We start from the raw sequence: 57,671 nt of genomic DNA, 5'->3' as shown, positions 1-57,671 counted from the left end.
AACGCATTGAATATTTATCGATGTCAGCACAGGAAAGAATCGTAGAATTATTGAAAATCCATGAAACAAAAAATCACGTCTTTATCGCTAGTATTGGTGGCGACCCAATTGAACTAATAAGTGATGGTAAGCTATCGAAAAGCCTATACTTTTTCTTCTCATCACTTACAATCCGTGTTCCATCAATCAGAGAACGAAAAGAAGATATTATGCCCTTCGTGAATGATTACTTTTCGAGACATCGACAAGACTACGGGTCCTTTGTAAAAGGTCTTGTACTAGAAGTCGAAGAAATATTTTTGTCTTATGATTGGCCAGGAAACTTGAAGGAATTAGAAGTGTTATTAGACGAAATAGCATCTCTTATCACTACAGAAGAGAGTATTACTTATGAGATGTTACCAGCTTATTTCCGATGGAAGGTGCAAGACATTCATCGTCAGGAAAATACTGTGCAAAGTGAATTATTTATCGTGCAGACAGTAAAAGATCTCCGTCCACTCGATCAATATATCCGTGAAGTGGAAGACTATTATGTAGTCAAAGCCCTTGAATTCTTTGGTGGTAATGTCTCAAAAACTGCAAAAGAGCTAGGGTTAAAAAGACAAAGCTTACAATATCGCATGAAACGAATGAAAGATGCTGAAGAGAAAAAATAAAAAATCCCGCCTTTTGAGCGGGATTTTTTTTATTTGCGTTTTGATAGTCGACCAACGATGAATGCTGATGCAGCTAAGCCAATCGCAGTGTTTGTTTTTTTATTGAAAACTTGTTTTGTAACAAGCGTTAAGTTTTGAGGACGCTCCGCTAAACGGCGCATGAAGTATCCATACCAATCACGACCAAATGGCACGTAAGTACAGAAGTTATAGCCTTCTTTTGCTAATTGAAGTTGCATATCTTTACGGAAACCATAAAGCATTTGGAATTCAAATTTGTCATTTGGAATATTATTTGTTTTAACAAATTGTTTTACATGGTTAATGACACGGTGATCATGTGTTGCGATTGAAGTAAATTTACCATTCAGTAAGTGATATTCAATTAATTTAATATATTTTGCATCGATTTCAGCTTTATCTTGGTAAGCAATATTTGCTGGTTCTTTATAAGCACCTTTTACGATACGCAAACGGTAGTTTTTATATTTTTCGATATTTTCATCAGATTCATGGAAATAGGCTTGAATAACTGTACCGATATTTTGGTGCTCAGCATTTAGTTGCTCCATCAACTCAAAAGAAGGGTGTAAACGATCATAATTCTCCATGTCAAAGTTCACGAAAATATTGTATTGATCAGCTAGAGCAACAATTTCTTTTAAATTTTCATAACAGAAGTCAATATCAATGTCTAAACCTAATTGTGAAGGTTTTAAAGAGATATGAGCATCTACCCCATGATCGTGAATTGCTTGAATTAATTCTAAAATTTGATTTTTAGCAGCAGTAGCTTCTGATTTTTCAAAAACAAATTCTCCTAAGTTATCAACTGTACATGCGATACCATGCTTATTTAATTCTTTAATACTATCAATCGTTTCTTGAATATTAGTACCGGCTACTACACTTTGTGCCCCCATCTTTAAACCGTATCTTTGAGCAGCTGCATTTAGTGTGCGATTCTCGGATAAATACATAAAAAAGTCTCTTAATATCATAAAAAATCTCTCCCCATCATTTGTGAACTAAATTCCAAGCGATTATATCACAAAATTTCAAATTGCAAGAGTTTTCTTTTAAAATAAATTTTGACAAAAGAGATAATTCAGATAAAATTTTCGGTCAAAAAAAGCTATAAAATCAGAGTAAGATATATATAAATTAAGGCTCAATTAGATATTTGAAAAAACTTTTATAAAGCAGATTAGTTCATAAAAATAGAAGCTAGGAATTTTCCAATAAATCATAGAAAGTAGTTTAATCATTAAAGAAAATACAAACTCAAAATGTAATACTAATATAATAACTAGAGCGGTTAAATTATTGCCATATGTTTAGTCATGAATCAATTGCGATAGTTGTAACAAGTAAGGCACTATCAGAAAAATAAACATAACTATATTGATTTTTTTGATTACTGTTGAATTAAGGATGTTTTTATAATAAAGAGGTCAGAATTCATTTTTAGATATTTAGAAGAGTTGTTGAAGAAATTGCATTTTTGTTTAAATTATTTAAAAATAATTAATGCTAGAGGATTTATAAGTAGATCTTGGTAGTTTACAGATGAAATCATTAGAGAAGAGTAGAGTGAATTTAGCTGCATTTATATATGTTTTTTGGTATTCGAAACGATTCAGCGTTGAGGTATTAAAATGAGTAGCCAATATTATTGAAGAATTGACAGGGTAATAGGACAAGATTACTCTGTCAACATTGTATACATAATTGTTAAATCTAATATTGTCTAGATCTCTTTATCAAGTTCATACATTCATTGTATTTGGCTTTTTTTGTACGAAGTTTATTACTTGGAAACGTTATCATCAACTAATAATAATTTGTTTAAATCGTGCAATGGCAATAGTGCCTTCTGAAATGAGTTTCCAAGTAATTAGCATATAAACTATCAATAATAGGACACAGGCTAATATGACGCTTTAAAAGTTGAAATACATGACGATCATCAAATGGATCTCTAATTTATATTGGTGTTCAAACGAAGAATTAAATAGCTACTTATATTGAGATGACTATCAAGAACAAGAAAAGCTAACGTCACATTATTATAAATGCTGTATCAGTTTAACACGGGACTTTTTTAATTAGAGAGCGACGCATAATTTCAATTTTTAATAGGTAAATGAAATCTGGATTTAACATGCTAGTAGTGGCAGTAACATAAGCTTTAATCAGTAAATCGTCTGATAATTTACTCACGAATTAGTTCACCTCCATATTTTTGTGAGTCGAGTTCTAAATCGAAACAAGATGGAATATATTGATAGTTAACTTTGCTATAAATAATGTAGCAAATTGCTTTGTACAAGACAACCACCCCTTTATCCACAGACTTTCGTGGATAATTTGTGATTAACTTATGGATATAATGGTTAAATATAGAAGGGGCGGTATGTATAATGTGCATAAAGTTATCCACAGTTGTATGTACCACTAAAATTTGTCGAAAGATTTTTCTGAATTGTCAGCTTTTCGTTGGTATTTCGAGTTGAATTGACATCATAAATGGGATTTTAATTCAGAAAAATAGAGATATAAAGCGCTCCCAAATCAGCGTGAGAACTAGAATTCACTTATAATAAGACGTGAATATTCTGGTAATAAAAAATTTGGATAGTTATCACGGTTAATAGTCACAATATTACAAATATTTATAGTTGTATCATAATAATTTTTATATTTCCCTCAAAAATCATCGTTTTTAGGCAATAAAACTACACAATCCCCTTATGGTTAACGCTCAAATAATATAAAAAACATTAATTAACATAATATTCTGTCGATTTTGAATTTAAATATAGTTACAGTCGAAAGAGGCCCTGTTGTTTTTCATGAAAACAACAATTTAATGAATATAGAAAAGATGGTTATTAATGGATAAAATTTCAATTATCTTTAAATGGATCTCCTAATTTAAAATTTAGGAGATTTTTTTGCATTAACATCACTTATTTCATAAATCTTAAATGAGCTCTTATATCTTTTTTTAGCATTCCTGGATAGAAAAATAGGATTGTTTGTTTTAGAGGTTATCCTCTCATTTTATTAGGGTTAGGATATTAGTCCTTTGAAAACGCAATGCTAAATTTGATATTTCAAATTTTAATAAATAGAAAAATAAGTAAAAAAATTCTTTGTGTATTAGGATGAAAAACACATGAAAACTCTTTGTTTTCAATTGATTATATAAAATATAGATACGGTGAAAAGACAATGAAATCAAAAATAGAAACAATCCTTTAGTACTATTCGTTTACTTTGAAAATTAATAGTCATATTACCCTCTTTTTAATTTTATAGGTGTATTTAGGCATTTTACAATAAAATTGAAAATCTAATAAATTTAACAAAAACGAACTTTAACCTTATAAATATTGTTATAGCAACATTCCTACGTATTTTTTATGAATAGCTTCAATGTACTAAAATGAACTTTTAGAGACTTAAGACCTGTAATCTAATAGTAAATTACTATTATTTATAAAAATGGAGAAAAAAATCGCCAAAAACTGACAAAAAAATGAATTGTAATCTTATATAGTTGTAGTTACAACTAGAGATTGATATTTGGCACCATTGATTCTGTTTACCTAAATGTCTGTTTGGGAAAGGAGGCAAAGGTGTTTTTCTTTGGTCTTTTTAGGGTGACTTAAAAGGCTATCAGCTTCTATTAAAGAACAAATTTCTTTATAAAATTAGAGGGGGAATGAAGATGAGGAAAACAAGTAGTCCTGTCAAAGCATTTAGCATCGCTGCATCTGTACTCATGGCATTTTCTTTAGTCGCTCCAAATGTTGCTAGTGCGAAAACGACTGATAAGCTGCATCAATCTTTCAGAGATTCAAGTTCTAACACTTCTCTCGTGAAAGACAAGCTAAGCGATCGATTACTCAATAATTTTAAAGATGATGAAAAGGTAACATTCCTTATCAAATTTAAGGAAAAATCTGCTGCACATAAGGTAGCTACTGAAGCGAAGAAAAATGCAAAGGCAGATAAAATGACAGCCCATCAAGCTAAGCTCGCTCAACGATCTGCAGTTGTATCTGATTTGAAGGCAACTTCACTTGAATCACAAGAAACAGTCAAAGACTTCCTTGAACAAGAAGAGAAAAAAGGGAATGCAAAAGATATCACATCCTACTACATCGTTAATGGGATGGCTGTTACCGCAACAAAAGAGATTGCTGAAAAAGTGGCGACATTTGCAGAAGTAGAAAAAGTATTACCAAATGAAAAACGTCAATTATTTACGACAAAAACAAAAGAGACACCTGCACCTAAATCAAAAACTGCAAATGTTGAGTGGAACGTTGAACGAGTTAAAGCTCCTCAAGTTTGGGCAAAAGGAATTGATGGAACAGGAACAGTGGTGGCAAGTATTGATACGGGTGTGCAATGGGATCATCCAGCATTAAAGCAAAAGTATCGTGGTTTCAATGCATCTACTGGACAAGTTTCACATGACTTCAACTGGTTTGATGCAACTGTTGGACGTAACACTCCGTATGATGATATTGGACATGGTACACACGTAACAGGAACAATGGTTGGAAGTGAACCAAATGGGTCTAACCAAGTTGGGGTTGCACCTGGTGCGAAATATATTTCTGTCAAAGCATTTACAGCAGAAGGTGGTACAGATGCGGATCTATTAGCAGCTGCACAATGGATTTTAGCGCCAACTGATGCTAATGGAAATGCACGTGTTGATATGGCTCCAGATATTGTGAATAACTCTTGGGGTGGCGGTCCAGGTCTTGATGAATGGTACCGAGATGTAGTACTCAATTGGCGCGCTGCAGAAATTTTCCCTGAATTCTCGGCTGGTAACACTACGAGAACGAATCCAGGTGGACCGGGTTCTGTTGCTGCACCAGCTAATTACCCAGAGGCATTTGCAACTGGTGCGACTGATATTAACAACAAAGTAGGAAGTTTCTCACTACGTGGACCATCGCCATATGATCAAATCAAGCCAGACATTTCAGCGCCTGGTGTGAACATTCGATCAACTGTTCCAGGTAGCGGCTATGAAGGTGGCTGGAATGGAACATCGATGGCTGGCCCAGCAGTATCGGGGGTATTAGCTCTTCTTCGTCAAGTAAATGCGAACTTAACAGTTGATGAAATGGAACAAATTCTACTTGATACAGCAATTCCATTAACTGACTCTGAATATCCACAAACACCAAATCATGGATATGGTTATGGATTAGTAGATGCTCAAGCAGCAGTTTCTTCAATAGTTACGGGCCTAGGTACGCTAAAAGGTCAAGTGACAAAACAAGGTGATGACAATGAAGCGCCAGTACTAAAACATAAAAGTCCTGTAGAAGCATTTGCAGGGATGGATTTAGATTTGACAGCTTCAGTAACAGATAACATTAGTGTTTCATCTGTTATCTTAAATTACAAAGACGCAAATGGCGCTTGGAAAGCAATTACTGCAACTCATAAATCAGGCGATTATAAATCAGGGGAGTTCGGTGTAACGATTCCTGGTGAAGCGATTAAAGTAGATTCATTCAAGTACAAATGGACAGTCAATGACTTCGGTAATAACGAAGTGAATAGTGAAGAATATGTAGTACAAGTAAAACCTGGCATCACAGTAGGATACTTTGAAAACCTAGAAAAACAACCTACTGGCTGGACTTCGTTTGGCAATAAAAACAGCTGGGAGTGGGGAACACCAACGTCTGGTCCAGGAAAAGCTGCTTCTGGTGAAAAAGTGTATGCAACAAATTTAGCTGGTAACTATGACAGCCAAATGAACGCAACACTCGTGATGCCTCCAGTTGATTTACCACAAGGCCATTCTTATTTACAGTTCAAACAATGGCATAACTTCGAGGAATCTACATCGGGAAGAGCTTGGGATTATGGACATGTCTTTGTCTCAACAGATAGAGAAGAGTGGACACAAGTAATGATGGTTCAAGGTGCTTCAAACGGTTGGAAAAATGCAGAAGTTGACTTATCAGCTTATGCAGGTCAACGCATCTATATTGGTTTTAATGCTTTCTCTGATGGAAGTGTTAATAAAGAAGGTTGGTATATTGATGATATCGGGTTAGTGGATGTCTCACAAACAGGCAAAGTGTCTAAAGATAAGGACAAAAACAAAAATGTAAATGGCAATAAATCTAATAACGCTAGCGATAAAAATAGCAGTAACAAAGGAAATGTAGGAAAGGATAAAGATAAAGAAGCTATGAAAGAGTGGGTTGATCCTAAGACTATTCGTCCGGTATTGCCTACAAAAGAAAAACCATCGGTAGAAGAAGCTATTGTGAATCCAACGCTTTTACCTTTAGGTGCTCAAGTAAGTATTCTTGAATCTGGCCGTTCAGTGTATTCAAATCCTGCTGATGGTTCATATTCATTAACACATGGTGCCGGAACATTCACTGCGAAAGCAGAAGCTTATGGGTTCACATCTAAACAGCAATCTGTTTCGATTGAAGCAGATGGCATGGCAACTGCAAACTTCACATTGAATGAAGTTGCACAAAATACAGTGAGTGGTAAAATCTCTGACAAATCAACAGGCGAAGGCATAGCAGGAGCAACTATCTTACTAGTTGAAGATGCTAATATTACGCCGGTTACTACAGATGCAAAAGGTAACTATTCATTGACTGCATACGAAGGAGACTACACATTAAAAGTTGTTGCTCGTGGCTTCTATAGCCAAGAAACAACTATTAAAATTGGCCAACAAGCTACGACTCAAGATATTGAGTTAAAACCTTTCTACACTTATCCGGGTGGCGAAATTGGCTATGATGACGGTACTCCTGAAAATGCACGTGCATTTAATGCAGCAGGAAACGCTTGGGCAGTGAAAATGTCTCTTCCTGAAGGAAAAGAAAATGGCATTGTAACTGATGGTGTATTCCGATTCTGGGACACTGAATGGCCAGTTCCAGGTGGTACTGCATTCGCAGTTGAAGTTTGGGACACGACTGGGGCAGATGGATCGCCTGGTAAGAAACTTGCGGGTCCAATTGATGCAACAGCTCTACGTAATGGTGAATGGACAGTTGTTGATTTAAGTGATCACAATATTATTGTAAATGGCGACTTCTACATGGTATATCGTCAAACGCATGCTAGTCCGAACACACCAGGTCTTGCAACAGATGAAAGTGGAGAAAATGCAGGACGAAGCTACCAAGGTGTTTCCGATGCTTGGTCACCATCACCTGCTGAAGAAGGAAACTACATGATTCGTGCCCGTGTAAGTTATGAAGTACAGGGCCCAGTAATTACTTCACCAGCAACAAAATCTGTGACAAATGAAGCATCAACAAAAATCGAAGGAACAGCTTCACCAACAACGACGATTAAATTAAAACAAAATGATCAAGAAGTTGGATCTGCCGTCGTTGGAGCAGATGGTAAATTCTCAATCGATGTTAAATTATCAGAGGGTTCAAATGAATTCGTAGCAGTAGCAACTCTTGATAATCGAGTAATAGGAGAATCTAAAGCTGTTAATGTTGTATTAGACACGATGAAACCGGAACTGAAAATCGAAAGTCCGCTCGATGGGGATAAAACAAACCGTGAGTCAGTAACAGTTGAAGGTACTGTTGAAGATGCGAATCTAGATTGGGTACGTGTAAATGGAAAAGACGCACCTGTGGTCAATGGAAAATATTCGAAACGTATTCTTCTCGACAACGGTGTAAATGAAATCAAAGTAGTAGCTAGCGATAAAGCAAACAACAAAGTAACAAAGAAAATTAGTATCACAGCAAATTACGATGCACCTGTCATTGAAAACTTAACACCAGTAGAAGACCTTAATCTGGAAACAGGCAAAAGTGTTAAAATTGAATTTGATAGTGCAGCTGGATTGAAAGCTACTTTCGTCATCCACATGCCTCTAACAAACGTTAATGGACAAGATCAAAATGCGACTGAGCTACCTATGTCAGAACAAGCGGACGGTCATTACGTAGGCTATTGGACAGTACCATCAGGAACAGTAGCTAAGGGAGCGGTAATCGAAGTAAAAGCTGTTGATAATTTCAAAAACGAAACGCGTCAAGAAGCGAAAGGTAAGCTGTATATCAATGTTGAGAAATAAACGCTATTAAGTAATGAACCCCCTATCTCTTTTGAGAAGGGGGTTTCTAACATCTAAACGGAAAATGCATATGCTTTAGCAAAGGAATTTATGAGAAACACTGTTTTTTAATCACTATTTTGGACCATTTTATAGTCTCATACATATCCTACAAAGAATGAAAAGAAAAAGGAGTGAAATTGAATGGTTCAACCTTTTCATGGAGGACAGTGGCAACGCGAAAGTTCTAATTTTTGGCGGGGACAGCATTGGAATCAAGGCAACAATTGGCACCAAGGTAACGACTGGCACCACGGCCAAAACTGGTTTCCAGGTCAGCAATGGAATCAATGGAATCAATGGCAACCATGGCAACAACCATGGCAACAACCGTGGAATCAATGGAATCAATGGGGTACATGGCATCCATGGCACCGTTGGTAATAAATTAGAACGAGTATAGTCACACATAGATTTCACATATATTTAATACGACTATCAAGCATCCCCTGATTCGATTGAGTCAGGGGATATTATTATGCCTCAGAGGTAAAAACACTTTAGAAGTGCTCAGGAGATGCAAATTATCTAACAGAAGCATGCATATAATTGATTGAAGGGTGGGGAGATATTGAAAGAATATGCAGATGTACTGATGAGATTTTTACCTTCAACGGCAACCATTTTACAATTACAACAACCGGAAAAAAAGCCGGCAATACTGCTAGCAGATATAGATGGAGATCATAAAGAAGAGATAATCGGAGCCTACAACTATCAAGGTCAAAATTATATTAAAATATTAAAAAATAACCATAATGAATGGGTTCCAATAGCAGACATCAAAGGAAGCGGATATGGAATAACGAACTTAGAAGTTGTGCCATTAGTTAACAAAAATATAAATACTTTAATTGTAGGTTGGCAAATAGGGAGTATATGGTCGAAGTTAGACCTACTGCAATGGACAAACAAAGGTTTTATTCATATACCAACGAATAATATGGTCTATAGTAAATTGCAAGTAGAGGATATGCCGAGTACCCAAAATTCGGACGGAAAATACGAGCTAGCTATTTGGATTCACGATACGGGTGATGCCTATAAAATAACTGTCTATCGTATAAATGACATGAGACTTGTAAAGGCAAAAGATGTGTACCCATATTATTTCAAAAAAGTAGAAGCATACTATAAGAATCTATTGAAGAATAATGATTATCCTTTTTATTGGTACTATTTATCGGATGCTCAGATGAAGGCGGGAGATTTAGAACAGGCACTTATTTCAATAGATAAAACGTTGTCGTTTAATTCACCATATCCATCTAAAGAAACTCTACTAGAAAAAAGAAGGCAAATTTTAAATAAGTTGAAGCAGCATCAAGAGGTCGCTCAAATCGTCATCGATAAAAAAAGAGGTGATGTTACAGGAGATGGCTTAATTGATACAGTTCTTCTAACTGCTGAGAAAACAGAAGGAAGTCCATATTTAAAAAATATTACCTTAGTTGTTTTTAATGAAAAAACAAATTTTTATGAACAAATCCCGTTAAAAGAAAATGCAGGATATAACCCCACCATATCGCTCGGGGATTATACAGGAAATGGTGTAGAAGATATTTTGGTTGTCATAGATTCAGGTGGAAGTGGCGGCATCATATTCGCATATATATTTACATATATGAACGGGGAAATGCGCCAAGTATTTGACTCAGATGCCTATAATGAACTTTCAAAATATGAAGTTAATTATTTGGATAATTATAAAGTTAGTGTTACTAGCTCCTATCCAGCGAAAAAATATATCTTAGATCTAACATATAAAGGAAAAGAATATTTATCTGAAATTTATAATATAGACGGCACACTTAAAGCACCAATTCAAGGGTGGGTGGATCCAATTAGCGGATTCTATCCTATTGATTACGCAAGGGACGGCAACTACGAATTTTTGGCGTACCAAGAAATCGCCGGTAGATATCATGCAGATGGATTAGGTTATGTAGAAACAATATTGAAATGGAATGGACAAAAATTTGTTCCAGACCGCCAAACCGTATCAATTTTCGGTGAAGATTTACCAGTGAAATAATCTATGAGTTAGTAATTAGAGGGTGTTTAGGACGTGAATATTCTGCTAAATAACAAACAGTGGAATTAGCGCAACAAACACCAGATTTAGCGCAACAAACGCCGGAGTTAGAGCAACAAACACCAGAGTTAGCACAATAAACTCCCAAGACAGAGCAATAAAACACCAACTCATAAAAACCCAAAAACAATCATTTCCAAATAAATATTGGAATCTTTTGTTTTTTTGATATAATAGATGAGAAAAGTTCATATGTGCAAGAATGTGGGGGGGCTGGTGTTGCCAGCTGAGAATGTATCCGATAGATGCTGACCCTTAGAACCTGATCTGGTTAACACCAGCGGAGGGAACATCAGCTAAAATCTCGAGTATCATTGAATTTTAGAGTGTATGTTAACGTCCGGAATAGTTCCGGGCGTTTTTCTTTTTGCATGGAACTTGTCAAAATAATATAGATGGAGGCAAGGGAAATGAAAAAATGTATGCTGCTGCTTGTAGCATTATTCGCTTTAGTAGGTTGCCAATCAAATGAGTCAAAAGGAAATGACAATGACTCAAAAAACGGATTAAAAAAAGTAACCGTCGTTTTAGATTGGACGCCAAATACAAATCATACTGGTTTATATGTAGCGAAAGAACAAGGTTTTTTTAAAGAGCAAGGCTTGGATGTAGAAATCATTCAACCAGGTGAAACAGGAGCAGATCAACTAGTAGCTTCAGGAAAAGCCGAATTTGGTATTACAGCGCAAGAATCGATTACACAAGCAAGAGTTCAAGGAGTTCCACTTGTGTCAATCGCAGCGATTATTCAACACAATACATCGGGCTTTGCATCCCCAATAGACAAAAATATTAAATCACCAAAAGATTTCGAAGGTAAGACTTATGGTGGTTGGGGTTCTCCAATCGAAAAAGCTGTGCTGGATTCTCTTATGAAAATTGAAAATGCCGATAATAAGAAGCTAGACATTATCAATGCCGGAGATGCAGACTTCTTTACAATGGTCAAAAAAGATGTAGATTTTGCATGGATTTACTATGCATGGACAGGTGTCGAAGCGGAACTGCGTGGAGAAAAAATAAATATGCTCTATTTAACAGACTATAGTGACAAACTAGATTACTATACACCAGTTCTTACAACTAACGAAAAAATGATCCAAAGTAATCCAGATACAGTGAAAGCATTCACTAAAGCAACTTCACAAGGATATGAATTTGCTATAAAAGATCCAGAAGCTGCTGCAGATATTTTACTAAAAGCTGCTCCAGAATTAGATGCAGAGTTAGTTAAGAAAAGCCAACAATGGCTAGCTGACAAATATCAAGATGATGCAAAGCAATGGGGAGAGCAGAAACTTGAAGTTTGGGAAAACTATGCAAATTGGATGAGTGACAATAACGTATTAGAAGGTAAATTCGATCCTGAAAATGCGTTCACAAACGAATTTTTACCACAATAAGGAGGAGAAAGAAATGGCTAATTCATTAATCAGTGTACAAATTATTCCGAAAACAAAAACTTACGAGGATGTTATTCCTTTTGTAGATGCAGCTATCAAAATTATCGACGATGCTGGTGTGAAGTATGAAGTCCATCCACTTGAAACAACAATGGAAGGTGAACTTTCTGAACTGCTTGACATCATCCGTGTGATGAATGAAAAGATGATTGAACTAGGTAGCGTAAACGTCATTACTCAGGTGAAAATACTTTACCAACCATCTGGTATAGAACTAAGTACATTAACGGAGAAATACAGATAATGAAATGGATACGTGAAAAAGGAGGAGCGATTTTTCTGCTCCTTTTCATTTTATGTTGTTGGGAATTGATTGTTCGTTTAAAAGAAGTTCCGGGTTGGTTACTACCGGCTCCTACAGTTATCTTTTCTGAAGCTATCAAAGCAATTCCTACTTTTTCAACAGATATTTTATCAACAACTCAGTTGGCAATATTAGGACTGACAATTGGAAGTCTCGTAGGATTTATCATAGCGGTCTCCCTCCATATGATGCCGAAAGTGCAGAAACTTGTTTATCCGTTACTTATTCTATCGCAAAATATTCCAATCATTGTTTTAGCGCCGCTTCTAATTATTTGGTTCGGTTTTGGCTTATTACCAAAACTGATCATTATCGGTTTAGTCTGCTTTTTCCCAATTGTTGTAGCAGCATTAGATGGTTTTAAAAATACCGCACCTGAGCTCAAATACTATATGGAAATGGCGGGGGCATCAAAAAGCCAATTATTTTGGAAACTAGAATTGCCGCATTCACTTCCATCCTTATTTTCGGGCTTGAAAATCTCTGCGACTTATAGTGTCATGGGGGCAGTCATTTCTGAATGGCTAGGTGCGAAAAAAGGCATTGGTGTATACATGACATTATCTCAATCCTCGTTCCGTACAGATCGTGTGTTTGTTGCTATTTTCACCATCATGCTATTAAGTGTCATCGTATTTGGTTTGCTACGTTTGGTCGAAAGAATAGTAATTAAAGGCAAACTGGAGAGGTGAATACAATGTTGCTTAAAATGAATCATATAGAAAAATCCTTTGGTACAACACAGGTTTTACATGATATTTCGATACATGTAGAAGATGGAGAATTTGTTGCATTACTCGGACCTTCAGGGAGTGGCAAGAGCACCATTTTTAATTTAATAGGCGGAATGGCTACGCCAGATGAAGGTACTATTTCTTTGAATGACAAAATCATTCACGGACAAAAAGGGTTAATCGGCTATATGCCTCAGCAACCATCTCTTTTCCCGTGGAGAACCGTCATTGAAAATGTCGTACTGATGCAAGAATTATCAGGTAAACCAAATTATGAAGAAGCAAGTGAATGGCTAGAAAAAGTAGGGTTACGAGACTTTGAAAAATCCTACCCAATTGAATTATCAGGTGGCATGAAGCAACGCGTAGCCTTTATAAGAGCGTTACTCAGTAAACAAAATTTATTATGCCTTGATGAGCCATTTTCAGCGTTAGACGAATTTACAAGAATTGAAATGCAAAAATGGCTTCTATCTGTATGGGAAGAAAATCGAAAATCAATACTATTCGTCACGCATAGTATTGAAGAGGCAATCTTTTTAGCAGATCGAATCTATATACTAACGAAGCGCCCTGCTACTATAAAAGAAGAGATAAAAGTACCCTTTGCAAGACCGAGAGAGGAAAGTCTCTTAAATACAAATGAATTCTTCCAGCTCAAACAAAAACTATTCAATCTGTTGAAGGATGAAATTGAGGTAGGTGAGTGAAGTTGATGATTGATGCTCATATCCATTTCGATCAATACAATGATGAACAACAAAAGATGATTTTAAAAGAAATGGCTCAATTTAATGTGACCCATTTAATCGCAGTTTCTACTCACTTAGCATCAAGTAAGGTCAATTTAAAATTAGCTCAAAATGATAAGCGCATCCTACCTGCATTTGGCTTTCATCCAGAACAAGTACTGTTGGGGGAAAGTGAGCAAGCTCAATTGTTTGAATGGATAAGAGCACATAGAGATGAGATGGTTGCAATAGGAGAAGTGGGGCTCCCTTATTATTTGAAACAAGAAAAAGCGCCCCTATACCAACCCTATATCGACTTACTTGAAAAGTTCATCGCACTTGCAGCAGAAATGGATAAGCCAATTATTTTGCATGCAGTATATGAAGATGCTCACATTGTTTGTGATTTATTAGAAAAATATAATGTGACAGCTGCACATTTTCATTGGTTTAAAGGCGATACACAAGTAGTTAAAAGAATGATTGCAAATGGATATTTCATCTCCGTAACTCCTGATGTATTGTATGAAAAAGAAATTCAGCAGCTCGTAAAGCAATATCCATTAGAGCAAATGATGGTAGAAACAGATGGACCATGGCCGTTTAAAGGGACTTTCTCTGGTAAGATGACGCATCCAATCATGATCAGAGCATCTATTGAGAAGATCGCAGCTATTAAGCAGTTATTATATGAAGAAGTTTCTACTAAGCTATATGAAAATACACAGAAATTTTACCGGTTGAAGTGTTAAAGTCCATCTTTTTGACTTAATCAAGATGAAATCCCCTTTGTCTTTCGGCAAAGGGGATTTTCTGATATTGAGATTAATAAGAAATTCAGCAACAACTTCCACAAAAAAAGCCAGAGATATTTAAATCTCTGGCTGAACTTTAAGATGTGACTGTTTTTCTATTTATTAATGTTATACAAGCAAAGCATAGTAGCAATATTCCAGTAAAGATAAATCCTCCTGTGATGCCAAGTGACAACCAACCTAAAATTGAAGACCCAGCAACTACGCCTAATGAGAAGAATGCGTAGAAGTAACCATAAGCCTTGCCTCGTACCTCAACAGTTGTTGAATCAATCAGTAACGAATTTAAAGAAGGGAATAAGAAAGCGAATCCAAATCCATAGCAAGACATTGCCATATAAAGTAATGTACTTGAATCTGCCTGGCTAATTAATAGTTGACTTAACCCCATCAATCCAATACCAAGTGCTAATGTTTTGATAGGCTTGACTCTATCGAAAATTCTATTAGTCGGTAGTAAGAATACAAGAACAGCAACAATGCCAAATGTACTCATTAAAGTTCCGCTCAAACGTGAATCAAAACCTAATTCTTGTACCTTTAAAGGTAATAAATAAGCGATAGCTCCTTGAGAAAACATAAGGAAAAATGCGCCTATAAAGGCTTTAAGTGTGCCTGCATTTTTGAAGAACGTCCGAATAGGAACGTGTACACTAGTAGATGAATCTTTTTTTATTTGAGTTGATTTTAAGATAAAGATGGATAAAAAAGCGAGCACTAGCATGAAGGCAGCCGTAATGTTAAAAACAAATGGTACGCTTGTCCGACTAGCTAAAATACCACTAAATGCAGGGCCAGTAATAGCAGCAATTCCTACAAATGCGCCTGATATAGCACTACTCTTACCACGTTTTTCTTGTTCAGTTTCATTTGCTAAAAAAGTAAATGCTGCTGGAACGATTAAACCCGCTACTAAACCGTGGATAAAGCGAACAACTAAGAGCATAATCGGTGCATCGGCGAACGTATAAAGCAACAAAGCTAGACCAGTAGTGAATAATCCCGCTATCAAGATTTTATATGGGCCTCTGCGATCCGTTAAAAACCCTGAAATGATGTTACCAAATGTATTAGACAATGAATACATACCAACCGCCAAGCCTGTTATAAAGGCCGATGCTCCAAGCGATTCAGCAAATGTACTCATGACAGGTAGTTGTGTAAACAAATCGAAGAACGAAAAGAACACAATGACATATATAAATTTTTTCATGTAAAACCTCTCCAACAATTAAATTATTTATATATTATAGCCTATCAAAGCTAATCACCCAAATTTTCTTGAGTTTTAAAAAAATATAAAAGGGAAAATAAGTAATTAAATTATCCTTGTACATGCTATAATAGATTGTAAAAAAGAACCATTTTGAATAATCAAAAGAGATTCAAACTAACTATCAAGATAAACTAGAGGTGTTACTATGGAATTAATGCGCTCCAATTCTACAAAGCAAAAAAATACCGTAGAGGCAGTTAAAGAAGTTACAAGTAAACTACATACCGAACCTTCATTACTATTATTTTCCACAAGCACGACACATTCATTTCAAGAAGTAACAGCACTATTTAATGCACAATATCCAAATAGTGAAGTTGTTGGCTTAACGACGACAGGCGAAATTGGGCCATCTGGCTTCTTAGAAAATGGTCTAGTAGCAATGAGCTTTGCAAAAAGTATTGGACAAATAAGTACGGTTTTGATGAATGATATTTCGAAATACCCTGTATTCTCTCGTAATGATTTAATTTCCGCAGCAAAACACATAGGTATTAATCTTAACAGCCAAACACTTGAAAAAGAAGGGCTAGTATTAGTATTTCCGAATGGATTAATTGCTGCAGAAGAAAAGATGCTATCAATCGTCAATTCAATCTTCCCACATGAGGGGTTCCCTGTATTTGGCGCAACTGCTGGAGATGATGCAAAATTCATTGAAACCTTCGTTAGCTTAAACGGAGAAGTATCAAGTAAAGGTGGCGTAGTCATCTTTATGAAACCAACTGTAGATTTTGTCATGCTAAAAGAGAACATTTTCACTAGTACAGGTAAATCGATGAAAATTACTAAAGCTGATACTGAGCAACGTATTGTCTATGAGTTAGATGGAAAAAAGGCAACGACAATTTACGCAAATCGATTAGGCGTAAAAGAAAACGAATTAGATCAATATTTTATGACAAACCCACTTGGCAGGAGATTTAACAATGAAATTTTTATTGCATCACCATTCCAAATACTACCGAATGGAACGATCCAATTTTATTGCCAAGTTTTCCAAGATTCGATTGTTGAGATTTTAGAACCAAAAAACCCAGTTGAAACTTTACAACAAACATTACATACTTTCAAGTCCGAGTTTACTGAATTAGAGGGCGTATTAGCCTTTAACTGCATTCTAAGAAAACTACAATTTCAAAGTCACGGTATATTCCCAGAATTAAATCGAGAACTTGAGAAATTGCCTAACTTAGGTGGATTTTGCAGTTACGGAGAACAATTTAATAAATCGCTTGTTAATCAAACACTAGTACTTTTAGGTTTAGGGAAGAAAAGATAGGAGCGGTGAGCATGCTTAAAAGCTTTTTCAAACAAAAAGAAAATCATTCTGACATTCTAATAGAAGAAATCTACTCATTAACACCCAAAGAAAAGGAATCAATGATTGATGGCTTACTAGATTTAGTCGCATTATTAAAATCATCTAATGAAAAGAACGCGAAAGGCGACAGCGTATTTATCGAGCGTATTACAGAGGTGAAAAATACTGTGGAAGAGGGCAGGACATCTTTAATTACCTCGAGTGATAATATCCAAAGAATTCTTGATGAAGCGCAAAACATACATAGTATTACAGCTTCAGTGGAAGCACAAGGTGAGCAAAATATTCGCTTAGTAAATGAAGGCAATGAAAATATGAACAAGCTCGACTCGCAAATGGATTATGTCAAAGACGTATTTACTAATTTTGAAAAATCCATCACCGAAGTTCAGCGCGAAACAAATGACATTATAGCTATTACCAATATAATAGCGGGGATAGCAGATCAAACAAATTTATTGGCGTTAAACGCCTCAATTGAAGCTGCAAGAGCTGGGGAACATGGGAAAGGTTTTGCAGTAGTGGCTGCAGAAGTGCGTAAATTAGCCGAACAAAGTAAAGATGCATTAGTGAATGTGAATAAAAAAGTAAATGAAATTGTCGATCAAGTTTCGGTACTATCAGCAAATATCGTTGAAAAATCAAAAGAATTCGATCATACGCAAGAAATGACTCGTTTGACAAGTGAATTCTTCGGGAAAATAGCAACATCAGAAAAAGAGCTATTTACAAATATGTCAGGTATTAAGCACGCAACAGATCAAACAATGGCTGAAATAAGCACATTCCGTCAAGAACTTGAAGCGATTGTCCAATTATCCGAACAATCAACCAAAAGCATTGATGAACTGTACATATTCTCACAAGATAAATTTTTTATTTCAACAGATATGACATCCTATATTTCTCAAGTAAAATACTTAGTTGAAGCATTAAAGAATGACCAGCTTTAATATAAATTCAAAAACCCCCAATCACTATTAGCGTGATTGGGGGTTCTCTACATATTCATTAGTTAGCTATAATGATTAATTTACCTTGATCTAGTTCCTCTTCCGCATTTGCAGCTTCTTCTTTTGTTAAGCCAGCAGCTTCCATCTTATTGCGTAGTTCATCACCACGAGAAGTGAACATATTCTTCATACTATTTAAGATACCTTGTTCTTTGATTCCAACTTCCGCAGTATCTAGAGCCTTATTGATATCATCAGATCTTTCTTTAAAGTGTGCGAATACATAAATGTCATCTCTTGTATGACCTTGCAGTTCTAACTTTTTGATTTCTTCCAATGCTTGTACGGCGTTTTCTACTGTTAATTTTAATGTCATTTGAATCCCTCCGATTTTGTTTTACATATAATCTTTACCCTGAAGGACTAGCATCTAAACATAAGTTGAGAAAGACCAAGAGTTCAAACAATAAAAGTAGTAAAATCTTATACTTGAAATAAGTTCCTATATATAGGAAGTAAAGTACTTTGAGAGAAAGAAATGAATTACTTTTTTTTTTTGAAACCTTTTGTACTTTCGAACGTATATAAAGTAAATCATGATAATTATCTGTGATGAGATGGGCTAACGTCGTATATCAGTGTAAATATCCAGTAGTGCATGATACACTGTTCAGTGGGGTTAGCACCAAAGAAAAACTACCAAAATTGATGGAGGGTCATACATTGAAAAAATTAGTAGCAGCTTTATTTGCAGCCACTCTTGTATTCTCAAGTGTCGGAAGCTTTGTGTTCAACGACCAAGCAACAACAGTTGAAGCAAAAGGGTATAAATCAGGTAAAAAAGGCTTCAATACAAACAAGAACTATAACAACAACCAACCAACAAATTCAAATATTCAAAAAGATAAACAAGATACAAAAACAAATAACGGAACATCGGCTACAAAATCAGGCGGTGGCTTCATGAAGGGCGGCCTTATGAAAGGTCTTATGCTTGGTGGACTAGCAGGATTATTATTCGGCGGTCTATTTGGTAACATGGGAGCACTTGGTTCTATTTTAGGATTCGCAATCAATATCCTTGCGATTATCGTATTAATTGCATTAGTTCGTAAAGTATTTACTATGATAAAAGCAAAAAAACGTAAAGAGGAAGCAAACCCATGGAACAGATAATTATTCCAGAACAAGATATCATCAATGCAATCTGTCTTTTCCAAGCTCGTAACAAAAACGTCATGCCAGAAGATGTTGAAGTTGAATTGGCATACGATGATGATGAAGGCTTTTCAGCAGAATCATTCATTAGAGGCCAAGTTGAAGTAATTAGTGAAGCGGGTCTAATAGCGGCAGTTCGTCTATGGATTTCCGAATTCCTAAACCGCGATCCATTCGCTTCAGGAATTGAACTTGTACTAGATGATGAAGAAGGCATTATTGCCGTAGTAAACTAATAAAACACAAAGCAAAGCATCACTGATCTATAAAATCAGTGATGCTTTTTTGTGTTATTTTAATAATAAAACATAAATACCAGCATTTCTCAAAAAAATAGGTTTAAATGTGGTAAAATAAGTATGTTACATGAAGTGGAAGAACTAAATACATATAAGTGAAGGAGCTTTAAAATCGATGCAGAAGACTAACAATACCCGTATCAAACTTCTTAGACGGCTTATGCTTTGTTCCGTACTATTAATCCCTTCGATAATAACGTTAACGAAAACAGACATCGCACAAGCTGCTAATTCAAAAACAAAGGTCGGTTTTCAAACAACGACAAAAAAACCGACAACAACAAAAAAGCCAACAACAACTAAGAAAAAAGTTTCTCAAAGCTATAATGTGAAAAATGGCAAACTGTATAAAGGAAGCAAGCTCTATAAAAAGCAAAAGCTTTATCAAGGAATCCTCTATGTAGATGCAAAAAAAGCAACCGGTCAATACACTGTTTCTGGCAATAAACGATATTATAAATCCGGTATACTTTTTACGGGAATATTAGAAGGTTATTATTATGAATCTGGTAAAGAGCCAGGAAGATATGTTGTATATAATAACAAACTTTATGCCCCAGATGGCTGGCCAAATGAAGGCTATAGAATTTATAATGGTTTACTTTACGATGGGGAAGATTTAAACAAAGGTGCGCTTATTTATCAAAGCAAATTATATTACGGAGCAAAAATAAATAGTGGCTATAGAATCTTTGAAGGCGAACTATACTACGGAGCTAATTTAAAAAACAGCAAGACAGTATATAAAGATAGATTGTATATTAACGCAAAGCCGAATGTCGGTTATACAACCTATAATAAGAAACTGTACGATGGATCATATTTAAATGAAGGGTACTTCTTATATAACGATATCTTATATAATGATGCAGATTATAATAAAGGATATACTTTATTTGAGGATCGACTTTATAATGGCGAAGATGAAAACTATGGAATTGCAGAATTTGATGGTCAATATTATTATCATACAGATATCGCAAATGGCAAATACGGCGGAAATCTATACGAAGATGGAGAATTAGTTAGAAAAGCGACGACTATTAAATCTATTCGTATTGTTGATACAAAAACGCTAGAAGTGACATATAGCCAAGCGGTTAATAATAAGAAGCCTTTAATTAACGTAGAAAAAAATGGCGTTCTATATACAATCTCAGCATTTAAATGGAACAAAGCCAAAACAGTATCAACCTTTGATATCTCAGGATCTATCACTGCAGGAAAATATAACATTACTATTTTCGGCATTGATAATATTAAACTGTTTGGTTCTATTGCAGTAGAAGGTGAATCAGCTCTCCATATTGCAAATGCCAATTATGGGTATGAAATGGTAGAAGATTAAAGTATAAGAAACGTAGCCAGTAAACTTCTGGTTACGTTTTTACTTTTTTATGGGTAAATATATTGAAATAATAAAATATCAATCTATATGTTAGTATGCTAAAAAACCATTTAAAGTTGTATTTGTAATAATTATGATAAAAATAAACGTAAGGAAATATTTATATCTAATCCTTTTTATTAACATAATAAGCAAAAACGTTATAAAAAATAACCTTAAAATACAAATAAAGGTAATAATTTAAGTCTAATAAAACTGAATATTTAAATTATTTAAACATTCAATCAAAATGAAATTATAGTATAATTTAATTATAAAAAAACCACTTTTAGTAATTTTTCGATAACATTTTATGAAAATGAGCTTGTTTTAATAAATTTTTAACAGGAAATTATCTTGAAATAACATAAATATATTGTATCACTAGGTGGAAATTTATATAAATTTAATAGGAATATAATATCAAAAACGAACAAATTGGTAAAAAACCCAAAAAAATATTAAGTATACCTTTGGATGTGTGTTAATATAGTCAATAAGGATTACATAAAGTAAATTTAAAGGATATTTAACGGTATTAACTACATGACTTTAAAACTTTTAGATAGTCCGCAAGTAAAGGAGAATGAATAAAATGGTAAACAACAAACTTAAACTAGTAAAATCGGCTACTGCCTTTGTCATTGGTGCTGCAGTATTAACAGGATCATTCGCAGCTGCTGGATCAGATACAGCATTCGCAAAAAGCTCAACTTCAGTAAAGGTGAGCAATGGTAAACTTGTATATAAGAGCACTGGTAAAGTTGTAAAAGGTTACAAAACTTACAACAAAGCGCTATATAAAGACGGTAAAAAATTAACTGGTCTTTACAAAAAAACTTATTACAAAGCTGGTAAAAAAGCGACAGGTACTTACAAATCTGTATACTACAAAGCTGGTAAAGCATTCACTGGCGTAACTAACAAAACTTATTACAAAGCTGGTAAAAAAGCGACAGGTACTTACAAAAACGTATACTACAAATCAGGTAAAGCTTACACTGGCGTAGTTAACAAAACTTACTACAAAGCTGGTAAAAAAGCGACAGGTCTTTACAAAGGCGTTTACTACAAAACTGGTAAAGCAGCAACAGGAATCTTCGAAGGTCAACTTTATGTATCTGGTAACCTAAACAAAGGTTTGACAGTTTACAAAGACCAACTTTATAAAGATGCAGTATTAAACAAAGGTTTAGCTTTATTCAAAGACCAACTTTATAAAGATGCAGTATTAAACAAAGGTTTAGAAAAATTCGAAGATAAATTCTACTTCGATGCAGCAATTGCTGACGGTACTTACCTTGATGCTAACAACGTAGAACGCGCATTTGAAAAAGGTGTTGAAGTTGGAGCTAAAGTTAAAGCTGTAGAGGCGATTAACGCTAAAGAAATTAAAGTTACTTTTAACAGATCTATTGATGCTTCAACTGTAATTGGTGCTTCTGAAGCTCTTGCAAACATTTCAATTGCTAAAGTTGGAACAGCAGATGAAACTGGATTAAAAGCTAAGCTATCAGAAGATAAAAAAACAGTAACTATTACTTCAGAGACAACTTTCAATGGTGAATACACTGTTAAAGTTACTGATGCAGTAAAAACAACGACTGGAGATAAAGTAGAAACTTCTACAAAAATTATCAAAGCTGAAGATAAAGTAGCACCAACTTATGTAAACTATACAAAAGAAAATGCATCAACATTTGTATTTAACTTCTCTGAGCCAATCAATGATAAAGGTTCAATTGTATTTAAAAATGCAGATGGTACTATTCTTTCAGTTCCTGCATCTGACGTAACTGTAAAAGGATCTTCTATCAAAGTTGTGTTACCTTCAAATGTAGAGGCTAACAAAAACATTACTGTATCATTCACTGGTTTAACAGATTTCGCAACTAATATTCTTGAAACACCATTCTCAGTTACAATTCAAAAGGGTGCTAAAGATGGTGTAGCACCAGAAATAACAAGCGTAACTCCAGTTAATGCTAAAAAATTCACAATTAAATTCTCTGAAGAAGTTCAAGGATTTACTGAACCAGATTTAACTGTAGCTGGTTCATCAGTGAAATCAGTAACTCAAGATAAAGCTGATAAAACAAAATACATCGTTGAATTAAATTCAGCTGTATCTGGTTTAACAAGTGTATCAGTATCAGACAAATCATACACTGATTTATCTGGTGAAGATGGTAAAGCATTCAGCCAAATCGTAAACTTTGTTGCTGACACAGTGAAACCAACTGCAACAGCTGCTATTTCTGTAAACAAAGATGGTAACCAAGTATTAACATTTACTACAAGTGAAGATACTACTTTAGCTGCTTCAGGTACAATTACATTACCAGCAAAAGCGGTTAAAAACTATGTAACAACATCTGGTGACATTACTTTTGCTGCTACAGATGTAAAACCAGTAACTGATTCTTCAACTCAATATACAGTTGAATTATCTAAAATTAAATTTGCTAGTTCAGCATTAGTTAAAGATACTGTTTACACAGTAGACTTAGCAGCTAACGTATTTGCAGATGTAGCTGGAAACAAAAACGAAGCTAAAACTTCTTCATTCTCATTCACTCGTGGTGCAGATAAAGATTCTGCTAAACCTGTATTGATTGATGCTAAAGTTGAGGTTAAAGACAATGATACATTTACAATAGACTTTGGAGCAGCTGTTGAATTAGATAATGCAACTGTTGTAAACAAAGCTAATTATTATGTAGCTGGAGCTACTATTGACTCAGTTACTTTGGGAGCAAATGGAGTTGCTACAGTTAAACTTGTATCTGGTTCAAACAATTACACTGGTAAACGTACAGTTAAAATAACTGGTGTTAAAGCTGCAAATGGTAACGTTATGGACGACTTTACTACTCAAAAAGTCTTCAATGAAAACGTAAAACCAGCTGTACAATCTGCAAAAGTTGATACTATTGAAAAAGGTTCTAAAGAAACAACTACAACAATACCAGCAACAGCAGTTGCTTCAGATTCTGCTGCGAAAGTAGAAGGTACTTATACTGGTACAACTGACGAAGTAGCAACTTATACTTACAGTACTACTACTTCTAAATGGACTGCTGATAAAACTTTAGAAGGTTTAACTGTAACTGAACCAACAGGAACAACTGATGGTCAAACTTTCACTGTAACTGCAAAAGCAGCAAAAACTACAACTACACCTGCAACTTCAGGTAAAACAACTATTAAAGTAACTTTAAGCGAAGAAGTAAAAGCTGAAGCTACTGATTATGTTGTAAATGTTGCTGGTAAAAAACTAGATGGCGTTAAAGCTACTGTAACAGCAACTCCTAAATCTAAAGAAGTAACAATTGTTATTGATAAAGAGTTAACTGCTGATGATTTTGCTAAAGAGGTTACTCTAACTTCTGATGATTACAAATTAACTGATGAAGCTGGCAACAAAGCTGATATCTCAGCTGCAGGCATCAAAGTTTCACTTTAATAAATCCCTCCTCTTACCTTATTGGGCGAACGGATTCAAAGACTCCTATCTTCTTCGGAAGATAGGAGCTTTTTTTTTGTTTCATAGCGTTTGGATTCTCTTTTTAAATATATATTATTATTTTGAATTCTAGCTCTCATGTATTTGTGCATGAGAGCTTTTTAGTTAGGAGGGAGATTCATGAGTGTTCTAAAAACAACATAGACTACCTAGAAAGCGATTACATTTGAACAAGCCTAAGAAAAGGCGAGGTTCTGGAAGTAATCGTTTTACAGTTCTATTTCAAGGTTTTAAGAGAAAAGGAGAATCCAAATGGAAGAGATTTTTGTCATGGAATGGTTTACGAAACAACTAAGAAAGGTATTTCATGTGTACCTACAAGCATCAAATGTAAAAATTGAGGTCATTGACTTAAAGCATCCAGTCCTAGAACAGTACATGCAAGTGATTCAAAATGAATGGAATTTAATATTAGCTAATGCTTATTCCTGTACACATGATGATTTAAGAGGTAGTCATTGGGGAGCATTTTTCATCTGTAAAGAAGATGGAGTTCTGTTTGAACTGTGGAAGAAGAACGAAGAAGTAATTGCCTACGAGGTCTACAAGTAAAGGAGTGTTAGCACATGACTTACAGCTACGAACGATTTTTAAATGAGAGGGCATTAAGAACATCTGAAAAAGTAACATTAAACAACATTGGCTACGAAACAATTGAACTCCGCAAAGAGGAAATGGATGAACGTTTCTTTACAGAACAGGAGTTCAAAGCATTACCAAAGGTTTGTATGGTAACAGCCATTAGTTACCTTATGAAGAGCAATGAAGTTTACTTAATGATGGATGTTTACGATGAAAACAATCAACACCATGTGAAAACTGTTTGGTTAAAGAATGGAGAAATTCAGTCAGCGAAAGATTAAACTCACGACAAAACTAAATCAAAAGAATAGTAAAAAGGACAGGTTCATGCGACACAAGGCATGAACTATTTTTGTATGCAAAAAAACTCAAACATTATTATATAACTGTCGTGAGTTTCGTTTTTAGGAGGGAAATCTCATGAAGTACAAATTGATCGTAACAGTAGTAGTTGCAGTTTTAGCAGAAGCATTACGACAATTACAAGCTGAAGAGTCCTAAACCAACACAAAGGTTTAGGATTTTCTTTTTTTGAAAGGAAGGATAACAGTGAAAGCACCAATGGAAGCATTTCAACAATGGTTAGTAGAAGAAGGCAAAACAGTTAAAACGATTGAATCCTACATGAAGGTTTAAAGAAGTTTGAAGTGTACAGACAGGAACATCTTCAATTTGAGGAGTTTCTTACGCAATTTTTGTTTTACTTAGAGGATAAAGCGAATGTAAGTGAACGGAATCGTGAATCGTTTAATAGGATACCTATTATTGTACATAGGTGTTCGAGTGAGTGAATTGGTGAGTGTCCGTTTAGAAGATATTAGTCTAATGCCATCTGCTTTAACGGTTAAGGGGAAAGGCGGAAAAATAAGAGAAATTAGCTTACGACAAGATGTGTTAGCCTACATGAAAGATTACATGCAAGGTGAAAGAGAGGAAAGTCCATTTCATAGTAGTTCTTACTTGTTGGTTAGTCAACGAGTAGAAAAATTACATCGTGATGCAGTTCGGAACTGGTTGAGCCATGCGTCAAAGGAGTTACAAATTCATCTACATCCACATTTGTTTCGACATACGTTTGCGACAAGATTACTTCGTATGGTGGGCTGGATTAAAGAGAATAACTGTACGCATGTTGCCCTGGAAATCACTAGTGTTTACAGGAAACATATTGTGAATTTATTAGAAGCTTAAGAAATTGAGTTTCTAGTTGTGGATGAACAACATACGAAGGTAGTACCTGGAAGTAAAACAGATGTGAAAGACGCCAGAATAGATTGCTAAACTCTTTTGTCATGGGCTTTTAAAAGCTAGTTATAACCTGAGCGAAGAGGATCCTGAAATTCTATCGAACTTCGCTCGGCTTATTATGAAAAAGAAAAAAGAAGAACTGGAAATAGCCCTAGGAGGATATATTAAATCTCATCAACGCTTAATGTTTAAGACTTATCAGCAACACGAAAAGGAAAGAAATGAGCAGGAATTGTAGTAGCACATAGCATCGTAATCCAGTTCAACTAACTACATAGTTCATTGAATTAGACACACTCTTCTTTTTTAGACGAATGAGCTGTATCTCTTTAAGTATTGCATTTATTAAAATTACAGAATTTACTTTTTGTGATAGTTTTATACTTAGATGGTGTTCGGTAACAAACAAAGCACTTTGAGCAAAAATCTTCCAAATATTCTAATCAATCGGTACGTTCTCTTAACCTAATTATTAGTCTTCACTTAAAATTTCTTGAGAATTACTTAAGTAATTCTCTGCTATCGTATTTATGATTGTATTTTCATTAAAATCATAATCAAGATTTGCTTGTTGTAAATCTTCAGTTGGTTCAAATAAAGGATTTTTATAGTCATTTTGATTTTCTACTATATCACTTTTTATATCATTTTTTTCTTTATTCAGTAAGTTTCCGATCTTTTCATCAACGAAGTCGATTGAATCGGATATGAAGATTTTTATATCATCAAATACGACCTCTAGGTTTTGAGGCAGAATTGAAATTAATTCAACGCCATCTTGGAAAATCGATTCCTTATTCCAATCAAGGAACTTAGAGGGTGAATTGTTCATTGTATAATACGACCCTGCGAAAAAAGAAATTGAACATATTATTAAAATGGCGAAAAACTTCTTAATCATAATTTATCATCCTTCTTTCAGTGATAAATACATGCTTTCCAAAAAAGGATGAAATTATAACTATAAGTTAATAATTAGAAAATGTTTATTGGAAATAAAATCTTCTAATTAATGAACGCATTCGACTCTTTTAGGAGAACTACCTTGATTAATAACTATTAAACAACCTCGACGAAGAATTTGTTATGTAAGTTAATTCTATAGTTAAAAACGGTAAAAATAAAAGCATGAGCAATAATCTAAATCGATCATTTAACTGAATAATCGTAGATAGATACATTATTACTCTTAATTTCAGAACAAGTGATTTTTGTCTGAATGTTATTGGTTTTTAAGCATATATATGAATACAGTATCAGTCATTGAAATTATTTTTTCCTCAAAATCCCTTCTTGGAAATTTCACCAACTCAAAAGTATATTTCACCATCAGTTATCCCAGAATAGTACAAGCATACTATTGAATAAAAAAGGGGTTACATTGTTTGAAAATGAAACTTTTATTTTTTCCTCGTAGCAAATTGTTTTTTGCGGGATTACTTCTATTATTTTTATCCATTATAGATTCCATCTTCACCGATTTCGGTATTCGACATAACCACATTACTGAAGCAAACCCACTTATGCGTATAGTATATGAAAATAGTGTTTTTGCTTTTTATTCGTTGAAAATTATGTTTCCATTATTGTTATTGTATATCCTTAGTAAGGTTCAGCTGAAAAGATCATTACAGCTCTTAATGGGAGCGGCTATTGTCCTTTACTCCGCTGTATTCATTCAGCATGTTTGGTGGATTTCATTAGTCATATAATTATTAGATTCCAAATTCCGGGAGTACTTTAATGCAATTAGTCCTTAATCTTTTCGGAGGTTAGGGGCTTTCTTTTGCTGAAAAGTGGAATAATGATATTTCAATTTAGTTAGAAAATTACCCTTTATTCAAACAAAAACCTAGCTTCTAAGGACGTGAATATTCTGCTAAATAACAAACACCGGAGTTAGCGCAACAAACAGACGAGTTAGTGCAACAAACAGAGCAGTTACCGCAACAAACACCCCAGTTACCACAACAATCCCAAAACCACCCCCAAAAACAACACAAAAAAGCCGCCCATCCAGGCGGCTTTCCAAATCATTCAATCCAATTAACCATCCAACTACTCAACAACCAATCATTTCCGTCCATCCTTCTTCACCGCAAGCAAAAACTGTGGAATCTTCAACATCCTCTTCCAGCGTGTAGGTTGTGTAATCAAACGGTGGAACCATTCCAAATTCAGCTTAAGGAAGATGTCTGGTGCGCGATCAATGTTCCCGGATAGTATATCCAAGCTTCCGCCAACACCCATCAAGATAGAATTAGGGAATTTTTCGAGATGTGTAGCAATCCATTCTTCTTGCTTTGGAGCGCCTAACGCTACAAATACGTAGTCAGGAGATATAGCGGCCGCTTTTGATGCCACTTCATCACCGTTACCGTCTCTGCCATAGCCATCAGCGACGCCGACGATTTCAATATTAGGGTACTGTGCTTTTGCCATCTCAGCTGCTTTTGCTGCTATTCCAGGCTTGCCTCCATACATGAAAATTCTATTGCGCGTTCCCGTAGCATTCGCAACCGCCATAAACTCATGTACTAATTCAAATCCTGGAATGCGCTCTTTTAATGGTTGTCCTAGCATTTTAGAACCAATGACAACGCCTATGCCATCTGCCACTACATAATCAGCAGTGTGTAGTAGTTTTTCATAACTAGGGAGCTCTTTGGCAAGCATAATGATTTCAGGATTCGCGGTTACGATCCATACTTGTCCATTTTGTTTTGTGACTGTATTTACAAATTCTTTTTTTGTTGTATCCGCAATCGGAATCGATAAAATATCTATTTTTTTCATTTAAAAACCTTCTTTATAAAAGCATTTCTTTCTATTATATAGTAAACCATCTGAAAGGGGCGTAGTTAACGTGTAAACGTCCAATATGTTTACTTCTTACTATCAACGCCTACAGTCTTTTTTACCCAATCAACGGATCTTACAGCCTGTTTTTCGACATCCTTCAAAAGCTCTACTGAATAGAAACCGTCTTTATTCATAATAGCAGTTGGGGTGAAGCGGGGTGAAGTGATTCGAATAGCCCCTTCAGCATTTTTTACAACATTTAACGAGGCGATGCCACCCACATAAGTAGATAGATCTTGCATAGTCGAGAAGAAATTACCTAAAGAGTAAAATACATGCGTCTCGTGTCCATCTTTTGCGGTTATTTTCTCGTAAGGCTGTAAGACATGAGGATGATGCCCGAAAATTATATCTGCACCTGCTTCAGAAATGACTTTAGCCATTTGTTTTTGCGTCTTATTTGGTGTAGATTGGTATTCGGTGCCCCAGTGCATATTGACGATGATGACGTCGCTATTAGGGCGCATTTTTTTGATGTCCTTTTGAATAGTGTCAAGATCGATTCGATTAACTAGATAGTCTTTACCAGCAGGAGTTTCATTATCATTTGTTCCATAAGTGTAAGATAAAGTTCCAACTTTAATACCTTTGACATCGATAATACGCATTTTTTCGCGATCTTTCGCAGATTTATATGCACCAACATAAGGAAGCCCATAAGATTTGATATTCTTAAGAGCAGCTAGAACGCCTGCTTCACCACGGTCTAATGTGTGATTATTAGCTACTGACAAGAGATCAACACCAGCTTCTTTTAAATCACGAACGATATAATCAGGGCTTGCAAATTTAGGGTAGCCGGATAAGCCAAATTCTTTTCCTATGGGTAAGGATTCCTGATTCGCTAGCAGAAAGTCGTAGCTCTTTAATGTATCTTCTACCCCAGCAAAAGAAGGGGAGTAATCTTGGTAATATAATAATTGTTCATGCAATAGGATATCGCCAATCATAGCGATGGAAATCTTCTTATCCTTTATGACAGGCACCTTTTGCTCAACTTGCTCAACTTTTTCTTGTTGTTTATCTGTAGTAGTTTCATTGGATGGTATTTTTTGATATTTTTCTGAAATGGTGCATGCACTAAGTAAAAAGAGGGTACAACATATTAATAGAATTTTTTTCAAAGAAAATCATCCTTTCTAAGTCCATTTTCTATAGATTGTGCTATGATAAACTTTGTGAAAAATGATTACTACATTTTTTGAAACTTTAGATGTAGTTAATCCGTCTATTATAGTAATGAATTTTATGCAGACAGGAAGTGGATGTGAAAGTGACTAATAATAGGAGATATAATCCCAAAAATACATCCTTTAAACGTGTAGTAGCTTCCGTTATTTTAATCATAGCAGTTATTGCAGGATTATACACACTCCTTACCAAAAATGATGAAGCGACAAATGAACCCAATGTGAAAGTGGCTGATGTCCAAAAGCCAACTTCGGAAGAACCAAAAGAAGATTTAGATGAGGGCACTTCTGATAAGAAAGAAGGATCTGTCACTTCAGCTGTTAAAGATGGCATCACGAATGAAGATGTCACCGATGTGATAATGCCTAAAAACGATACTTCTGCTATTATTGCGAATGCAAAAACGCAAGTGTACACTGTCTACACAGACTTACAACAAGGATCGGGCTTTCTTTTCAATAGAAAAGGGGACATTATTACAAATGCCCATGTTGTAAAAGATGCATCCTATGTATTTGTGACAAATGAGCATGGTCAAGAATTCCAAGGACAAGTAATCGGTATTTCCAAAAAAACAGATATCGCACTGATTCGTGTTCCCGGTTTAGAAGGGAAAGACCCACTTGTACTGGATACTACAAAAGCAAAAGTAAATACGCCAGTCATCGCCATTGGAAGTCCTAATAACAAGGGTGGTACATCAACAGAAGGTGATATTACAAGATTAGATGCCAGTTTCACAGAAGAATATAATTATTTAAATCTATATGAAATCACAGCTAGATTAGAGCCGGGTTCTAGTGGTGGACCTCTAGTTAATGCGCAAACTGGTAATGTTATCGGTATTAACTCCATCATTTTAACGGATAAACCTGAAATTGGTTACGCAATCCCGGTCTATTCAATAATGTCACTTATCACTAAATGGGCAGACCAAGACGTCGATATTAAACTAGATGACGAAGAAGATTACGATCACAAGCAGGATGCTTATTTAGATAAAAAATTAATTAAAGACTATATTGATGGCTACTATGAGTTATTCCCGTACGCTATCAAAGATAAAAATAAAAACTACTATGAAACTTATTTGTTACCAAACAGTAGTGCAGCAACAACAGCTAAAGAGATGATTGCAAACTATTCATCAAAAGATAAAGAGTATCAAGATTTGAAATTCACTTTTGGTGCAGTTCATATTTATGATGATTCACCGAACATCTCGGATCACTATGCGACAGCGATTATTAACTCGACATACACTTATAAAGACGTTAAAACAGGTACAAAAGGAACGATAAAACAATCTATTCAATACACAATAATTATTGATGAATATGGTGATTATCAGTTCTCTAAAATTGACATCTTATCAACGAATACAGATTTACCTACATCAGGCTCTGGTGATAAAAAAGAAGACGATAAAGAAAATGTAACTACTCCACCAGTTGATAATAATGAAAAGTCAGATGAAGAAGAGAAAGAATCTGTAGAAACACAAGGTACAGAAACACCAGCTGATAAATCAACAGATGAAAAAATAGAAGAATAAGTACACAAACCTCGAGCCAGCAAAGCTCGAGGTTTGTGTTTGTAATATAGACTTAAAAGTTTAGAAGAGAAGTAAGGATACTTATTTTGAACATAAAAACCTCTAAGTAAAGGGCTTTTTTCTAAAAGTCCAATACTTAGAGGTTCTAAAGTGAATGATTAAATTAAATTAGTTTAAAGTACCATAGCTGTGTAAATAGCGATTCCAGTATCCATTATTGATAGATTGTACTTGAACTTGGCTTCCAGCAGCATGTACGATTTTACCATCGCCCATATAAATCGCTACGTGATCGATTGAGCCTCCACCTTGTGTGAAGAATACTAAATCACCTGCTTGTGGGTTACTTGTATATCTTGTCTCACTACGTTGTGAACGACTTGTCCGTGTGATTGATTTACCTTGTTCTTTGAAAACATATTGTGTAAATCCGCTGCAATCAAATCCAGAAGTAGTTGTACCACCATAACGGTATGGGATACCAATATATTTAAGAGCTTGATCGACAATGTCGCTTCCAGAATCATTACTTGCAGATGCTTTTGTTATGCTCTTTGATGTTTTTGATAGGTAATCACCAGACATCCAGCCAGCTTTGCCGTTTACTGAAACTTTATACCATGTTTTGTTATTAATAGTTTTTTTAGCAGACGCCTTTACAACAGTACCTGAAGAAACCGTTGTTTTTACTCTTGAGTTAGTTGAAGCATCAGAACGTAGGTTCAAGCTTGCTGTTGTTTTAAAGCGACTATTAACTTTAGTAGCAGTCGGGTTTGAAACTTGAGTTACTTCTACTGTTTCAACTTTTGTATTTTCTTTAGTGTTGTTGTCGTTTTCAGCAGCTTTGGCACTTCCAAAGGCAAGTGTTAAAGCAAGTGTGCTTGATGCGATTGCTGTAAATAATGCTTTCATATTCATCAATTCGTCCTCCAACTTTTCAACAATTATTTTTGTATATAATGTTCAACGATTATTTTGAATTTTAGTTTGTTTGACTAAGTAATACTTTAAAGAATTCAGAAAAGAAACACAATGCTATTTCGTTTACAGTTATATTACAGTTGTGTAACAAAAATGAGGATAAAGTTCTAATGACTCATGGTAATTAAGTCTTTATCGTTTGAATATTAGTGGGAAATCACTAATTTGTATTACTTAAAAGTTAAGTAATTTATGTAAAAGTTAAATAAGAGTAATAAGTCAGGTAATTTGAGTTTTTAGCGAAGCGTTTTGTAACATAATGTTACAAAAACTAGCTGTTATTGAAATATTTCATTGTAAGTAGCTTTCAAGTATTTCTAAAAAGGGATTTCGGTAATGAGTTCTACTGTTATTATTTTCTGGCTAGCCTAACTACACAAAAAAAGCATTTCCAAGGCAATTTGGATCGCCGTGGAAACGCTTTTTTGACTGTGCTTTAAAACATTAGTACTGGATAGTAGAATACATTCTTTCGCTTATAAGTTTAATCAAGTGAATAGAAACGTTTATAACTATCAAAATGCTGAGCCCAATAAGGTTCATTTACTGAAGAGACTTGAACATGTGTACCACCAGCATGTACGAATTGACCATTACCAATATAAATGCCTAAATGCGAAATACCAGTTTGATATGTATCACGGAAAAATACTAGGTCACCTACTTGAGGTGTATTAATATAGTAAGATCTAGCTTCATAACCGATAGCGTTTGTACGAGTCATGGAAAGGCCTGCATTATTAAATACATAGTGAATGAAGCCGCTACAATCAAAACCTGCTGGTGTTTGTCCACCCCAAACATAAGGTGTATTTTGTAAGGATAGACCTAAGTTAACAGCCTTTTGTTTAATGTCATTTGTTGAAACTGTTGGTGGTGTTGGTGTTGAAACATTTGTTGTATTTTCCTTGTCTTGTTGGATAGTAGAGTTTGAGCTGTTTTTGACTTTTAATGTTTGTCCAACACGTATTAGATCAGAAGTTAAACCGTTCCAAGATTTCAACTGTGTTATCGTAATGCCGAATTTATAAGCAATACCAGATAACGTATCACCAGCTACAACTTTATAGGAAGTGGCATTAACATTTGTTGTAGTTGGTGGTTTTGTTGTTGTATCTGGCTTAGGCTTAGGTGTTGGTGTTGTATTACCAGTTGGTTTACCGGCATTACCAGCATTTGTCGTTGTTGTAGGGATTTTAATCTTTTGTCCTACATATATTAGGTGATCTTTAATATTATTCGTTTTTTGAAGTGCACTGACAGATACTTTATATTTTGTTGAAATTTTTGAAAGTGTGTCGCCTTGTTTCACTTTATAAGTAGCTGTATTACTAGATGGAGAAACTGCATTTGTATTCACTGTATTAGATGGTGTTTTTGATGTTTGGGTAGATACTTTGCCGGAAAGTATCAATTTTTGTTTTGGATAAATTATATCTGATTTCAAGTTATTCGACTTTTTTAGTTTAGTGACTGTAGTACCATGTTTAAGTGCGATTGTGTATAAAGAATCACCACTTTTTACCGTATAAGTGTTTGAACTTGCTTCTGTCGATTGACTATTTATACAAAGTGCGAGTGCACCTGTAGCCAGAATGGAATAGGCAGCTTTTTTCACAAAAATCACTCCTCTTTATATTTCAAATTGTCATCCCTGTTCTTTGTACCCTCATTCTATTGAAAAAAAACAGAGAAAACAATGAAATTAGTAAAAAGGGGTAATAAGATAGTGATTAATTTTTTAAAATGCGCAAGATTCGAAAGTAATGGTCATTTTAAACCATAAAAACCCTTGTTATAAAAATAACAAGGGTTTTTATGACTAATTTAAAATAATAAAATTATATCAATAGTAATAAAAATAAACTATTTAACTATTTCAATCCTAAATGATCTTTTAATTCAGTAGATACATCCTTAAGTTCTTTCTTATTCATCATGTAATACCAAATACCATTCTTCGTCTGACCTTGCCCCTTATTAAAATAGAGTTGTTCAATCGAATTAAGAGCTTCTTTGTGCTTTTTTTGTAGCTCCATCATTTGTCCAAATGTTAAATTAGTTGAAATATTGTCACCAAGTGCATTAAAAATATCTTTATACTTCCATAGACTACTAACAGAAGCTCCTTCTTTTAAAATTCCTTGAATAAGTTGTTTTTGTCGTTCTTGTCGACCAAAGTCCCCGTTTGGATCTTCCTTCCTCATTCGTACAAATGCGAGTGCATGTTCACCGTCTAATTTTATTTTCCCTTTTGGGAAACTATAACCGTCTTCCTTAAATGCGAGCATATTAATCACTGTAATGCCTCCAACAGCATCTACTATATCTTTGAAACCTTCCATGTTCACTTCCGTTACATAATCAATTGGAATATCAAGTAAATTTTCAACTGAAGCCATTGCCATTTCAGTGCCTCCAAAAGCATAAGCATGATTCAATTTATCACTCGTTCCATACCCAACAATTTTAGTATAGGTATCTCTTGGAATACTGAGCATTTTCGTACTTCTTTCATTAGCATTAATCGTTAGTACAATAATCGTATCAGATCGTCCTTTATCATTTTCCCGTTGATCTACCCCTAATAGTAAAATGGAGAACGGCTCTTTTTTCTCTAAATTGACTTTTTCTACCCTCAATTCGGATTTATCTCGATTAATTTCTACGTGCACACTCTTTATATTTGAAGATAAATTAGCATATACGTTCCAAACATACATCCCAATTCCTAATATAATTAGGCCAATAATACACGGCCATTTTCTTTTCTTCTTCTTCTTTTCGACCGGTACATCCATTGGTATGACACCTCCAAAAGTGGGATTCGACTATTCTATGTATAATCGCGAACTGATTCGACAATTTCATCAATTATCTCGTTTTTTAGAAACTACGAAATTATACAAAATATCACAAAGTATAAAAGTAATCGACAAAAGTTATTTTTATGATCGACTTGTTGGAGATTATGTCGTAAAAGGTAGTATGGGTACATGGCAGTTTAAAGTGATTTCAATAAAATTTTTATTTTTTCTTTGTTAAATGTCGTCGTTAAAGTTGTATCAAAACAACATGGAAAGAGCTTTTAACAATATATTTAAATAATAAAAAAGCTCGCATTTCTCATGAAAAGGAGCTTTTTTGATATCACTTTCGACGAATTAATGTTTGCTGCTTATTAAAACGTAAAGATAAAATAATTGAGGCTAATCGTTGCTGTTGTTCTTTAACAGTATGTAGTGAAATGTCCAGTATGACTATTTCACCGTGATCAAAATAAAGAATTGTTTGTCCTTTACTATATGCCTCATAACGATAACTATGATAAAACACCCATACACACTCAGGGTGATAAGGTGATCGTGTCGGGTATGCGTAAATACCTTCGCCGATATAAAGTGGGAGCTTTTTTGAATAACCGAGAAGCTCCTTCACAGCATCTATCCGACCTTGAAAAGTAGAACCATGGCGAATACAGATTTTTTCGAGTAGTTGAATAGGCGTTAAAGTCGAGTATAAATATCCATCTCTAGTCATTACCTTCGACTTCATTTCTCCTTCAAATAAGGGGGATAAAACGAATGAATTGGTAGTGATTAAATCTAAATCCTTATCAAACATCATCAAACACCTCACATTTTCATCCATCATACGAAAATAACCAACTGAAATCAACATAATATTGTATAATTTCCAAATATTATAAATTATTAATGAATTTATAGTAAGGTATACGTTAAATTTGGTGTAGTAAACTTTAACTATAGTCATTCGTCCTGAACGATAATTCCATATACGATAAGTAGTACCCGGGAATACAAAGCGTTGTGCACAACTAGAAAGGCCATCTAATGGACCAATTTGAAATTGTTTTAGCACAATTTGAACCAATGATTACAAGTATTATGAACCGCTGTCGTATTTATCGAGATCACGAGCTATATAGACAAGCAGCACGTATCGGACTGTGGAAAGCGTGGACAAAATATGAAGACAGTCGAGGTGACTTTGCTCCGTATGCCTACCGATGTATTCAAGGTGCAGTTTTAGATGAATTGAAGAAAGAATCGCGCAATGAAGATCGAAATATACCTGCCGAATCAGATACGTTAGAAGTACTAATAAAAAACAATCATGTAGAGAAGTCAGACACCCACATACTAGATACTATATTAGAATCACTACCTACTAAGGATTTACAGTTACTCATCCTATTGTATATAAAAGGATACAGCTATGACGAATTAGCGGTTATGGAAGGACTAACAATAGGCGGTATAAAAAAAAGGAGAGATCGGATTATGAAGCAAATACGTGAAGAAAAAATGAAGAGTCGTAAAAAAGGTTGATCGTTCATAGAAATGGAAGGTAGAAAGTTTATATAAAGTGGGGTGAAATTATTAAGGAATCTATCAGTTTACCGTAGTAAATGTCGAAATCAGTAGCTTTCTTGGAAGAACTTCAAGAGTTGCTGCAGAAAATGTCATAGATAATAGAGAGTAAAAGGACGATTGTAGAAGAGATTATAGATAGAAGTGGGAGTTGGTTGTCGAATGGACTAAATTTCAGTGATTTGCATTGTTTGGATATGAAGAGACTATAAACTTTTGATATCTTCGCGAAAACGCATGAATTTAAATTCATGCGTTTTTCTGCATTGAGGAGTAAAAAATGAAAGTAACTGTAATGTAACTTAAAGATATAATGCATTTGTAAAAGACTTGAAAGTAGAAAAAAATAGTAAAAACAACCTCAATTTGCGAATAAGTTAGTTTTTTTATGATTTTTTATAGGTAAACGTATTTACGTGTAGCATATAGAGTAGTATCATAAACTCCATAAACATAAAAGCGTTTTCAAATTTGGGAGGAAAGAAATTGAACGTTCAAAGCATTATTCGTAATTTAATAGTAGAAACACCATCTGTACCTGGTAATTTGGCAAAGGTTGCTACAGCAATTGGCTCAATTGGCGGTGATATTGGTGATATCAAAACAATGAAAATCGGAACATTATCTACAATTCGTGATATTTCATGTACTTGTGCAGATATAGCTCAGCTTAATCAGATTGTAGAAGCGATTAATAATATAGATGATAATATTCACGTCCGTTCAGTTTCGGATGACGTTATGAAAGCACATGAGGGCGGAAAAATACATATGACGAGTCGCGTAGACGTGCGCTCATTAAGTGATTTACGTCGAATTTATACACCGGGTGTGGCGAACGTTTGCCAAGAAATTCAAAGAGAACCTGAAAAAGCACATTATTACACGAGCATTGGTAATACTGTTGCCATCGTTACCGATGGTACAGCCATTTTAGGTTTGGGGAATATTGGACCAGTTGCAGGTATGCCAGTAATGGAAGGGAAGGCAGTATTATTTGATCAATTTGCCGGTATTAGTGGTATTCCAATCTTACTCGATACAAGCAATCCTGATGAAGTAGTTGAAACCGTCAAACATATAGCAAAAGGTTTTGGGGGTATTTTATTAGAGGATATTGGTTCACCACATTGTTTCGAAATTGAAGAGCGTTTAAAAGCTGATCTATCAATCCCTGTTATGCATGATGATCAGCATGGAACAGCTGTTGTTACTTTAGCTGCAGTAATATCGGCTTGTCGTTATGCAGGAGTTGAATTGAAAGATGCTGTTGTTGGTCAAATTGGTCTCGGTGCAGCAGGATTGGCAATTTGTCGTATGCTAATGGCTTATGGTGTGAAGGAAGTATGTGGCACTGATCGACAAGAGAGTGCATTATTACGCTTGCGTAGTTTTGGCGGAACGGTAGTGGATTCAGTTGAAGAAACGATGGCAAAATGTGATATCGTCATTGCAACGACAGGGGTATCAGGTCTGATTCAACCGACAATGGTACGTGAAGGACAAATCATTTTAGCTCTTTCAAATCCATATCCAGAAATCACTCCTGAAGATGCAATTGCTGCTGGAGCTTCATACGCTGCTGATGGACGCCTTGTTAATAATGTATTAGGCTTCCCTGGGATTTTCAGAGGGGCATTAAATGCTAATGTTAAAAGTATTACGTACCCAATGTTATTAGCTGCCGCTAATGCCATTGTAGACGCAACGCGAAACGGTGACCTTGTACCACACCCGCTAGACCCAAACGTCCACAAATCGGTAGCAGAAGCTGTTGAAAGAGTAGCTTTAATAGAGATGGCAAATATAGATTAATAACAATAGACCGCTTTTTAAGCGGTTTTTTTGTATAAAAAAAGCATTCCGCAAATGCGAAATGCTTTCTCTCAAAGCCATTTTATTTTTTCTCTATATCCTCAACGGAGAATACGCGACCATATGCATCTTTATAAACAATATGTTCACTATTTAATTTTGTTGGAGAATCAAGTCCTGCAGCAGCTGCTACACGGAAAAGACCTTCACGCATTGAAACAATATAGTTTGTTACACGGTATTTTTTTTCATCAACGATTAATCCATTTTGTAACTTAGGATTCGTTGTTGCCACACCTGCTGGACAATCATTTGAATGACATCGCTGTGCCATAATACAGCCAACTGATATCATAAAGCCTCGTGCTATATTGATTAAATCTGCACCTAAAGCAAGCATGACAGCTGCACGGTCAGGTGTAATTATTTTTCCGGATGCGATGATCTTCACACGATCACGTACACCGTGGCGAACCAATGCATCTTGTAATAACACTAGGCCAGAATGGATAGGTAGGCCTACACCATCAGCTAAATCTTGGAATGTAGCACCAGTACCACCTTCAGCACCATCAATTGAAATGAAATCAGGACCTTTTCCAGATTCCTTTATATAAGCAGCTAATTCATCCGCATCTTGCGGGCTACCCACTACAATTTTAATACCTACTGGCAGTCCACCATGTTCTCTAATCTTTTCGATGAAGTCAAATAGAGTAGGGAAGTCATCAAATTGACGGAAGCGGTTTGGGCTATTAATCGTGACAAATGGTTCAATATTACGGATATTAGCAATTTCTTCTGTTACTTTTTCCGCTTCAACGTGACCACCACGTGTTTTAGCACCTTGCGCCAATTTTAGTTCAAATGCTTTTACATGAGGCATAGCTGCTTTTTCAGCGAGCTTATCCCAACTGAATTCGCCATCTTTTGTACGATAACCAAAGAGACCTGAGCCAATTTGAGCAATTAAATCCGTTTTACCTGCTAAATGGTGCTCTGAAATACCACCTTCACCAGTATTCATCCAAGACCCTTTTGCCATACCAATTCCTTTTGATAACGCAGTGATGGCATTTTTGCCAAGTGCACCATAACTCATAGCAGATTGACCAACTAAACTACGAACGTGAAAAGGCTCACGGCAATTAGCACCGATTACAACAGCATCATCTTCTGACAATAACCATGGATTGATATCAACTTCTTCAGTATGTTCTTTACGTGAAAATAAATTGTCCGCATCCATTACATATTTCTTTGTATGAATACGTTCTTCTGAATCCACATGTAATTCATCCACTTGTTTCGTAAACATTGCATTACGAATATAAAACCCTGCTTCATTAAAATCACGTTTTGAGCCGAATCCAATCACGTTTCCTAAGTATTTCCCAGGTAATACAATATGTAAAAAATCTTCGCGATTAAACGGTTTCCCGTCGTGATCATCGTCAAATAAGTATTGACGGAACTCAGGACCAACCTTTTCAAGGATATATCTCATTCTTCCTAAAATAGGAAAGTTTCTTAGAATAGCGTGTTGCTTTTGATGACGGTCAAGGAAATATAAAAATACTACTGAAATTAATGGAATAACAACTAATACGACTAGCAATATGAGTAATATAGAAGAAATACCTTCAAACCACCCCATATGCGTCACACCCCTTTTTTATATAAAAATCTTAATCTATATCAATAACTTATATAACATATCACAATTTGAGATAGATTCAAGGGTTGAATAATAGATAAAAAATATAGAAAATACTATATTTTTAGAATAACCAGAGTATTTAAGTCGCATAAACACAAAAATACCCAGAGCACGAAGCTCTGGGTAAGTTGATATAAAATAGCTTATTTTCTTATAAATAATGAAATAATCCAACCAATGATTGTTCCAACTATTGCAGGTACTAACCAACCAATACCTTCTGCATAAAGAGGTAAGTGACTTAATAGGTCTGCATATGCTGGGATATCTAATTTTGCTGCATGTAAACCGTCATATACACTAACTAGTGCGGTAGCGATTAATGCAACAGTGTAAACAATTGATGCACCATTAAAGAATTTATCGATTAAAGCTAAGCTCATTAACACGATGGCAATTGGATAGATAGCCAATAGTACTGGTAAAGAGATCGAAATTAGTTGCTCTAAACCAAAGTTCGAAATAGCCGTACTGAAAATCGCGAAAATGAAAACAAAAACTGGATACGAAACTTTAGGGAAAAGTTTTGTAAAGAATTGAGATGATGCTGTTAATAAACCAATTGAAGTAGTTAAACAAGCAAGTAAGATAACTGCTGACAATAGAATATTACCAAAATCACCGTAAAGAACGTTTGCAGATTTTGCAATAATTTCAGCACCACTACCTTGAGCGCCAATTGTTTGGAAGCTTGATGCTCCAATATAACCTAAAGAAATATAAACTAAAGCTAAACCAGCTGCGGCAATACATGCAGCGAAAATAGTTGTTTTAACAATCTTTTTATTATCTGTTACACCTTTGGAATGTAAGGCTTGTATAATTACAATTCCGAATATTAAAGCTGCTAAGAAGTCCATTGTTAAGTATCCTTGTAGGAAACCTTCTGTAAATGGCTGCGTAGTATATTTACCAACTGCTTCACCGGGACCGTCCATAGGTGTAATAATACTTTTTGCTGCTAAAAGAGCAATTACTAATAGAAGTATTGGAGTAAGGATTTTACCAACACGGTCAACTAATTTAGTTGGATTTAGTGCAAAGAATGTTGTTATTCCGAAGAAAACGATTGTAGAAATCAATAACGGAATAGAAGATTCACGCATCGCATCTGATAAAAATGGTGAGACACCAATTTCATAAGATACTGTACCAGTACGTGGAATTGCGAAGAATGGTCCAATTGCTAAATAGACGATTGAAGTAAATACGATTCCAAATATAGGGTGAACTTTACCGGCCATATCTTGTAATTGTCCGCCAGCTTTAGCAACAGTGATAACACCAATCAGTGGTAAACCAACACCGGTGATTAAAAAACCAAGCATTGCTAAACTAAATGATTCACCAGCTTGTTGTCCTAATTGCGGAGGGAAGATAATATTTCCTGCACCTAAGAATAATGCAAATAGCATTAAACCTACTGCAACTTGCTCCCCAAGTGATAAAGATTTGTTCTTCATAAATAAGGCTCCTTTAAAAATTTCTTGCGTAATGATTTCATCTATGAAAACACAACACTGATTTTCCGTCTGATAAATAATCTTTGTAATCTGAAAATTCTAATTACAAAAGTTATAAAAGTTACTAAACAACTTTAACATGAATATGTTAAGAATGGAACCTTAAAAAAAGACAAGCTAGTAGGTTTTTTCTTAATCGAGCTCTTTATAGTAATAAAGCGCTTTCATTTAACGGAAAACGTTTATGGAGATAGTGTAAAGGAACTGTTAAGTTTTTGTATAATGAAACTTTTAGTCTATTTTCTATGCTAGATTGTCCTTAAGGGGGAATATATATGTTTATATGGAATAAAATGGACCTAAGAAAGAAGTATTTTCTTTCACTTAGTATTACTTTGCTGTTATTTGCCATTATGACAATCACACTTACTTTTCAAGTAAACGAGAATAGAAAATGGTCTCAAGAATTAGATAGTTTATCGAAAAGTATTAATGACATAGATATGTTATCAAAGGAATTCAGTACATTATATATTGCAATTATCCATTATGCAGGGGATCCGCTAGCTAAGCATGATGCTTCGTATGGGGCTTCGATGTCTACTCTTGAAAGTTTACTGAAGAAATCAGGGAATGTAGTGCAACAACGAGACTCGGAAGCAATCGAAGTGGAACTAAATAGGATTCATGAATTATACATAAAGCGCTTGAAAGTATCAGTTGCGAAAAAAGACAATATCGCAAAACGACGTCAACTTAACTCGGTATATCAATCGTATGACAATATAGAAAAAAAATTAAACACAATTCGGGCAGGAGCGTCAACGGAACGTGAACAGATTTTGCAAAATATGAATGAAAGCCAGCGAAGAACATTAATCGTATTATGTGTGTCATTCCTACTGGCGGTAGCTATATCGACCATATTAATGGTGATCACAAATCGCCAAATTCGCCAACAACTTGAATTAGTTGCACAAACAGCAGAAAGTATTTCAAAAGGAAATTTGAACGTTGTAGATTTACCTATACATACGAATGACGAGATAGGACAAGTATCGACAGCGATGAATCATATGAAACATCAACTTGTAGAGATGCTTCAAATAATAAAATCGTCAGCACATGAAATATCAAATGACAGTCATGTACTACAAAATTATTCAGTACAATCTTTAGAGGGATCCAAAATAGTTTCAGTCTCACTTAAGGAGTCTTTACAAAATGCAAAAGCACAGCAATATTCATCTGATGGTATTGTCGCTTTTATGGAACGCTTCTCAGATAATTTGCAACAAATGGTTGGTCAAGTAGAGCAACTGTCAGTAAAGGGGCTACAAGCGGAACAATATTTAGAAGATAGTAGTGTTTCGATGACTGAAGCTGTAAGTAAAATGACTGGATTACAGCAACTTCTAATAGAAGCAGAGCAGGAAAGAATACTTTTGCAAAAGCGTACTGATGAAATTGTCCGTGTCTCTCTTTCAGTAAAACAAATTGCCAAACAAACGCATTTGTTAGCGTTGAATGCCGAAATTGAAGCGGCGCGCTCTGGTGAAGCAGGGAAGGGGTTCGCTGTTGTAGCAGAGGAAGTTCGTAAATTAGCAGAGGAAGTTTCGAATGCTGCTCACAATATTCATAATTTGTCCGATGATATAACTGTGCAAGGCGCAACAATGGCGAATACTTTTAACGCAGGTCTCATAACATCAGAAGAAAGTGCAACAGCAATTCAAAATGCGGCACAGCAAATGACGATTATCATACAATATATAGGCGATACACTGGGACAATTTAAAGCGATGTCCAGACAAATACAAACTGTAGAAAAAGAAAAGGAAAGTACTAAAACCTTGATTCACCAGTTAAATGACGCTATTTTTCAAAATACTGAGCATATTGAAGAGACAACCTTGTTTTTAAGCGATAATTTATCAACTATTGAATTGTTGTCGGCACGTATTCATGACGTCTCTGATCAAGCGATGACTATGCGTCAATCAACAACGAAGTTTGAAATGTCCAGTTAAATGTAATATGTGGAAAAATGTTTAGCCTTCCTAGGAGGGGGGTACAATATTAACAAAATGCCGTAATGCTTCTCCTAACTGCATTGTTGGGAGATTTTTTCTGTGAAAGTGGGAACTATTTAAAGGGAATCGTCGTCCTATAAAAGAATTGACTAGAGTATAAGAAAGTAATAATTTCGGTTAAACGAAGTGTGTTTTCTAGTAATTCATGCTATAATACATTGTAAATAAATTGTAAATATATTGGATGCATATTTTCTGCATCTATAAAATATAAATGATAAGAGTTATTAAGGAGGAAGGGTATGACATACCTTGCATGGATTGTAGCATTCATAGCTTCAATTTTACTGACTCCACTTGTGAAGCGACTAGCATTTCGTGTTGGTGCGGTCGATCGTCCAAATTATCGAAAAGTGCATGCTGATATTATGCCGAGACTTGGTGGCTTAGCCATCTATCTAGCATTCCTCATAGGGATATTGATTTTACGACCTATGCATGAAGCAATGCTTCCTCTATTAATTGGGAGCTTTGTCATTATTGTGACAGGCGTCCTTGATGATATGTTTGAGATTTCAGCGAAGGCTAAATTATTTGGTCAGCTAATTGCTGCTACAATCGTAATATTTTTTGGTGGAATTCAAATTGATACCATCAACCTTCCATTCAGTAATGGTGAACTTGATTTTGGTTTCTTAAGTATACCAGTGACGATTATTTGGATTGTAGGTATTACGAATGCGATTAATCTAATTGATGGACTAGACGGTCTTGCTGCTGGTGTTTCAACCATTGCGTTGATCACACTTGCTGGAATGGCTTTTATCATGGGAGATACATTTGTTATTATCATGGCTACATTGTTAGCTGTGAGTACTATTGGGTTTTTATTTTACAATTTCCATCCTGCGAAAATTTTCATGGGGGATACTGGGGCGCTGTTCCTGGGCTTCATGATTTCCGTTTTAGCATTACTTGGGTTCAAAAACGTTACATTTGTTTCACTTGTTATTCCAATTATCATGCTAGGTGTTCCAATCTCAGATACATTCTTTGCGATTTTACGACGCCTATTAAATAAACAACCACCATTTTCGCCAGATAAATCACATTTACATCATTGCTTATTAAATGTTGGTTTCACACATCGTCAAACTGTTATAATTATTTACGGTATTGCATCGATGTTTGGTTTAGCAGCGATCGTCTTCTCTATGGCTAAGCTATGGGGAGGTATTCTACTTATAACCGTATTGCTTATTGCAATTGAATTATTTGTAGAAATTATCGGACTAGCAGGGTCAAATTATAGACCGCTATTAAACTTAGTACGTAATAAAAGTAAATAATAAAAGACGATATTGCAGGGATGACTGCGATATCGTCTTTTTTTTAGAGATAGATATCATTCTAGAGTAATTATGGATTAAAGTGGGGCCGTATCATTGTTCACATTAAAGTACATACAGGTTAGTTATGTTTGGTTGAGGTGATACTAATTCATTTACTTAACAAATTCTCCTTGAAGAATATAAAAAAATCCCTTAGTCGAATATGACTAAGGGATTTTCGTGATTATTGATTATTATTGTTGTCTGATTGATAGTTCGATTTGTAATCTGAATTATAGCCAGAGCCTTCAGCATTATTTGAGTCTGCTGCATTATCTGTCTCACCTGAATTATCAACTAGGTTACTATCTGTTAGGCCAAGTTGAGCACGTAAGATGTTTTGTGTTTCTGTTAATGCAGGCTCGTCTAATTGGTAGTAGTAAATACCAGTAGAAGTATCATCATTACCTTTAAGGGACAATGATTCTACATTTGGCATACCACCTTTAATGTATTCAAAGAATGATTTCATTTCATTGAAAGTCATATTTGTTTTCATGTTGTTACCAACGGCTTCAAGAATGTTATCGTATTTAGTAAATGATGTAACGGAAGATGCTTTTTTCAGGATAGCAGCTAAAATCATTTGTTGGCGTTCACCACGTTGAATATCGCTATCTTGTTTACGCGTTCTTGCAAGGGCTAAAGCTTCACGACCATTTACCGTTTGTAACCCCGGTTTTAGGTTTACTGTACGCTTATCATTTTCATCAAGTTCATGAAGTTCATATGGAACATCTACTTCAACACCACCAAGAGCATCAACGATTTCGATAAATGCATCGAAGTTTAAGCGGTAATAATAATCAACCGGAACGTTTAATAAATTCTCAACAGTGTCAATTGTTGCGTTCGTACCCCCAAGATGTGCGTGCGTAATTTTATCTTTTCTGTCTACATAAGGAATATAAACATATGAGTCGCGAGGAATACTTAGTAACTTTACGGATTTCGATTTATTATTTAACGTTGCTAGTAATAATGCATCAGAACGGGAATGTTCTGAACCTTGACCGCGTTTTTCACTATCGTCGATTCCGACAAATAGAATAGAAACATTATCTGTCATTGGCTTTACGACCGATTCACGTAAATCCGACTTTAAACGTGTATTATCTTTGTCATATGCATTATTTGCAGCTTCTTCTGCTTTTTTTGTTAACCAATATGCGTACGTGCCAGTTGAGACAACCATAAGGCCAATCAGAATTAAAAAAGTGCGTAATATCAGTTTTTTCTTTGAGGGCTTCTTTTTTCTTTGGCCCATTCTTAAATTAGTCATACACGATCTCCTCTAAATTAGGAATAAATGCTATATATAAATATTGGACGTATGGCGTATCCAAAAAGTTTCGAATGTAAATGTATAGCGAATTATATTATACTATGCAGTTTTGTAACAGTAAAATTAAATTTATATTACTGCTTGTCGAATTCTAAAAATTCTTGCTTATTACAATTTACTTTACATTGCCCATTAGTCATTTCAATTATCCAATTCGTAAAGTCTTCTACTTCCTCTTTTGGTACAAAGGTATAAAAATCGACATCATCGGTATATTCAATGTTATCTAATATATAAGAAGAATTGCGAATAGCATTTTCTACTTTTCCTAACCATGTATAGCTAACGGAAACTTTCATCAAACTATGAAGGCGACGTTCAACAACTGTTGCAGCTTCAATTCCAACGGTAGTTGATTTGCCGTAAGCACGGACCAAACCACCAGCTCCCAATTTAATGCCTCCAAAGTAACGAGTCACTACAACAACAGTATCTTTCAAATTTTGTTTTTTCAATACTTCAAGCATAGGTACTCCGGCCGTACCACTAGGTTCACCATCATCATTCGCTTTTTGAATTTGATTGTGTTCGCCAATTAGATAAGCTGAACAATTATGTGTTGCGGAATGATGCTCTTTTTTTATCTTATTTATAAATGCAATGGCTTCTTCTTCAGTCTCTGCTCGCTCGCAATGCGCGATAAATCTCGATTTTGAGATGATTATTTCATCTGTTCCGAAGCTTTTTAGTGTATAATAGTTTTCTCTCATGGTAAACTCCTTAAATAAATCAATTTATTTTTGACATCTAGTTGACACGAAATTTTAATAAAAAAAAATCATAAAAATGCTATAATTAACTTTGTGATGCAGGAAAATAGGTTCATATATATAATTATAATATATGCTCATTACTTCTTCAAAATGTAGCACAATTTGTAAGGGGTTTGGTATGGTGGGAGACAAAATTGATATAAAATCATTAGATTTAATTTTTAATCGAATGGTAAAAACAATAGACGAATCTAAAAGTGATATTTTTACGATCAGTGAACAGAGTAGACAAACATTTGAAGAAATGAAAATCGAACTGGAAGAAGTTCGTGAAAAAATCGCTGATGTAATCACTGAAAATGACATTTTAGAGACCAAAACGAAATTTGCTAGAGGAAGATTAGCGGAAGTATCAAAAAACTTCCAAACTTATTCTGAAGCAGAAATCCATAAAGCATACGATCAAGCAAATCAACTTCAAATACGTCATTCTGTTGTCCAAGCTGAAGAAAAGCAGCTACGTGAGAAAAGAGATGACCTTGAAAGAAGGATGCGCAATTTACTTGATACGATTGAAAAAGCAAATCATCTCGTAAACCAAGTAAATGTCGTATTAAATTATTTGACCTTTGATTTGAAGCATGTCGGTCCAGCACTCGAAAATGCGAAGATGAAAGAAGACTTTACGATTAAGATCATCGAAGCAACAGAAGATGAACGTAAACGTATTTCTCGAGAGATTCACGATGGACCTGCACAAATGTTAGCCAATGTATTACTTCGCACAGATTTAATCAATCGCACGTACCAAGAACGAGGGGTAGAAAAAGCATTACAAGAGATACTACAATTAAAAGATATGGTGCGCGATGCATTACATGAAGTAAGACGCATTATTTACGATTTACGTCCAATGGCTTTAGATGACCTAGGTATAATTCCAACACTAAAGAAATACCTTTCTTCAGTTGAAGAGTATAATAAAGGTACTACAATCCATTTTCAGTCAATGGGTGAGCAAAGAAGAATGGGGACAAATTATGAGGTAGCCATTTTTCGACTTGTACAAGAATGCGTAAATAACGCTATAAAACATGGTAAAGCACTTGAAGTATGGGTTAAATTCGAATGGTTGGAAGAACATGCCAATATAACTATAAAGGATAATGGTGTAGGATTCGATACTAATATTGTGAAAAAAAATTCATTCGGTTTAATTGGTATGCGCGAACGCGTAGAATTACTTAGCGGAGAAATGGAAATGATTTCTGAGATTAATCATGGAACTCGAATCATATTCAAAATTCCACTAAATCATGAACAAAAGAATTAAAGTAGTATTAAATAGGAGGATTTTATATGACAAAAATAATAATAGTAGATGATCACCAATTATTCCGCGAAGGAGTAAAACGCATTTTAGATTTTGAAGATACATTCGACGTAGTAGCAGAAGGCGATGACGGTACTGATGTTGTCCAACTTTATGAAGAGTATAATCCAGATGTTGTATTAATGGATATTAATATGCCTCAAAAAAATGGTGTTGAAGCAACAGCAGAACTTTTAGAGAAATATGCAGATGCGAAAGTTATCATGCTTTCTATCCATGATGATGAATCATATGTATCTCACGCATTAAAATCAGGCGCTCTTGGTTATATGTTAAAAGAAATGGATGCTGACGAAATCGTTGAAGCTATCAAAATCGTAGCTTCTGGTGGTTCTTACTTACATCCGAAAGTAACTAAAAACTTAGTTGCTGAGTACCGTCGTTTAAGCGAACGCGAAAACAAAGGTTCATTCCATCAAACTGAAATTCGTCGTCCATTCCATTTATTAACTAAACGTGAATGTGAAGTATTGCAATTATTAACTGATGGTCAAAGTAATCGTGCAATTGGTGAAACTTTATACATCTCAGAAAAAACAGTTAAAAACCACGTATCAAGCATTTTACAAAAAATGAACGTAAATGACCGTACTCAAGCTGTAGTGACAGCAATTAAAAACGGTTGGGTTGAAGTACGCTAATTGTTTAACACAATCAAGATGATGACAAGCTAATTGACGCAAGTGAACATAGCATCGCATTACTTGTGATAAATTATGAATTAGCCTATTATTAAAAGTGCAGTTTAACTTTGAATATGACGCAATGTCAGAGCCTGCATTTAAAACTTGAATAGTATTGGTTACTTTCTACATTCTTATAGTTTGCGATTAGCACTGCAAATTTATTTGCACGCATTCTATCATTTTGTATTTGATGGTACCAAACAAAACCCTGTTTCTCCTTGTCGAGAAGCGGGGTTTTGTGTTTTTTCTGCAACTTTCAACGTGCTACAAACGTCATCTATTTGTAAATAATTTTTTAAAAAAATGGTGTATTAATCGATAAAAAAGTTTAAGCTATAAGTTGGAACTTTGCATAAAGCTATTAATTTTTAGGTAATCTACAATTATGCTACAATATCCGCGGGAGGTTTTGGAATTGATTATAAAAAAATGGTTGCTTGTCCCAGTGTGTGCCTTGTTATTAGTGGCATGTGGCAATGATGACAGCACTACAAAAGATAATACTGGTTCAGTCAATGATGGTGAGAACGCAGCAACATCTAATGCGGTTGACCATAGTATTAAAGATAAAACTGAAGCAGAAACAAATAACGAAACCAAATCAGAAAAATCAGCAACAAAAGAAACAAAAGAAACAAAAGAAACAAAAGAAGACGATCAAGCGGTAGGATTTGCTATGCAAGATGGCAAAGTAGAGGCGGCGAAAAATGTTCCTGTTGAAGAAGAAAAAGCTCTCCTTCAAGCATTTGATGAATACATTGCTGCTTTAAATGCAGAAGACCTAGAACGCTATAGCAAAACACTTTCAAAAAATCCTAGAGGCTTCGATTTAGAAGAAGATGTGGAATATCAAAAGCTTAACTTTGAAAATTTCGATTTAAAACATACAGCAAAAGATATCCATGTAGTTCAATATGATGAAAATGAAGCGCAGCTTTTGTCTCAAGTTACTGTTGAAGTAGAATTAGAAAATGGCGAACCGTTTAAACAGGCAGCCAGAACAAACACTGTCTTTGTTAAAGAAGATGGCAAATGGCTAGTAACAAGTGTAGCTGCTATTGGTGAAAAAATGGAATAAGAAGAGTGAGGCTGGGACAAAACAACTAACCTCAACAATGAAAAGCCTCGAAAATTTTACGATTAGTAAAATCTTCGAGGCTTTGTTTTTTAGTCTACTTCGTAGCCGTTGTTCTCCGCTACGGCGGACGCTTTCCGCGGGCACGGCTCCAGCCTTCTCCCTCGCTTCGCTCAGTCCGGGTGCTTTCGCTCGTGCTGTTCCCGTAGGAGTCGCCGCCTTCGCTCCGAACAACAAATGAACACTTCTATTTTAATTAAATCTATTCATAATTTCAGGCATGAAAAAAGACATCTTCTGATAAAATTTAAGTACCCGTACAAAAATTAACACAGAAAGAAGTGTCCTTATTTTAAAGATTATTACATGAATCAACTCATTTTACCGCTAGATATAGAAGTGAAATTACAAATCGAGATTGCATCATGCAATCTCGTTTTTTTACGTGAACTGAAACTACTTATGTCCCAGCCTCTTTCTATTTTTCCGTAAATAAAAACGAATAGTAGCGAAAAGTAACATTCTTTGTAAACACATTATTTATTATTTCACTTTCTTACGATATTAATATACTATTGAAGTAGGAGCGTGAACGATTAATGACAACTGCCATCGTAACAGACAGTACAGCTTACTTAACTAAAGCCGAGCGTGAACAATATAATATTCGCATGGTTCCATTAAGTGTTGTAATTAAACATGAAACATTTGAAGAAGAAGTAAACATAACAACTACTAACTTTTATGATAAAGTACGAAATGAAAATGAGCTTCCAAAGACGTCCCAACCAGCAATTGGTACTTTTGTGACATTATTTGACGAGCTTTCAAAAGAATATGATGAAATTGTGGCTATACACTTATCAAGTGGTATTAGCGGTACATATCAAGGCGCTTTACAAGCAGGAGAAATGGTTCAAGGCATTGATGTCTATGGATTTGACAGTGAAATTTCTTGTGCTGTCCAAGGGTTCTATGTATTGAAAGCTGGAGAAATGGCCAAAGACGGTGCATCAGCGAAAGAAATTTTAGAAGCTCTTGAAGAAATGCGTGAAACAATGCGCGCTTATTTCATGGTGGACGATCTGGCTCATTTACAAAGAGGCGGTCGCTTATCAGCAGCTCAAGCTCTAATCGGTGGACTTTTACAAGTTAAGCCAATACTACATTTTGAAAACAAAGTCATCGTACCCTTCGAAAAAATTCGTACACGTAAGCGTGCCCTTAAACGAGTAGAGGATATGCTAGGTGAAGACGCAGCGAAATACGATCGACTTGATGCAGTAGTAATACACGGTAACTGTGAAGATGAAGCGAAAGAATGGATGGCAACTTTGCAAGATAAATTCCCAAATGTTAACGTCAAATTAAGCTATTTTGGACCCGTTATTGGAACGCATCTTGGTGAAGGCTCTATGGGTCTTGGTTGGGTAAAAAAATAAAGTAAATGACGAACCTCCTTACAAATGTAGGGTGGTTTTTTTGTGGAGTTGTAACTCTAAATTTTGTACTTGCCAACACATATAAATAATTGTAAAATAAATCCAAATCTAACCCCTAGTAAGGAGGCAATATTTGCGAAAACGACTATTCAAGCAACGAACCAAAACTTACCGCTATATAGGTAACTTAGAAAACCCATCCCTGCGTGATTTCCTAGCAGGACGCATTTGGCTACGTGAACATTCCCCTTTCTCAGAAGAACTTATCACCCAACACATCCAACTTGGCTATATCGCCACTCTCCCAGGTGTAAAGAAAATTTCCAAAATGAACTCTCGATTTAAGCGTATGAACTATATATGTAATCGATGTGCTAACAACAATCCAAACCTATTTGTAACTTATTATTGTGCAGCTTGTGAGCAAACTTGTGTCTATTGTAGACATTGTATCAGCATGGGGCGTGTCAGCAGTTGCTCGGATCTCATAAAATGGGTTGGACCAACACCTAGAAAAGCAGCTAATCACCTATTCTCATGGACAGGCACTTTCACACCCTATCAGCAAAAGGCTTCGAAAGAACTTATTGAAAGTATAAATGCAAATCGAGCCCATTTAATCCATGCGGTTTGCGGTGCTGGAAAGACAGAAATATTATTTCCAGCTATTTACGAATGCTTAAAAGAAGGAAAACGAATTGCGGTCGCAACGCCTCGAACCGATGTCGTATTAGAGCTAGCACCGCGTATTCAACAAGTTTTCCCCAAGACAAAAACACAAGCACTCTACGGTGGTGCAGATGTCGAAAAGAATTATGCTCCGATTATTATTGCAACGACACACCAGCTTTACCGTTTTGAGGATGCTTTTGATACGATCATTGTCGATGAAGCCGACGCATTCCCATACACGCATGATGAAACTTTACAACAAGCGGTCACCAAAGCTAAAAAAAGTGATGTGCCCATTATGTACGTGACTGCAACGCCATCTGAAAAACTAATCTATCAAATAAAAAAACTGCAAGGTGGCTATTCATTTATTCCTAGAAGATATCATGGGCATCCACTACCAGTGCCACGCTATGAATCATTGTGGCGATATACAAAACAGATTGAATCAACTAGGTTACCCAAAAAACTTGTTCAATGGACAAAAAAACAGCTCCAAGAAAATAAACCTTTTCTCATTTTCTTTCCAACTATCGCTCTAATGGAAAAGGCCATCCCGTTATTTCATCAATTGGAACCAAACATTCAAGCCGTTCATGCAGAAGATCCAAATCGCAAAGAAAAAGTATTAGAACTCCGTGCAAAAAAGGTGAGGGGACTATTAACAACAACCATTTTAGAACGAGGTATCACAATACCTAACGTACAAGTGGCGGTAGTAGGAGCAGAAAGTGGTATTTTCACTTCAAGTGCTCTCATTCAAATAGGAGGAAGAGTTGGACGTTCTTTCGACTGTCCGACAGGTGACCTGGTCTTCTTTCACCACGGTATTTCTGTGGAAATGGACCGAGCGACAAAAGAAATTAAACGTCTCAATAATACGGAGCTAACAACAATATGAATACGATTTGTTATCTATGTTCAAAACCTCTAAAAAGCCGATTAACATGGAAGCAATTAATTATGTATGAACAGCAAGCGGTCATCTGTTCTACTTGCGATAGTAAATTTGAGCTTGTTAAACCTGAGGAACAAAAGTCTCCAGATATCCAAGCATTATTTCATTACAATGAAGCAATGAAAGATTTCCTGCATCAATACAAGTTCTTTAAAGATATTGTGTTAAAAGATGTATTTAGATCCGAGATTGCCAAAGCACTAAAAAATGCTGACGCTGTTATTGTGCCAATTCCAATGCATCCAGAAAAAATAAAAACACGCACATTTGCCCATATTGATGAATTATTGAAAGCAGTTGGTATACCCTATACACATTTACTAGAGAAAATTACAATTGAATCCCAATCATCTAAATCAAAAATGGAACGTGAACAAAGCGCGCAACTATTTCAATTAAAACCGAATAGTATAATTGAAAATAGACCACATATTTTAATAGATGATATCGTGACAACTGGAACCACTTTAAAACATGCCAAAGCGATACTCATTGCGGCTGGAGCACCTTCCGTAAAAGCATTCACCTTAATTCAAGGTTAGTCATAAAGATACAAAAAATCGTACGATTCTTTACAAACTCCCTGTATTTTATAAATTTTATGTTGATTTTACCGACAATATAACTAGTATATTAAGTAGTAGAATTTAAATTCCAGGGGGTAAGAACATGGGTGAATTGCGAAGCTGTCCAAAATGTGGGGACTTTTATAACTATACTGGCATTAGAGAAGTTTGCGGAAAATGTGCGCAAGAAGAAGAGAAAATGTACGAGGATGTATACCGTTTCTTACGCAAACGCGATAATCGATCAGCTACAATCGAGCAAATTGTCGATGCTACAGGTGTAGAAGAGGACTTACTACATAAATGGGTAAGGAAAGGTCGCTTGCAACCAGCTATGTTCCCAAACCTAGGCTATCCTTGTGACAGCTGCGGAGCTCTAACGACAAAAGGCAAGCTCTGCATTAATTGCCAAACCGAACTAAAATCCGAACTCAATAAATTCGAAGCAGCACGCGAATTCAGAGAAAGCGTAGAAGAATCAGAACGAACAACATACTATGCCGACTCTAATAAGAAAAAGCAATAAAGTATAAATCTTCGCATACTTAGTATGTGGGGATTTTTTGTTTGGGGGGTTATTTTGTTTTTGGGTGAGGGAGCTTGTGAGTAGTGCTAAAGCGAGTGAGTAGCGCCAAAGCGGGGGAGAGTAGAGAGCGAGTAGTGCTAAAGGGGGGCGAGTAGCGCCAAAGCAGGAGTGAGTAGCGCCAAAGTGGGGTCGAGTAGCGCTAAAGAGAGTGAGAAGCGGCAAAGCGAGGGCGAGAAGCGCTAAAGCAGGAGTGAGTAACTCTAAAGTGAGAATGAGAAGCGCCAAAGCAGGAGAGAGAAGCGCCAAAGCAGCGGTAAGTAGCGCTAAACCCAAAGCCACCACCCTCATACAAACACCACCGAAAACTCCCGTCAACTACCCGCCCACAAATAAGGCATATAGCACTAGCAATTAAAAAACGGATTAGGATGTCTTTCGCTTTTATTACAAAATACTTAACATCGAAATAAACCAACCGAAATAATGAATATATAAAAGGAACGATTGAGAGGAGGCCATTCTATATGAAAATTACTAACTATGGCGTAAACGCTGTAAACCCATATAAAAACCAGCCTGTAAAATCTGATTTTGCTAATAAATCGGTAGCAAATAAGGCAGATCAGCTAGAGATTTCATCAGCTGCAAAAGATCTTCAAGGAATCGTCAGTTATGCAGATGAAAGAGCTGAACGCGTACAAGCGTTAAAAGCACAAATTCAAGAGGGCAATTATAAAGTAGACGCAAAACAAGTCGCTTCAGATTTATTGAAATATTACCGCCTATAAGCAAAAGGAGTATGAGAAATGTCCATTGAAATGATTTTATCTATTTTAGATAAATTAGAAAAAATGCATAAGAGCCTGTTAGAACTTGCATATCACAAAACGGAGTTCATCAAAACAGGAGACATGGACGGACTCGATCAATTGCTCAAGGACGAGCAATCGCACGTAGCTGCCATCACACAACTTGAGCAACAACGTCAGCAAGTGGTAACGGATTACCTTAAGGCAAAAGGAATTGCCTCTGCTGAACATGCAACTGTCGCTCAAGTAATGGAAGTAGCTGAAACGCCAATTGAACAACTTAAATTAGACGAAGCACGCAAAAAGCTACTACTCGTCATCGAAACTCTCAAGCACCAAAATGACTTAAACCAAAAAATGATTTTCCAATCACTACAATTCGTCAATATGACACTCGATATGCTGCGTCCGCAACCAGACCAAATCAACTACTCACAAACCGAAGTTCGTGGTAGCACTATAAAAACAAGCTTTGACTCACAAGCATAATAAACTAGAGGAGGAAATTTAAATGCGCTCCACATTTATGGGATTAGAAACAAGTAAACGAGGCCTATACACACAACAAAGTGGCCTATATACAACAGGTCACAATATCTCGAACGCTAATACAATTGGCTACTCGCGCCAACGCGTTAATATGCAAGCAACACTTGGTTATCCTGGTGCTGGTCTTAACGCCCCTATGACTCAAGGTCATATTGGTACGGGGGTAGAAGCTGGGTCGATTCAGCGTGTTCGTGATCAATTTGTTGATAGACAGTTTAGACAAGAGGCGACTAAATTAGGTTATTGGTCTGCAAAAACAGAAGCCATGGGTCAAATGGAAGATGTTTTAAATGAGCCTTCTGAATATGGTTTAAAGCAAGCATTTAATGACTTTTACAAGTCTATGCAAGACATTAGTACAGGATCCGAAAATGCATCAGCTCGAAAGGTTGCCCTAGAGCGTGCAGCACATTTAGCAGATTCATTTAATTACATAAATTCGCAACTAAAAGAAGTTCAAGGAAATTTAAAAAATGAATTACGCGTTGAAACGGATGCAATTAATTCAATATTACGTCAAATAGCTGAAATAAATGAGCAAATCCAAAAAGTTGAACCTAACGGATACTTACCTAATGATTTGTATGATGCACGTGATAATTTAATTGATCAGCTATCAGAATATGTTCCTATTGAAATTAGTTATACAAAATCAGGCGGTAACGCTTTAGGAATTGCTGAAGGATCAGTAGTAATAAAATTGAAAGGTACGGATTCAACACTTGTTGAAGGAAATAAAGTTGCACAATTACAA

At 35.4% G+C, this 57,671-nt stretch carries 50 protein-coding genes and 1 riboswitch (2 of these 51 running past the window's edge); of the genes, 34 read left to right on the top strand and 16 right to left on the bottom strand.

Annotation, left to right across the window (positions count from 1 at the left end; translation table 11 throughout):
* On the top strand, positions 1-659 hold the final stretch of the coding sequence (locus AMD00_RS15100) for an AAA-type ATPase lid domain-containing protein (protein ID WP_083446245.1). The gene continues 664 nt to the left of window position 1, outside the view; the window shows 659 of its 1,323 coding nt (coding positions 665-1,323); the start codon falls outside the window, past its left edge; its stop codon occupies positions 657-659.
* Between the two features lie 29 nt (positions 660-688).
* Here the strand turns inward: AMD00_RS15100 and AMD00_RS15095 are convergent, their stop codons facing one another.
* Together AMD00_RS15095 and AMD00_RS15090 are read right to left on the bottom strand one after the other, a co-directional pair.
* Positions 689-1,660, bottom strand: a complete 972-nt coding sequence (locus tag AMD00_RS15095; protein ID WP_053417826.1) for a proline dehydrogenase family protein — start codon at positions 1,658-1,660, stop codon at positions 689-691.
* A gap of 1,087 nt (positions 1,661-2,747) precedes the next feature.
* The gene (locus AMD00_RS15090) at positions 2,748-2,882 is read right to left on the bottom strand and encodes a sporulation histidine kinase inhibitor Sda (protein WP_053417825.1); all 135 of its coding nucleotides are present in this window, start codon (positions 2,880-2,882) and stop codon (positions 2,748-2,750) included.
* A gap of 1,513 nt (positions 2,883-4,395) precedes the next feature.
* Here AMD00_RS15090 and AMD00_RS15085 point away from each other — a divergent pair.
* From AMD00_RS15085 to AMD00_RS15050, 8 genes are all read left to right on the top strand, one after another.
* On the top strand, positions 4,396-8,784 hold the full coding sequence (locus tag AMD00_RS15085; RefSeq protein ID WP_157059260.1) for a S8 family peptidase: 4,389 nt from the start codon (positions 4,396-4,398) through the stop codon (positions 8,782-8,784).
* Between the two features lie 157 nt (positions 8,785-8,941).
* The gene (locus tag AMD00_RS15080; protein WP_169786364.1) at positions 8,942-9,226 is read left to right on the top strand and encodes a hypothetical protein; all 285 of its coding nucleotides are present in this window, start codon (positions 8,942-8,944) and stop codon (positions 9,224-9,226) included.
* Between the two features lie 168 nt (positions 9,227-9,394).
* Positions 9,395-10,858 carry an FG-GAP repeat domain-containing protein gene (locus AMD00_RS24020; protein ID WP_245639533.1) on the top strand — a complete coding sequence of 488 codons (1,464 nt, stop codon included), beginning with the start codon at positions 9,395-9,397 and terminating at the stop codon, positions 10,856-10,858.
* Positions 10,859-11,114: 256 nt separating this feature from the next.
* A riboswitch (TPP riboswitch) is annotated at positions 11,115-11,224 on the top strand.
* A 104-nt stretch (positions 11,225-11,328) separates the two neighbouring features.
* On the top strand, positions 11,329-12,321 hold the full coding sequence (locus tag AMD00_RS15070; protein ID WP_053417822.1) for an ABC transporter substrate-binding protein: 993 nt from the start codon (positions 11,329-11,331) through the stop codon (positions 12,319-12,321).
* A gap of 13 nt (positions 12,322-12,334) precedes the next feature.
* On the top strand, positions 12,335-12,625 hold the full coding sequence (locus AMD00_RS15065; protein WP_053417821.1) for a thiamine-binding protein: 291 nt from the start codon (positions 12,335-12,337) through the stop codon (positions 12,623-12,625).
* A complete protein-coding gene (locus tag AMD00_RS15060; RefSeq protein WP_053417820.1) occupies positions 12,625-13,377 on the top strand; it encodes an ABC transporter permease in 753 nt (250 codons plus the stop codon). The genes AMD00_RS15065 and AMD00_RS15060 overlap by 1 nt, the downstream gene beginning before the upstream one ends.
* Positions 13,378-13,382: 5 nt before the next feature.
* Positions 13,383-14,129, top strand: coding sequence for an ABC transporter ATP-binding protein (locus tag AMD00_RS15055; protein WP_245639532.1), 747 nt, complete (start codon positions 13,383-13,385; stop codon positions 14,127-14,129).
* 5 nt (positions 14,130-14,134) lie between these two features.
* Positions 14,135-14,902 carry a TatD family hydrolase gene (locus AMD00_RS15050; protein WP_053417819.1) on the top strand — a complete coding sequence of 256 codons (768 nt, stop codon included), beginning with the start codon at positions 14,135-14,137 and terminating at the stop codon, positions 14,900-14,902.
* 139 nt (positions 14,903-15,041) lie between these two features.
* Here AMD00_RS15050 and AMD00_RS15045 read toward each other — a convergent pair whose 3' ends face one another.
* Positions 15,042-16,178 (bottom strand): MFS transporter, encoded by a 1,137-nt coding sequence (locus AMD00_RS15045; protein WP_053417818.1) that lies wholly within the window; start codon positions 16,176-16,178, stop codon positions 15,042-15,044.
* A 208-nt stretch (positions 16,179-16,386) separates the two neighbouring features.
* On the opposite strand from AMD00_RS15045, the gene AMD00_RS15040 reads away from it, so the two are divergent.
* Positions 16,387-17,523, top strand: a complete 1,137-nt coding sequence (locus tag AMD00_RS15040; protein WP_053417817.1) for an FIST signal transduction protein — start codon at positions 16,387-16,389, stop codon at positions 17,521-17,523.
* 11 nt (positions 17,524-17,534) lie between these two features.
* Positions 17,535-18,518: a methyl-accepting chemotaxis protein gene (locus AMD00_RS15035; RefSeq protein ID WP_053417816.1), complete on the top strand. Its 984-nt coding sequence runs from the start codon at positions 17,535-17,537 to the stop codon at positions 18,516-18,518.
* 58 nt (positions 18,519-18,576) lie between these two features.
* Here the strand turns inward: AMD00_RS15035 and AMD00_RS15030 are convergent, their stop codons facing one another.
* On the bottom strand, positions 18,577-18,894 hold the full coding sequence (locus tag AMD00_RS15030; RefSeq protein WP_053417815.1) for a general stress protein: 318 nt from the start codon (positions 18,892-18,894) through the stop codon (positions 18,577-18,579).
* Positions 18,895-19,241: 347 nt separating this feature from the next.
* On the opposite strand from AMD00_RS15030, the gene AMD00_RS15025 reads away from it, so the two are divergent.
* From AMD00_RS15025 to AMD00_RS23720, 7 genes are all read left to right on the top strand, one after another.
* Positions 19,242-19,694, top strand: a complete 453-nt coding sequence (locus tag AMD00_RS15025) for a hypothetical protein (protein ID WP_053417814.1) — start codon at positions 19,242-19,244, stop codon at positions 19,692-19,694.
* A complete protein-coding gene (locus tag AMD00_RS15020; RefSeq protein ID WP_053417813.1) occupies positions 19,682-19,972 on the top strand; it encodes a DUF2653 family protein in 291 nt (96 codons plus the stop codon). Before AMD00_RS15025 ends, AMD00_RS15020 begins: the two co-directional genes overlap by 13 nt.
* A 178-nt stretch (positions 19,973-20,150) precedes the next feature.
* A complete protein-coding gene (locus AMD00_RS15015) occupies positions 20,151-21,383 on the top strand; it encodes a hypothetical protein (protein ID WP_053417812.1) in 1,233 nt (410 codons plus the stop codon).
* A gap of 634 nt (positions 21,384-22,017) precedes the next feature.
* Positions 22,018-24,888, top strand: a complete 2,871-nt coding sequence (locus AMD00_RS15010) for an Ig-like domain-containing protein (protein ID WP_053417811.1) — start codon at positions 22,018-22,020, stop codon at positions 24,886-24,888.
* 312 nt (positions 24,889-25,200) lie between these two features.
* On the top strand, positions 25,201-25,500 hold the full coding sequence (locus tag AMD00_RS15005) for a hypothetical protein (RefSeq protein ID WP_053417810.1): 300 nt from the start codon (positions 25,201-25,203) through the stop codon (positions 25,498-25,500).
* A gap of 14 nt (positions 25,501-25,514) precedes the next feature.
* Positions 25,515-25,811 carry a hypothetical protein gene (locus AMD00_RS15000; protein WP_053417809.1) on the top strand — a complete coding sequence of 99 codons (297 nt, stop codon included), beginning with the start codon at positions 25,515-25,517 and terminating at the stop codon, positions 25,809-25,811.
* Positions 25,812-26,268: 457 nt separating this feature from the next.
* The gene (locus AMD00_RS23720) at positions 26,269-26,721 is read left to right on the top strand and encodes a tyrosine-type recombinase/integrase (RefSeq protein WP_245639531.1); all 453 of its coding nucleotides are present in this window, start codon (positions 26,269-26,271) and stop codon (positions 26,719-26,721) included.
* A gap of 529 nt (positions 26,722-27,250) precedes the next feature.
* Here AMD00_RS23720 and AMD00_RS14990 read toward each other — a convergent pair.
* A complete protein-coding gene (locus AMD00_RS14990; protein ID WP_053417807.1) occupies positions 27,251-27,679 on the bottom strand; it encodes a hypothetical protein in 429 nt (142 codons plus the stop codon).
* Between the two features lie 490 nt (positions 27,680-28,169).
* Here AMD00_RS14990 and AMD00_RS14985 point away from each other — a divergent pair, with 490 nt between their 5' ends.
* Entirely contained in the window at positions 28,170-28,490 is a 321-nt protein-coding gene (locus AMD00_RS14985; RefSeq protein WP_245639557.1) for a DUF5658 family protein, read from the top strand.
* A gap of 167 nt (positions 28,491-28,657) precedes the next feature.
* Here AMD00_RS14985 and AMD00_RS23715 read toward each other — a convergent pair whose 3' ends face one another.
* From AMD00_RS23715 to AMD00_RS14975, 3 genes are all read right to left on the bottom strand, one after another.
* The gene (locus AMD00_RS23715) at positions 28,658-28,819 is read right to left on the bottom strand and encodes a hypothetical protein (protein ID WP_157059258.1); all 162 of its coding nucleotides are present in this window, start codon (positions 28,817-28,819) and stop codon (positions 28,658-28,660) included.
* A 32-nt stretch (positions 28,820-28,851) separates the two neighbouring features.
* Entirely contained in the window at positions 28,852-29,574 is a 723-nt protein-coding gene (locus AMD00_RS14980) for a WecB/TagA/CpsF family glycosyltransferase (protein ID WP_053417805.1), read from the bottom strand.
* An 89-nt stretch (positions 29,575-29,663) separates the two neighbouring features.
* Entirely contained in the window at positions 29,664-30,764 is a 1,101-nt protein-coding gene (locus tag AMD00_RS14975; protein ID WP_053417804.1) for a CapA family protein, read from the bottom strand.
* A 149-nt stretch (positions 30,765-30,913) separates the two neighbouring features.
* Between AMD00_RS14975 and AMD00_RS14970 the strand changes: the two genes are divergently transcribed.
* Positions 30,914-32,386, top strand: coding sequence for a S1C family serine protease (locus tag AMD00_RS14970; RefSeq protein WP_053417803.1), 1,473 nt, complete (start codon positions 30,914-30,916; stop codon positions 32,384-32,386).
* Positions 32,387-32,554: 168 nt separating this feature from the next.
* Here AMD00_RS14970 and AMD00_RS14965 read toward each other — a convergent pair whose 3' ends face one another.
* The 4 genes from AMD00_RS14965 to AMD00_RS14950 form a co-directional block, all read right to left on the bottom strand.
* Positions 32,555-33,304: a C40 family peptidase gene (locus tag AMD00_RS14965; protein WP_053417802.1), complete on the bottom strand. Its 750-nt coding sequence runs from the start codon at positions 33,302-33,304 to the stop codon at positions 32,555-32,557.
* Positions 33,305-33,851: 547 nt separating this feature from the next.
* Positions 33,852-34,985 carry a C40 family peptidase gene (locus tag AMD00_RS14960; protein ID WP_053417801.1) on the bottom strand — a complete coding sequence of 378 codons (1,134 nt, stop codon included), beginning with the start codon at positions 34,983-34,985 and terminating at the stop codon, positions 33,852-33,854.
* Positions 34,986-35,241: 256 nt separating this feature from the next.
* A complete protein-coding gene (locus AMD00_RS14955) occupies positions 35,242-36,168 on the bottom strand; it encodes an LCP family glycopolymer transferase (RefSeq protein ID WP_053417800.1) in 927 nt (308 codons plus the stop codon).
* A 349-nt stretch (positions 36,169-36,517) separates the two neighbouring features.
* Entirely contained in the window at positions 36,518-37,249 is a 732-nt protein-coding gene (locus tag AMD00_RS14950; protein WP_083446244.1) for a competence protein ComK, read from the bottom strand.
* An 11-nt stretch (positions 37,250-37,260) separates the two neighbouring features.
* Between AMD00_RS14950 and AMD00_RS14945 the strand changes: the two genes are divergently transcribed.
* Both AMD00_RS14945 and AMD00_RS14940 read left to right on the top strand, forming a co-directional pair.
* Positions 37,261-37,719 (top strand): sigma-70 family RNA polymerase sigma factor, encoded by a 459-nt coding sequence (locus AMD00_RS14945; RefSeq protein WP_211258651.1) that lies wholly within the window; start codon positions 37,261-37,263, stop codon positions 37,717-37,719.
* 528 nt (positions 37,720-38,247) lie between these two features.
* Positions 38,248-39,576 carry an NAD-dependent malic enzyme gene (locus AMD00_RS14940; protein ID WP_053417797.1) on the top strand — a complete coding sequence of 443 codons (1,329 nt, stop codon included), beginning with the start codon at positions 38,248-38,250 and terminating at the stop codon, positions 39,574-39,576.
* Positions 39,577-39,658: 82 nt separating this feature from the next.
* Here AMD00_RS14940 and AMD00_RS14935 read toward each other — a convergent pair whose 3' ends face one another.
* The gene (locus AMD00_RS14935; protein ID WP_053417796.1) at positions 39,659-41,233 is read right to left on the bottom strand and encodes an FMN-binding glutamate synthase family protein; all 1,575 of its coding nucleotides are present in this window, start codon (positions 41,231-41,233) and stop codon (positions 39,659-39,661) included.
* 206 nt (positions 41,234-41,439) lie between these two features.
* Positions 41,440-42,759, bottom strand: coding sequence for a branched-chain amino acid transport system II carrier protein (gene brnQ / locus AMD00_RS14930; protein ID WP_053417795.1), 1,320 nt, complete (start codon positions 42,757-42,759; stop codon positions 41,440-41,442).
* 335 nt (positions 42,760-43,094) lie between these two features.
* Here brnQ and AMD00_RS14925 point away from each other — a divergent pair, with 335 nt between their 5' ends.
* Both AMD00_RS14925 and AMD00_RS14920 read left to right on the top strand, forming a co-directional pair.
* Positions 43,095-44,789, top strand: a complete 1,695-nt coding sequence (locus tag AMD00_RS14925; RefSeq protein WP_053417794.1) for a methyl-accepting chemotaxis protein — start codon at positions 43,095-43,097, stop codon at positions 44,787-44,789.
* A gap of 305 nt (positions 44,790-45,094) precedes the next feature.
* Positions 45,095-46,141 (top strand): glycosyltransferase family 4 protein, encoded by a 1,047-nt coding sequence (locus AMD00_RS14920; protein ID WP_053417793.1) that lies wholly within the window; start codon positions 45,095-45,097, stop codon positions 46,139-46,141.
* A gap of 226 nt (positions 46,142-46,367) precedes the next feature.
* On the opposite strand, the gene AMD00_RS14915 is transcribed toward AMD00_RS14920, so the two are convergent.
* Positions 46,368-47,465, bottom strand: coding sequence for an LCP family protein (locus AMD00_RS14915; protein ID WP_083446243.1), 1,098 nt, complete (start codon positions 47,463-47,465; stop codon positions 46,368-46,370).
* Between the two features lie 137 nt (positions 47,466-47,602).
* Complete coding sequence (locus AMD00_RS14910) at positions 47,603-48,238, bottom strand: YigZ family protein (protein ID WP_053417792.1); 636 nt, start codon at positions 48,236-48,238, stop codon at positions 47,603-47,605.
* 181 nt (positions 48,239-48,419) lie between these two features.
* Here AMD00_RS14910 and AMD00_RS14905 point away from each other — a divergent pair, with 181 nt between their 5' ends.
* The 10 genes from AMD00_RS14905 to flgK all read left to right on the top strand — a co-directional run.
* On the top strand, positions 48,420-49,574 hold the full coding sequence (locus AMD00_RS14905; RefSeq protein ID WP_053417791.1) for a sensor histidine kinase: 1,155 nt from the start codon (positions 48,420-48,422) through the stop codon (positions 49,572-49,574).
* A 26-nt stretch (positions 49,575-49,600) separates the two neighbouring features.
* The gene (locus AMD00_RS14900; protein WP_053417790.1) at positions 49,601-50,275 is read left to right on the top strand and encodes a response regulator; all 675 of its coding nucleotides are present in this window, start codon (positions 49,601-49,603) and stop codon (positions 50,273-50,275) included.
* 460 nt (positions 50,276-50,735) lie between these two features.
* Positions 50,736-51,398: a Cif family virulence factor gene (locus tag AMD00_RS14895; protein ID WP_053417789.1), complete on the top strand. Its 663-nt coding sequence runs from the start codon at positions 50,736-50,738 to the stop codon at positions 51,396-51,398.
* 596 nt (positions 51,399-51,994) lie between these two features.
* Positions 51,995-52,837 carry a DegV family protein gene (locus AMD00_RS14885; RefSeq protein WP_053417787.1) on the top strand — a complete coding sequence of 281 codons (843 nt, stop codon included), beginning with the start codon at positions 51,995-51,997 and terminating at the stop codon, positions 52,835-52,837.
* A 133-nt stretch (positions 52,838-52,970) separates the two neighbouring features.
* Complete coding sequence (locus AMD00_RS14880) at positions 52,971-54,410, top strand: DEAD/DEAH box helicase (RefSeq protein ID WP_083446242.1); 1,440 nt, start codon at positions 52,971-52,973, stop codon at positions 54,408-54,410.
* A gap of 62 nt (positions 54,411-54,472) precedes the next feature.
* Entirely contained in the window at positions 54,473-55,009 is a 537-nt protein-coding gene (locus AMD00_RS14875; RefSeq protein WP_245639530.1) for a ComF family protein, read from the top strand.
* A 127-nt stretch (positions 55,010-55,136) separates the two neighbouring features.
* Entirely contained in the window at positions 55,137-55,559 is a 423-nt protein-coding gene (locus AMD00_RS14870) for a TIGR03826 family flagellar region protein (RefSeq protein ID WP_053417785.1), read from the top strand.
* A 524-nt stretch (positions 55,560-56,083) separates the two neighbouring features.
* Positions 56,084-56,347: a flagellar biosynthesis anti-sigma factor FlgM gene (gene flgM, locus AMD00_RS14865; RefSeq protein WP_053417784.1), complete on the top strand. Its 264-nt coding sequence runs from the start codon at positions 56,084-56,086 to the stop codon at positions 56,345-56,347.
* 18 nt (positions 56,348-56,365) lie between these two features.
* The gene (locus tag AMD00_RS14860; RefSeq protein WP_053417783.1) at positions 56,366-56,857 is read left to right on the top strand and encodes a flagellar protein FlgN; all 492 of its coding nucleotides are present in this window, start codon (positions 56,366-56,368) and stop codon (positions 56,855-56,857) included.
* A gap of 22 nt (positions 56,858-56,879) precedes the next feature.
* A protein-coding gene (gene flgK / locus AMD00_RS14855) for a flagellar hook-associated protein FlgK (protein ID WP_053417782.1) crosses the window boundary here: on the top strand, positions 56,880-57,671 show its 5' portion. 858 nt of this gene lie beyond the right edge of the window; the window shows 792 of its 1,650 coding nt (coding positions 1-792); its start codon is at positions 56,880-56,882; the stop codon falls past the right edge of the window.

It is taken from the genome of Viridibacillus arvi, assembly GCF_001274945.1.
Lineage (GTDB): Bacteria > Bacillota > Bacilli > Bacillales_A > Planococcaceae > Viridibacillus > Viridibacillus arvi.
The sequence above is the reverse complement of the archived record's forward strand: the minus strand, read 5'-3'. Positions and strand labels throughout refer to the sequence as shown.

Coding starts and splice junctions, on each gene's coding strand:
- AMD00_RS15065 (WP_053417821.1), top strand. CDS start 12,335: ATGGCTAATTCATTAATCAGTGTACAAATTATTCCGAAAACAAAAACT.
- AMD00_RS15015 (WP_053417812.1), top strand. CDS start 20,151: ATGCAGAAGACTAACAATACCCGTATCAAACTTCTTAGACGGCTTATG.
- AMD00_RS15000 (WP_053417809.1), top strand. CDS start 25,515: ATGACTTACAGCTACGAACGATTTTTAAATGAGAGGGCATTAAGAACA.
- AMD00_RS15045 (WP_053417818.1), bottom strand. CDS start 16,178: ATGAAAAAATTTATATATGTCATTGTGTTCTTTTCGTTCTTCGATTTG.
- AMD00_RS15005 (WP_053417810.1), top strand. CDS start 25,201: ATGGAAGAGATTTTTGTCATGGAATGGTTTACGAAACAACTAAGAAAG.
- AMD00_RS15035 (WP_053417816.1), top strand. CDS start 17,535: ATGCTTAAAAGCTTTTTCAAACAAAAAGAAAATCATTCTGACATTCTA.
- AMD00_RS14915 (WP_083446243.1), bottom strand. CDS start 47,465: ATGACTAATTTAAGAATGGGCCAAAGAAAAAAGAAGCCCTCAAAGAAA.
- AMD00_RS14885 (WP_053417787.1), top strand. CDS start 51,995: ATGACAACTGCCATCGTAACAGACAGTACAGCTTACTTAACTAAAGCC.
- AMD00_RS14965 (WP_053417802.1), bottom strand. CDS start 33,304: ATGAATATGAAAGCATTATTTACAGCAATCGCATCAAGCACACTTGCT.
- AMD00_RS15080 (WP_169786364.1), top strand. CDS start 8,942: ATGAAAAGAAAAAGGAGTGAAATTGAATGGTTCAACCTTTTCATGGAG.
- AMD00_RS14920 (WP_053417793.1), top strand. CDS start 45,095: ATGACATACCTTGCATGGATTGTAGCATTCATAGCTTCAATTTTACTG.
- AMD00_RS14935 (WP_053417796.1), bottom strand. CDS start 41,233: ATGGGGTGGTTTGAAGGTATTTCTTCTATATTACTCATATTGCTAGTC.
- AMD00_RS14910 (WP_053417792.1), bottom strand. CDS start 48,238: ATGAGAGAAAACTATTATACACTAAAAAGCTTCGGAACAGATGAAATA.
- AMD00_RS15060 (WP_053417820.1), top strand. CDS start 12,625: ATGAAATGGATACGTGAAAAAGGAGGAGCGATTTTTCTGCTCCTTTTC.
- AMD00_RS15040 (WP_053417817.1), top strand. CDS start 16,387: ATGGAATTAATGCGCTCCAATTCTACAAAGCAAAAAAATACCGTAGAG.
- AMD00_RS14980 (WP_053417805.1), bottom strand. CDS start 29,574: ATGAAAAAAATAGATATTTTATCGATTCCGATTGCGGATACAACAAAA.
- AMD00_RS15030 (WP_053417815.1), bottom strand. CDS start 18,894: ATGACATTAAAATTAACAGTAGAAAACGCCGTACAAGCATTGGAAGAA.
- AMD00_RS15085 (WP_157059260.1), top strand. CDS start 4,396: ATGAGGAAAACAAGTAGTCCTGTCAAAGCATTTAGCATCGCTGCATCT.
- AMD00_RS15050 (WP_053417819.1), top strand. CDS start 14,135: ATGATTGATGCTCATATCCATTTCGATCAATACAATGATGAACAACAA.
- AMD00_RS15055 (WP_245639532.1), top strand. CDS start 13,383: ATGTTGCTTAAAATGAATCATATAGAAAAATCCTTTGGTACAACACAG.
- AMD00_RS14955 (WP_053417800.1), bottom strand. CDS start 36,168: ATGGATGTACCGGTCGAAAAGAAGAAGAAGAAAAGAAAATGGCCGTGT.
- AMD00_RS15020 (WP_053417813.1), top strand. CDS start 19,682: ATGGAACAGATAATTATTCCAGAACAAGATATCATCAATGCAATCTGT.
- AMD00_RS14870 (WP_053417785.1), top strand. CDS start 55,137: ATGGGTGAATTGCGAAGCTGTCCAAAATGTGGGGACTTTTATAACTAT.
- AMD00_RS14860 (WP_053417783.1), top strand. CDS start 56,366: ATGTCCATTGAAATGATTTTATCTATTTTAGATAAATTAGAAAAAATG.
- AMD00_RS15070 (WP_053417822.1), top strand. CDS start 11,329: ATGAAAAAATGTATGCTGCTGCTTGTAGCATTATTCGCTTTAGTAGGT.
- AMD00_RS15095 (WP_053417826.1), bottom strand. CDS start 1,660: ATGATATTAAGAGACTTTTTTATGTATTTATCCGAGAATCGCACACTA.
- AMD00_RS14925 (WP_053417794.1), top strand. CDS start 43,095: ATGTTTATATGGAATAAAATGGACCTAAGAAAGAAGTATTTTCTTTCA.
- AMD00_RS14900 (WP_053417790.1), top strand. CDS start 49,601: ATGACAAAAATAATAATAGTAGATGATCACCAATTATTCCGCGAAGGA.
- AMD00_RS14905 (WP_053417791.1), top strand. CDS start 48,420: ATGGTGGGAGACAAAATTGATATAAAATCATTAGATTTAATTTTTAAT.
- AMD00_RS15010 (WP_053417811.1), top strand. CDS start 22,018: ATGGTAAACAACAAACTTAAACTAGTAAAATCGGCTACTGCCTTTGTC.
- AMD00_RS14945 (WP_211258651.1), top strand. CDS start 37,261: ATGATTACAAGTATTATGAACCGCTGTCGTATTTATCGAGATCACGAG.
- AMD00_RS14990 (WP_053417807.1), bottom strand. CDS start 27,679: ATGATTAAGAAGTTTTTCGCCATTTTAATAATATGTTCAATTTCTTTT.
- AMD00_RS14875 (WP_245639530.1), top strand. CDS start 54,473: ATGTATGAACAGCAAGCGGTCATCTGTTCTACTTGCGATAGTAAATTT.
- AMD00_RS14985 (WP_245639557.1), top strand. CDS start 28,170: ATGAAACTTTTATTTTTTCCTCGTAGCAAATTGTTTTTTGCGGGATTA.
- flgM (WP_053417784.1), top strand. CDS start 56,084: ATGAAAATTACTAACTATGGCGTAAACGCTGTAAACCCATATAAAAAC.
- brnQ (WP_053417795.1), bottom strand. CDS start 42,759: ATGAAGAACAAATCTTTATCACTTGGGGAGCAAGTTGCAGTAGGTTTA.